The sequence below is a fragment of the Glacieibacterium arshaanense genome (genome assembly GCF_004681125.1).
GTDB lineage: Bacteria > Pseudomonadota > Alphaproteobacteria > Sphingomonadales > Sphingomonadaceae > Polymorphobacter_A > Polymorphobacter_A arshaanense.
Genome location: NZ_SIHO01000001.1, coordinates 226,956 through 281,670 on the forward strand (window position 1 = coordinate 226,956; position 54,715 = coordinate 281,670).

Consider the following 54,715-nt stretch of genomic DNA (forward strand, 5'->3'; position numbering starts at 1 on the left):
TGTTCGGCTATGAAAAGGGCGCGTTCACCGGCGCCGTCAAGTCGATGGAGGGCAAGATCGAGCGCGCCGAGGGCGGCACGCTATTCCTTGATGAAGTTGGCGATATCCCGTTGCCGCTGCAGGTCAAGCTGCTGCGCTTCCTGCAGGAACGCGTCATCGAACGCATCGGCGGCCGGCGGCCGATTCCTGTCGATGTCCGCATTATCTGCGCGACGCACCAAAACCTCGAAGCGATGATCACCGCCGGATCATTCCGTGAGGATCTCTACTATCGCCTCGCCGAAATCGTCGTGCGCATCCCGTCGCTTGCCGAACGCCAGGGCGATGCCGAACTGCTCGCGCACCACTTCCTTAGCAAGTTCGCACGCGAACATCGCCGGCAGATCAAGGGCTTTACTCCTGCCGCACTGGCGAAAATCGCCGACTGGCCGTGGCCGGGCAATGTCCGTGAACTCGAAAACCGCATCAAGCGCGCGGTCATCATGGCCGAAGGTAGCCGGCTGACTCCCGACGACCTCGATCTCGGCAGCGGCGACGAGGAAAGCACCTCACTCAACCTCAAGCGCGTCCGCGAAATCGCCGAGCGCCGCGCCATCGAGCAGGCCATCGCGCGGTCTGAAGGCAATATCTCGCTGACCGCCAAGCTGCTCGGGATCAGCCGTCCGACGCTGTATTACATGCTCAAGGACCACGGCCTCGAAGCCTGATTTCGGACGCGGCGCTGTGATTTTTGTATGCCCGCGCTTGCACTCGGCGGCGGCGCAGCCTAAGGCACACGCCGGTCGGAGCGTGGCGCAGCCTGGTAGCGCATTAGACTGGGGGTCTAAGGGTCGCAGGTTCGAATCCTGTCGCTCCGACCAGTTTCCCCCAAATCGCCAAATTCAGCGCGGCCAGGCTTCGACGGCTACCCGCCGCCGTGCGTCGCAATCGACATAGAGCGCGGTCACTTCGCTGACCCACGTCACCGCCTCACCCGCGGTCGTGAACATCCGCGGCAGTGGCGCACAGGCGATGCGGCTCTCAGCGGGCGGCGGCGACAGCGGCATTGGCGGCGTCGATACTCGCCTGCCCGATGTGCACGCCGACAGCATCAGGGCAAGCAGTGGCAGCAGCGGGACTTTGGACATAGCGGATGACCTCCTGGGCGATGGGTTTGCGGGCGTCGGCATAGCGGCGCGCACGTTCGGACGCGGCGACCAGTGCCGCCTCGCGTTGCGCGGTGCGCGTTTGTGCCTGCGCGATGGCGGCGGCAGCAGCGCGGGCGGCACGCGCCTGCCATATCTGCCGTTCGGCCAGCGCGCCGCGCTGTTCGGCCGCGTGATTGAACCAGACGAGCGCGGCTATCGCGAGCACCCCCGCCGCCAGCGGCTTCCAGTGGCGCAGCAGCGAGTCGATCAGCAGCGCGTTCATTGTGGTGCCCCGTCAGCCGGCGGCGTGGGCACGTCGGGCTCGGTGGTTTCCTTGAGCTTGGTCGCGACTGCGCCGCTGGTGTTGGCGATGCCGAGCGCACCGGCGAGCTCGGTCAAACTGACCGGCAGGCCCTTGAATGTCGCTGCCGCCGCCGTGCCGATGATCGCCAGATTTGCGAGCAGCCAGGCATGGCGCGCCAGATCGGGGGTGCTGTTGTCCTTGCCGCTGAGCAGTTGTTGCGCCCAGCGTCGCATCTGCGTGCCACTCATGCTGCGGTCCGGTACAGCGCGGCTTCGGCAGCGCGGCGGCGCGACAGGCCGGCCAGCACGACCTTGCCCTGGCGGTTCCAGCGCGCGAACTGCGCGGCTGCCCCGGTGAAATCGCCAGCGCGGTGCAGCGCCAGCAGCGTCGAGCGCGCCAGCGCGGTCGCGCCTAGATTATAAGCAAAGCTGACCAGCGCATCGAATTGCGGCTGGCTGGTGGGCGCACCTGCGACGGCGCGACCGACTTCGCGCGCCAGCGCCAGCAGCTGGTCGTTGAACACCGCATCGGCGTGCGCTTGCGTCCACACCTGCCCGATGCGGATGCGTGTGCCGTCGCTGTCGCGCGTGCTGCCCCAGCCGATGGTCGGGACGTCGTCAGGCGTCGGCAGATAGGCTTGCAACCGGCACTGTTCGAACGCCTTGATCAGCGCGATGCCGGTCGTCGACGGCATCCGGAAAGCTGCCGACGTGCGATTGGTTCGCGTGGGGGGAATGGGAATCGAAATGACGCACCTCTTCGTTCTGAGGTGGCATCATATATCCAAATTGGTTATTTATGTCAAGCGAATTCACGTTTATGGCGTTGTGCCAACTCGACATAGCCCGCTGCACCGGCGCGGTTGCGGGCAATATCATCGGGTTTCAGGTCGCGCAGATACACCGCCGGCCGCCCGGCCCACAGCTGTCCCGCCGGGATGCGCTTGCCCGGTGTCAGCAACGCGCCAGCCGCCAGCATCGCATCGGCTTCGATGACGCAGCCGTCCATAACGATCGCACCAAGCCCGACGAATGAATGATCCTCCAGCGTGCAGCCGTGGATCATCGCGAGGTGGCCGATCAGGCAGTCTTCGCCGATCACCGTGTTGAATTTGCCGCCGGTGACATGGACGACGCTGCCGTCCTGGATGTTGGTACGCGCGCCGATGGTGATGGCACCGACGTCGCCGCGCACGACGCAATTGTACCAGATGCTCGCGCGCGCCCCGATGGTCACATGGCCGATGATCCGGGCGCCGGATGCGACGAACGCATCTGCCGCGATATCCGGCGCGACGCCGTTGAAAGCTATGATGGTCATGGTCAAGAGCCTCCGGCGGGCAGGCGCGACGCCTGCACCCGATTGAAGTGAGCCCCGCAAGCGGGTGTAGGCGTCACGCCTGCCTGCCGGAGGCGTCGAACTGCGCGCGCGTGATGTAATGCGTGATGTGCGGGCGGCCGGGGTGGCCGACAGGCATCATCGGGTGGTCGAAATCGGCGCCGAGATCGCGCGTCATGCCGAGCCGTTCCATGACCCGCCACGATTCGCGGTTGGCTAGCGTAGTGATCGCGGCGATGCGGTTGACCGCCGGGTCGGCGAAGCCATGCACCAGCGCGGCGCGGGCAGCTTCGGTGGCATAGCCTTGGCCCCAGCCGTGCCGGTCGAAGCGCCAGCCGATTTCGACTTCGCCTTCGATCGGCGTGTCGGGCGCACCGTCCTTTAGCCCGCAGATGCCGAGAAATACGCCGTCGCTGCGCCGCACGATCGGCCAGAAGCAATAGCCCCGCAGCGCCAGCGCGGCTTCCTGCCGGTCGACCTGCGCATCGGTCTCCTCGCGCGACAGCGGCGCCAGAAAATGCCGCATGACATGCGCGTCGGCGTTCATCACGGTGGCCGCGTCGCGATACGCCGGCGTCCAGTTGGCGAGGATCAGCCGCTCGGTGACGATGGGCGTATAGGTCATGGCGTGGCCTCATAAACGACGTGCGGCCGCAGTGGGTCATCGGCGGCGAGCCTGGGGTGATGGAAATCGAGATCGGCCCGCCGTACCATGCCGGTGCGTTGCATGACGCGCTGCGACGGCAGGTTGGCGACCGTGGTGAAGGCGATGATGCTTTCGATGCCGAGGGCGAATCCCCAGCCAAGCGACGCCCGTGCGGCCTCGGTGGCGTACCCTTGGCCCCAAGATGCGCGTCGCAAACGCCAGCCGGCCTCGATGCTGCCCGCCGGCACAGCATCGAACCTCACCGGCAGCAGGCCGCAAAAGCCGATGAACGCACCGTCGGCCTTTTGTTCGAGCGCCCAAAAGCAAAAGCCGTGCGCCGCCTGTGCGACATTCATGCGGTCGATCGCGGCGTCACTGTCCTCGCGGCTCAGCGGCGGGCCGAGATAGCGCATCACCTCGGCGTCCCGTCCCATTTCGGCGAACGGCGCGCGGTCGCTGTCGCGCCACGGCCGGATGCGCAGCCGCGCTGTCTCGATCACGGGAACAGCGGTGCGGCTTCGAGCCCCGTCGTCTCGGGCAGGCCAAACATCAGGTTGAAGTTCTGGATGGCCTGGCCGCTCGATCCCTTCACCAGATTGTCGATTGCTGCAATGACGATGGCGCGGCCGGGCACGCGGTCGGCAAAGACGTTGAGTACGCAATGGTTCGACCCGCGCACCATCCGCGTTGCCGGCGCCACGCCTTCGGGCAGTAGATGCACGAACGGCTCGTCGATATAGCGGCCGACGAACGCTTCGCGCAGCTCGGCGACCGAGGCCTTGGTCTCGACGATCATCGTCACCAGCTCGCCGCGATTCATCGGGACCAGGTGCGGCGTGAAACTGATGATGACCGGCGCGCCGGCGCGCAAGCTCAGTTCCTGCTCGATTTCGGGCATGTGGCGGTGATGGCCGATGCCGTAAGGATGCACCGCCTCCGCCACTTCGGGAAACAAATTGGCCTCCTTCAGGCTGCGGCCAGCGCCCGACACGCCCGAAAGCGCGTTGATAGTGATGCGGTCGATGCCGATCAGCCCGGCCTCGACCAGCGGCAATAGCCCGAGCAGCACTGCGGTGGGGTAGCAGCCGGGGCAGGCGGCAATCGTCGTTTCCGCCAAGGCCATGCGCGCATATTCGGTCAGCCCATAAACCGCTCCTGGCAACAGTGCCGGTGCCGGGTGTGCGCCGCCGTACCAATCGGCATAGGTCGCAGCATCCTTGAGCCGGAAATCCGCCGACAAATCGATGATCTTCGGGCCTTTGACCTGGCTCAGCAGTTCCGCCGACGCCGCATGCGGCAGGCAGCCGAACACCGCGTCGATCCCCGCCCAGTCAATTTCCTCGGCCCGCACCAGCGCCGGCAGCCGTGGATAGGGCGCGAAATGCGGCCAGACCTGCGCCATCGTCTGCCCCGCCTTGGCATTCGCCGAAAGCGCTGCGATTTCGATGCGCGGATGCGTCAGCGCCAGCCGCACGAGATCGGCGCCGGTGTAGCCCGATGCGCCAAGCACGGCGATGCGGATAGGTTTGGTCATCCCAGCAACCGCGCGGCATCACGTGCGAAGTAGGTCAGCACGCCCGAGCAACCGGCGCGCTTGAACGCGGTCAGCGTCTCGATCATCGCCTTGTCGCGGTCGAGCACGTTCGCCGCGACCGCGGCCTCGATCATCGCGTATTCGCCGCTCACTTGGTAGGCGAACACAGGTACGTTGAAGCTGTCCTTCACGCGGCGCACGATGTCGAGATAGGGCAAGCCGGGCTTGACCATAACGCTGTCGGCACCCTCGGCCAGGTCGAGCGCCACTTCGCGCAACGCCTCGCCCGAATTGGCATAGTCCATCTGATAGGTCTTCTTGTCGCCCTTCAAATAGCCACCCGAGCCGACCGCGTCGCGGAACGGGCCGTAGAAGGCGCTGGCGTATTTGGCAGCGTACGACATGATCTGGACGTTGGTGAAGTTTTCGCCCTCGAGCGCCGCGCGGATGGCGCCGACGCGGCCGTCCATCATGTCGCTCGGCGCGATGATGTCGGCACCGGCACGCGCCTGGTTGAGCGACTGGCCGACGAGGATTTCGACGCTTTCGTCGTTCAGAATCCGCGCCTCTGCATCGAGCACGCCGTCATGGCCGTGGCTGGTATAGGGGTCGAGCGCGACATCGGTGAGCACGCCGATTTCGGGCACCGCCGCCTTGATCGCGGCAATCGCCCGGCACATCAGATTGTCGGGGTTGAGCGCCTCGCGGCCGTCATCGCTGCGCGCCGACGCGGGCGTGTTGGGGAACAGCGCGAGGCACGGGATACCCAGCGCCGCGGCTTCCTTGGCCGCTGCCGCCAGCAAATCGACCGACAGCCGTTCGACGCCGGGCATCGAGGCGATGGGTTCGCGGTTGTCGCGCCCGCCAGTGACGAACAGCGGCCAGATCAGGTCGGCCGGCGACAGGCGGTTTTCGGCGACCATGGCGCGCGACCAGGCGGCGGCACGCGTGCGGCGGAGGCGAAGGGCGGGATAGGCTGCATGAGTCATGGCTTCGACCTAGCGCCTTGCCCGGGCTTTGTCATCTGCACAGCTTTGGGCCGGCACCGACGATTCACCGCAAAGCTTCGTAATGGACGTCAACTGGCGTGCCCCTGTCATCTGGCGAACGCACACCTATATCGGGGTACAACAACAGGAGTCCGACATGGCAAACGCGCTTTACGCAGTAGTGATCGACGGCAATCAGTGGCGGATTTCGCACAACGGCCAGTTGTTCGACCGCTACCCGACCGAGGCGGCTGCCGTCGCTGCAGCCCGCACGACCGCCGAAGCTGCGGTCGCCGCCGGTTTTGATACGCGCGTCGTGGTCGAGACCGCCAACGGTGGATTCCGCGTCGAATGGAATAGCGCCGACGCCGCAGCATAACTCAAGCTCATAGGTTGACGTATGCGGCAACTGGAGGTGCCCGATTCGATTTGCTAGCCCTTTGAACCGGATGCCAGCGGTCTTGCGATAATGGCCGTAGCAGCAGGGGAGACAGGTCATGCAGCAACTCAGCGCCACAGATGCGTCGTTCGTCTATATGGAGACGCCGAATACGCCGATGCACATCGGCTCGCTGGCAATTTATGACCCATCGACGGCGCCGAACGGGCTGGTGCGCTACAAGGACATTCTGGCGCACATCGAAGCGCGGCTGCACACCGCGCGCAGCTTCCGCCAGCGACTGGTGCAGGTGCCGGGCAACCTTGATCACCCTTATTGGATCGAAGACCCCGATTTCGATCTCGAATTTCATGTTCGTCACATCGCGCTGCCGGCGCCGGGTGACTGGCGGCAATTGTGCATCCTTGCGGCGCGCATCCATGCCCGCGCGCTAGATATGTCGAAGCCGCTCTGGGAGTTCACCATCATCGAAGGTCTGGACAATATTCCCGGGCTGCCCAAGGGCAGCTTCGCGTTGCTGTCGAAGGTCCACCATGCGGCTATCGACGGCATGTCGGGCGTCGATATGACCTCGGGCATCCACAGCCTTGAGCCTGGTTCGCCGCCGCCGGCGGTTGAAAAGCCGTGGAAGCCCGACGCGCGGCCGGGTGTCGGCGAACTGCTGTTCCGCAGCTATATCAACAGCATCGGCCAGCCTCTTCGGCTGGCGCAGGTTGTCGCACAGTCGGTGCCGGGGCTGGCCAAGCTCGGTGCATCGGTGACCAAGGGCGAAGTCTCGCTGGCCGGCATGAAGGCGGCACCGCGCACACGGATCAGCGGCAAGGTCGGCGCGCACCGCGTCTTCGAGGGCCGGGCGTTCTCGCTGCGCGACGTCAAGGTCATGCGGACGCTGCTCGACGGCGCGACGGTCAATGACGTCATGCTCACCGTCGTCGGCGGGGCGTTTCACAAATACCTCGACAGCAAGGGCGAACTGCCTGCCGATCCTATGCAGGCGATGGCGCCGATTTCGGTGCGCGCCGAAGGCGAAAAGGGTGCGATGGGCAATCTGGTGTCGGCGATGATCGTGTCGCTCGGTACAGATATCGCAGATCCGGTCGAACGCCTGAAGGCAGTGCACGCATCGGCCAAGAATTCGAAGGCGATGACTAACGCCGTTGGTGCGAAAACTCTGAGCGAATATAGCAAGTTCATGCCGTCGGCGCTCGCCGGGCTGGGGGCGCGGCTTTACACGCGGCTCGGGCTGGCGAACCAGGTCGACCAGCCGTTCAACTGCGTCGTCACCAACGTGCCGGGGCCGCGCGTGCCGCTGTATATGGCTGGCGCGCGGCTGGTCGTGCAGATGGGCACCGGGCCGATCTTCGACGGCATGGGGATGATCCTGCCAGTCTACAGCTACGGCGATACCATCGCGATTTCATTCACCTCCGACCGCAACATGATTCCCGACCCGCAGTTCTTTGCCGACTGCCTGCAGGCGTCGTTCGACGAACTGCTGGCCGCCGCGCAGAACCCCGACGCATCGCTTGCGGCGGCGGCCAAGCCTGCACCGGCGAAGGCGGCTGCCAGGAAGCCGGCAGCCAAGAAAGCTGCGCCCAAAAAGGCTGCGGCAACCGCGCCGAAGACCGCTTCGGCGAAACCGGGTATCACCGGGCCGCGCAAGCCGACATTCAAGCCGGGCAAGGATATCAACTGACCATGGCCGCACCCGCCGCCAATCCATTCACGCAGGTTCGCGCCAACGGGCTGGCGTTTGCCGTCGATGACCGCGGGCCGCGCGATGCGCCGGTCATCCTGCTCGTCATGGGGCTGGGGACGCAGGCTATTGCCTGGCCCGAACCGCTGATCGACGGCCTGCTGGCGCAAGGCTTCCGCGTCATCCGCTACGACAACCGCGATATCGGCGAATCAACGCATCTGCACGCGACACCGGCGCCGCATCCTTTGCTCTATCTTGCCGGCGCCAAGATCGGGCTGCGGCCGCGCATTGCCTATCAGCTGTCGGATATGGCCGATGACGCGGTGGCCTTGCTCGATGCGCTGGGCATTGCCGATGTGCATATCGTCGGCGCGTCGATGGGCGGCATGATTTCGCAGCTGGTGGCGGTGCAGCACCCGACGCGCGTGCGCAGCCTGACGTCGATCATGTCGTCGAGCGGGGCGCGTGACCTGCCGGGGCCGAACGGCGATATCCGCAAGCGCCTGCTCAGCCGGCCGGCAAAGACTGCCAGCCGCGAAGCCAAGATTGCCGCCTCGGTCGAAACCATCAAGCTGATTGCCTATCCCGACCCGCTGCGTTCGGATGCCGAGGTCAAGGCGATGGCGGCAGCCGCAATTGATCGCGGCTACAACCCGATGGGCGCACGCCGACAGTTGCTGGCGATCATCGCTGACGGCAGCCGCGTCGAGCGCCTCAAGTCGGTGACTGCGCCGACTTTGGTCATCCACGGCGCCGCCGACAAGCTGGTGCCGCTGGCATGCGGCATCCACACTGCCGCGAGCATCCCCGGTGCGCGGCTGGAGATCATCGAGAAAATGGCGCATGATCTGCCGCCCGGCGAAGTCCAACACATGGTAGCGCTGATTGCCGGCCATGCGCATCAGGCCGATGCCGCCATCCGGCAGCCGCAGGCCGCGCAATAGGTTTCAAGTCCGTACAGTTCGCGTATTCATCCCGACATAACAGGAGCAGATCATGGCAGACGACAAGAGCATGGCCGACCGCATCATCGAACCCGTCAAAAAGGCCGGTGAGCAAGTCCGCGCCGCCGGTGAAAAAATGATGGAAAACAGCGCATCGGTGAACCGCAAGGTTCTCGACCATGCCGAAAAGAATGCCATGGAGGCTTTCGCTGCGATGCGTGCGGCATCCTCAGCCGAAAACCTAAAGCAGGTCATGGAAATTCAGGCCAGCTTCGTCCGCGAGCAGGCGGCACGCAGTGTCGAACAGGCCCGCGAAGTCGGCGAGCTGATCGCCAGCTTCGGTCGCGCGGCAATCGAGCCGCTGACCGGCAAGAAGGGCAAGTAGCGCGAGGGGGGCAGGGCTGATTGGTCCTGCCGCCTTGATTGACAATTTGCGCCAAATAGGTTATATGGTGCGATGCCTGTTGAGTGCAGGCAATAAGGGCCTCCGGCGGGCAGGCCTGAGGCCTGCACCCGATTGATTTCCGTGAACCACAATGGGCGTTCGCAGCTGCAGCACCGGCAGAAGTTGGGTGCAGGCCTCAGGCCTGCCGGCCGGAGGCCCTTAAACGTCTTGTTCGCCCCGGACTGTAAACTTCGCGAACGCCCGAATCTTCGTACAGATTGTAAACTTCGGGCCTAGTGCAGGTGGCCCGACGACGGGTAGATGGCCGACCGCAGCAGCGTCCGATCGAACGGCTTCCACGCGCCTTCGGGCTGCGCCAGCCGGTCGGCGATGGCGTAGAGCACTGCCGGATTGATGCCGAGCCCGCAGTGGCTGCCGTGCACTTCGATGTTGTCTGTGGTCGGGCTTTCGGGCTCGACGCAATTCTCCCACGGCACGACACCGTCGCCGCGTGTGTAGATTGCCGTCGATGGCACCGGCGGCGGCGTGCGGCTTTCGGCGAGATCGAACTGCATCCGCTTCGTGGCGATGCGGTTGCCGGTCACGCGCTCGTAAAGCTTGGCCACCGGGGAGGCGAGCGGATTGCCGGTGAACGGGCTGCCGAGCGTGATGACTTGGCGAACGGCGTGCGGCGCCGCGCGCGACAATTGCCGCGCCATGACGCCGCCAAGGCTCCAGCCGACCAGGCTGATAGTGAGACCGGTGCGGTCATGGATTTCATCGAGCCGCGCCGCCAGGTGGCGCCCGTCGACACCGATCGAGCGCGGGCCGAGGTTGCGCCCCAGATCCCAGGTGTGCGCGTCATAGCCCAGCCGCGTCAGGAAACGTCGCAGCACGCCGGTCGAGCGGTCGCTGGCGGTAAAGCCGGGGATGACCAGCACCGGATGGCCATCACCGTTCGGCGCATGCGCCAGCAGCGGTGCCGCTAGCGGCAATGCCGATAGTTCCGCCAAGGCGCGCGGCAACTCGGTCAGACTCAGCAACCGGTGCGGCGCCTTGATGTCTTCAATCGGACGGCTTGCCATCTTCACTCTTCTCCAACGGTCACGGCACTTGCCGGATACCTGTACAATGCACAGCGGGTAGGTTTGTTCCTCGCAGGAAGCCAAGGCGCGATACGTCGCAGCGGCTCAGGCGAGGTTGTCGAGCCCGAACAGCGACTGCTGTGCGCTGACCTGCGCGACGTCGTGGCTGAGTACGGCGATGTCGTGCAGCGTGCCGTCGCGCGACTTGACCTGCTCCTTGAGCAATGCCTCGCCGCGAAAGCCCAGACCTTCGAACACCGCAATGGCGCCGCGCTGGTCGATCGTCATCTGCACCGTCAGCTTGGTCAGCCCGCGCCCGATGCCTTCGACCAGCGCCTCCTGTGCCAGCGTCCGGCCGAGCCCGCGGTCGCGCATCTCGGTGGCGACCAGCACGCGGATTTCACCGACATGCGGCGACCATGACAATGCATCGGACACCACCGCGCAGCAGCCGACGACCTTGCCGTCGGCCACGGCGATGATGGTGCTGATCGTGCCTTCGGCGATTTCGGCCAGCCACGCCTTGATGACGCGCGGATGAGTGATGTCGCGGTTGATGAACAACAAATCGTGCTGTGGCAGCGCCTTGGCAAACGCCAGTACCGCGGTTTCGTCGGCGGGCAGGAAGCGCCGCAGTTCGACGGCAACGCCGCCGCAGTCAATTGTGCGCGGGTATTCGCGGCTCATAGCGAGCGCTCCTGCAACCATTGGTCGAGGCGCGGCCACAGCCGCTTCTGCGCATTGGCGCCAGCCACCAGGCTGACATGTCCACCCTTGAGAATGACTTCCTCCTTGTCGGTCGAACCGACCATCTTGACCAGTGGGCTCGACGCTTCATACGGCACGATATGGTCGTGCTCGGCGACGACATGCAGGAACGGTACCTTGATATTGCCAATATCGACCCGCCGGCCACCGACCTCGAGCGTGCGCTCGACCAGGCCGTTTTCCCACATCAGTTTTTTGGTGGTGTCGCGGAAATATTCGCCCGCGAGCGGCAGCGTGTCATTGCCCCAGCGTTCGAGCCGGCGATATGCCTTCACCGCCTCGTCGTTCCACATATTGTCCCACAGCCGGATGTTGCCGGCGATGCGCGACACCGGGCGCAGCATGTCGAACGAGGCGACGACGACTTCGGGCGGCACATTGCCCAATGAATCGACTAGCCGGTCGACATCGAACCAGCGCTTGTCCGAAAACGACGAGAATAACCCCATGCCGTGCCAGTTGATCGGCGTCGTGAAGCACACGAAATTGACCACCGGCCCGTCGGGGTTGAGCGCCATGTACATCGTCGACAGCACGCCGCCCATGCAATAAGCCGCGAGCGTGACATCAGTCTCGCCGCTGTCGGCCTGCACCTTCTCGATACAATCGGGAATGAAGTCGTTGACGTAGGTGTTGAGGTCGAGCGTCTTTTCGGCTGCCGTCGGGGGCGCCCAGTCGAGCATGTAGACGTCGTAGCCGCGCTTCAACAGGAACTCGACGAAGCTCTGCCCCGGCGCCAGGTCAAGGATATAGCCGCGGCTCGACGTCGCCATCACCAGCAGCACGGGGATGCGGTAGATTTCGTCGGCGAGCGGCCGGTAGTGATAGAGCAGCATCGTGCCGCGCGAATGGATCAGGTCGCGCTCGCAGGCGCCGACCACGGGTGCGGCGGAGCCGAAATATTCGAGGCCCTTGATGTTGCGCTGGATGGCGCGTTCCACCGTTGCGGTAACGCGCGCCGCAACACTTTCCTCAGTCGGTGCGCTGCTCATGACTTGACCGGCTTGCGGGTACGCGGCGGGCGCGGAATGGCCGGTCGCTCGGCGACCGGGCTGGCGCCGGTCAACTTGACCAGCAGCGCCTCGATCCGGTCGAGCCGTGCATCGACGTCGCGGATCTGCGTCGCCACCGTCAGCAATTCGTCGCGGCTCGGCAGGTTCATGCCGGTGAGCACCTTGCCGAAAATCTCGCTGAAATTGTTCTTTGCCTCAAGCGACATCGTCGTCATCTGGCTCATCGCGCGGCCGAATTCGTTGGTCGCCATGAGTTGCGTCATGGCTTCGTTCGACGTCTTCTCCCACTGCCCAAGCATGTCGCGCAGCATCGCCGCCGGATCGGGTAGTTTCGCGTCGCTCAACCGAGCCTCCCCTGCCTCCTTGATGGAGTGTTGCAGCAGACTGCACTGCGCCTTGCAGCTTGTCCACACCAGAAAGCAGCCGTTTCCGCCCCGAAATGCTTGGTTTGTTTGAATGCGGCGACTAGGTTGCGCGCCATGACCGCCCCCATCCTGTTTTTCGATTCCGGCGTCGGTGGCTTGTCGGTGCTGGCGCCGGTCGCGGCCGCACTGCCGACCGCGCCATTGGTCTATGTCGCCGACAATGCCGGCTTCCCGTACGGCACCAAGACCGAAGCCGAAATCAACGCGCGCGTGCCGGCACTGCTCGGGCGGCTGGTCGAACGCTACAAGCCGCAACTGGTGGTCATCGCCTGCAACACCGCCTCGACCATCGCGCTCGCGACGGTTCGCGCCGCGCTCGATCTGCCAGTGGTCGGCACCGTGCCCGCCATCAAGCCAGCCGCCGAAGCCTCGGTCACCCGCACCATCGGCGTGCTCGGCACGCAGGCCACGGTGCGCCAGCCCTATGTCGACCGCTTGTCGGCCGAGTTCGCCGCCGATTGCCGCGTGCTGCGTCACGGCAGTGCGGCACTGGTACAACTCGCCGAAGCCAAGCTGCGCGGCGAAGCCCCCGACCGCGCCGCCTTTGCCGCCGAACTCGCCGGGCTGCTCGATCAGCCCGGTGGCGACGCTGTCGATACCGTGGTGCTCGCCTGCACGCATTTCCCGCTGGTGGCCGATGAACTGGCCGCGGCGGCCCCGCGGCCATTGACGTTTGTCGATGGCGGTGCTGGCATCGCGCGGCGTGTCGTCACGCTGCTGAAGGCCGCTGAATGGCCTGCGACACGCTCGCCGGGCGTTGCGGTGTTCACGCGCGACGCGCCTGAAGTCGCGGCGCTGGCACCGGCACTGGCCCGCTACGGCCTTGAACGGACCGAGATCCTGTGAGCGGCCTGCAACGCCTCCGCATCGTCGCCATCCTGCTCGGCGGGTCGCTGATCATCGGCGAGGCCTATCGGTCATGGGGCGCCGGTCGCACGCCGACGGCGTGGCTCGACGATATGCTGATGGGGACGCTGCTGATCTGCGCGGCGATTGCAGTGGCGCGGGGCGGCTGGCAGCGCCGCGCACTGTTCACCGGCGCGTGGGGCGTCTGCGCCGGGATGCTCTACGGCAGCTTCTTCGGCAAGGTCTTCGCGCCGGCAGCAGAAAATCCCGGCAATTTTGCGTTGGGAACCTTGACGGCGCTGGTGGGTGTAGCGTTTGCAGTATCGGTGCTGGGGTTTGTCGCCAGCCTGTTCGTGGCGGACGTTGCGCCGCCGAATGATACCAAGTGACGATAATGCAGGACCACCACCTATGCCGATGACCGACGACCAGCTGCGCGACACGATGAATGCCCGGATGTCGCCTTCGGCGCGCTTGCTCGGCATGAACATTCTCGAAGTCGACTCAAAGGCCGGGCGCGTGCTGATGACCTTCGAACCACGCCCCGAGTTCTGCAACCCGATGGGCAGCGTCCAGGGCGGCTTCGTCACGGCGATGCTCGATGACGCCGCGGCCTATGCGGCGATCATCCACTCGGGCGAGCGCATCGCGGTGCCGACCATCGAGCTCAAGGTCAGCTTCTTCGGCCCGGCGCGCGCCGGCAAGCCGTTGCGCGTCGAAGGCCGCTGCATCAAGCTCGGCAAGCGCGTTGCCTTCATGGAAGCCGATATGTTCGACGAAAACGGCAAGGTGCTGGCGCGCCTCAGCACCAGCGCCAGCCCGATGCGCATGGGCGAGGCCAATCTGGTCCCGCCGACCGCCACCCCGACCGGCGGCACAGGAGAAGCCCAATGACCCACACCCCCGCCGAACCCGAAGTCCTGACCCGCCGCGAAGGCCGCGCGCTGTTCATCACGCTCAATCGTCCCGCCGCGCTCAACGCGCTCAACAAGGCGATGTGCGATATCATTCAGGCCGCGCTGTATGACAGCATTGGCGATGCCAACGTCAGCGTCGTCGTCATCGACGGCGCCGGCGACCGGGCGTTCTGCGCGGGTGGCGATGTCGTCGGGCTCTATCATCTGGGCCGCGCCGGCAGCCCCGATTTCGAAAAATTCTTCTACGACGAATACCGCATGAACCAGACAGTCGCGGTCTATCCCGACGACTATGTCGCGCTGCTCGACGGCGTCACCATGGGCGGCGGCGTCGGCCTGTCGATCCACGGCCGCTACCGCGTCGCCACCGAGCGCACGCTGTTCGCGATGCCTGAAACCGGCATTGGCCTGATCCCCGATGTTGGCGGCACGCATGCCCTGGCGCGGCTGCCGGGGTTCATCGGTACCTGGCTGGCGCTGACCGGCGCGCGGCTTAAAGGCGCCGACTGCGTCTATGCTGGCATCGCGACGCATTACATCCCGTCCGACCGCCTGCCGCTGCTGCGCGAATTGTTAGCCAAGGGTGAGGAGCCTGTCGACCAAATCCTCGCGACGCTCGATGCACCGGCCGGCGAAACCACGCTCGAAGCGCTGCGCGACGCGATCGACTATCACTTCGCCCACGACAGCGTCGAAGCCATCATGGAGTCGCTGGCGGGCGGTGACGACTGGGCGCTGGCGCAACACGCAATCATTGCCAAGATGTCGCCGACGTCGTGCAAGCTCAGCCTCGCGGGCCTGCGCATGGGCCGCCACGCCTCGATCGAAGAAGCGCTGCAGAACGAATACCGCATGGTCTGCGCCATCAAGCACCAGCACGACTTCTTCGAAGGCGTCCGCGCCCAGCTCGTCGACAAGGACAAATCGCCGAAATGGTCGCCGGCGACGCTCGCCGAAGTCGATGACGCACTGGTCGAAAGCTATTTGCGCGAACCCGATGGCGGCGACCTGCGCTTCGATTGAACCGGGGTCGTGAGGCCGACGGTCTGAAAAGGCGCCGGTTGACGTACGTCGACGTTGTGTATTATTCTAACAACACACAACGTCGAGGTTCGTCATGCTTTTGGAAGACTCACTCATCCCGCTTGCGGTTTTCGCATCGATCGTCGGCATCGTCTGGATGCTCGTTGCCGGCACTGTCCGCATCATGACCATGCGTACTTTGCGTGAAACCGCGCGCACCAGTCCCGAAAGCCTTGGCACCGTCGCGGCGCGGCTAGGCGCGCCCGCAACCGGCGTCCGCAGCGAAACCATCGGCTTGCTCGGCATGGCGATGGGCGCTGCACTCGCTGTCGCGGGGCTGATTGGCGATCCGGCGTCGCGGACCTTGCTGATCCAGACGGCGCTGCTGCCGGGCTTCATGGGCGCAGCGCTGTTCGCGCAGCGCTGGCTGCCGCGCAAATCGACGCCGCCGCTCCAGCTCCCCGAAGCCTGAATTCCGGCGGCAATTGCGCGCAGCGCGAATTGACCGTCGCGCTTTGCCGATTGGCGCGCTAGTCTCCTGCAAAATTTGGGGAGATCAATATGACTGACACCAACCGCCGCTGGCTGCTCGCGTCGCGCCCTGTCGGCGCCGTCAAGGACAGCGACTTCACGCTCGACAGCGGCCCCGTGCCGCAGCCCGGCGACGGCGAATTCCTCGTCCGCGTCACGCATCTGTCGTTCGACCCGACGCAGCGCGGCTGGCTCGGCGGCGATACCTATCTGCCCGCGGTCAAGATTGGCGATCCCGTCCGCGCCGGCGCCATCGGCCAGGTCATCGCCTCGAATCACCCGAAGTTCAAAGTCGGCCAACTCGTGCAGGGCACCTTCGGCTGGCAGGAATATGTCGTGTCGAACGGCATGACCGAAACCGGGCCGGTCGCGGTCGTGCATGCCGGCGTGACGCCCGAACAGGCACTCGGCGTGTTCGGCATCACCGGGCTGACGGCGTATTTTGGCCTCACCGACCTCGGCAAGCCGCAGCCCGGCGACACCGTACTGGTGTCGGGCGCCGCCGGCGCCACCGGTTCGGTGGTGGTGCAGGTTGCCAAGGCGCTGGGGTGCAAGGTCATCGGCATCGCCGGCGGCGCGTCGAAATGCGCCTTTGTCACCGATGTCGCAGGGGCGGATGCCTGCATCGACTACCGCGAAGGCAATGTCGCGCGCCGCATCAAGGAACTGGCGCCCAAGGGCGTCAACATAGTGTTTGAGAACGTCGGCGGAGAAATCCTCGATGCCGCGCTCGCCAACCTCGCGATGCGCGCCCGCATCATCCTGTGCGGCGGCATTTCGTCGTACAACGACACCAGCGACAATCGGTCGGCTGGCCTGCTCAATTATATGAACATCACCGTGATGCGTGCGACGATGACCGGTTTCATCGTGCTCGATTATGCACCGCGCTTTGCCGAAGGCGTGCAGGCGCTGGCGACGATGATGGCGCAGGGCAAGCTCAAGACCATCGAGGATGTCCAGCACGGCTTCGAAAACTGCCCGGTCACGCTGCGCCGGTTGTTCGAGGGCAAGAATGTCGGCAAGCAATTGTTGCAGCTAACCGAACTGCCGCTGCCGCGCGTCTAGGCGACAAGACGGACGCGATTGGGGAACAAGACATGACCATCGATTTTGCCGGCAAGATTGCAGTGATCACCGGCGGCGGCACCGGCATGGGGCGGGAACTGGCGCGCCAGCTGGTCGCCGAAGGCTGCAGCGTCGCGATGTGTGATGTCTCGGCCGACAACATGGCCGAAACGCGCCGCCTGTGCCTCGAATCGGCGCCACAGGGCACACAGGTCGATTGCTATGTCGCTGATGTCTCGATCGAGGATCAGATGATGGCCTGGGCCGATGTCGTGCGCAAAACGTTCGACACCGATCGCATCCACTTGCTGTTCAACAACGCCGGGGTGGCGGGCGGCGGCAGCTTTGTCGCGGGTGATCGCGCCAGCTGGGAACGCACCTTCAACATCTGCTTCTACGGCGTCGTTCACGGCGTCCGCGCCTTCCTGCCGTTGCTGATGAACGCCGAGCGCGGCCATATCGTCAACACGTCGAGCGTCAACGGCTTCTACGCCTCGATCGGCCCCGAAACCTCGCACACCGCCTATGCGGCGGCGAAGTTTGCGGTGAAGGGCTTTACCGAATCGCTGATTACCGATCTGCGGCTCAACGCGCCGCACATCAGCGCGGCGGTCGTCATGCCCGGCCATATCGGCACTGAGATCGCCGGCAATTCAATGGCGATCAACCCCGGTACGCGCGACTTCCGCACGATGCTGTCGCGGCAGGGGCTCGACACCGCGAGCATGGACGATGCGCAGCTCGCGATGGTCGTCAACGCCGGTTTCCGCGATTCGGCGCCAACCAGCGCCGCGCAGGCCGCCACCATCATCCTCGATGCCGTCAAGGCGGGGCAATGGCGCATCCTTGTCGGCGATGACGCGCGCATTCTCGATGAAATGGTGCGCGCCGATCCCGAAGGCGCCTATGCGCCAGCGTTCCACGAGCGCTGGGTCGCCACCCGCAGCGCCTGACGCGGCCTGCGGCCACACTCGACAAATCCCCCCGGGTGTGGCTAGACACGCCGCCGTATGACCAGTCCCGAAAAACCCGATTATCGCAACAGCGTCTTCCTGCCGCGCACCGACTTTCCGATGAAAGCCGGCCTGCCCGAAAAGGAGCCGGCAATCCTGGCGCGCTGGCAGGCTGAGAACCTGTATCAGGCGCTGCGCGACAGCCGCCGCGGCAAGGAGAAGTTTATTCTCCACGACGGCCCGCCCTACGCCAATGGCGACATGCACATCGGCCACGCGCTCAACCACATCCTCAAGGACACCGTCTGCCGCACGCAATCGTCGCTCGGCAAAGACGCGCCGTATGTGCCGGGCTGGGACTGCCACGGCCTGCCGATCGAATGGAAGGTCGAGGAAAAGTACCGCGCGCAGGGCAAGAACAAGGACGAGGTCGACCCGGTCGTCTTCCGCGCCGAATGCCGCGCCTATGCGCAGGGCTGGGTCAACGCCCAGCGCGAGCAATTGAAGCGCCTCGGCATCAACGGCGACTGGGACAACCCCTATCTAACGATGGACTTCGAAGCCGAAGCCACCATCGTCGCCGAACTGCTCAAATTCGCCACCACCGGCCAGCTGTACCGCGGCTCAAAGCCGGTGATGTGGTCGCCGGTCGAAAAGACCGCCTTGGCCGAGGCCGAGGTTGAATATGAGGACATCACCTCGACGCAGATCGATGTGGCATTTGAGATTGTCGAGTCGCCGATCCCTCAACTGGTCGGCGCGAAGGCGGTCATCTGGACGACAACGCCGTGGACGATTCCGGTCAACCAGGCGCTCGCCTATGGGCCGGACATCGACTATGTTTTGGTCGAGGTGCTATCCTATGGTCAATGGCTGGATGTCGCCGCGCTCGAACGCGGTGACCCAGAGACCATGGCGGCGCGTCCGGAACCGTGCGGCGTCGGGCCGTTCCTGATTGCCGAAAAACTCATGGACCGATTGTCCATCTACGTGTCCGAATTGGTCGACGCGACGACTCAACTTTTTGTTGCTGGAGGTTGCAAGGGCTCCGCACTCGCTGGCACTATCGCGCGCCACCCGATGCACGCCCTCGGCGGCTTTTTCGCGCGCCCGCGCCCGTTCCTCGCCGGCGATTTCGTCACCACCGAAACCGGCACCGGGCTCGTCCACATGGCGCCCGACCACGGCGAGGACGACTTCCTGCTGTGCAAGGCCAACGGCATCGACCCGGTGTTCGCGGTCGAGGGTGACGGCAAATATCGCGCCGACTGGCTGTGGCTTGGCGGGCAGGGCAATGTCATCGCGCCGAAATTGAACGCCCCCGACGGCCCAATCTGCAGCGACCTGCGCGAAGCCGGCGCGCTGCTGGCGGCCAGCGCCGATTACCAGCACAGCTACCCGCATTCGTGGCGTTCGAAGAAGAAGGTCATTTTCCGCTGTACGCCGCAGTGGTTCATTCCGATGGACAAGCGCTCGACGTCGGAAAACCGCTGGGAAGGCGAGGGCGGGCTGGTCGCCGACGAACATGACAAGCCGATGCTCGAAGGGCTGACTTTGCGCGAAACTGCGCTAACCGCCATCGCCAACACGCGCTGGGTCCCCGAAAAGGGCGAAAACCGCATCCGCGCGATGGTCGAAGGCCGCCCTGACTGGGTGATCTCGCGCCAGCGCGCTTGGGGCGTGCCGATCACGCTGTTCGTCAACCGCAAGACCGGCGCCTATCTGCAGGACCCCGGCGTCAACGCGCGCATCGTCGCCGCAGTGCGCGAAAAGGGCGTCGATGTGTGGAGCGCAGATACCGCGCAAGACCTGCTCGGCCCGCACTACGACCTCGCCGACTACGAACGCCAGACCGACATTCTGGACGTCTGGTTCGACAGCGGCTGCACGCATGCCTTCGTGCTCGAATCGGGGCGCTGGCCCGACTTGAGCTGGCCCGCCGACCTCTATCTCGAAGGCTCCGACCAGCATCGCGGCTGGTTCCAGTCGTCGCTGATGGAAAGCTGCGGGACGCGCGGCCGCGCGCCCTACAAGGCAGTGCTGACACACGGCATGACGCTCGACAGCAAGGGCTACAAGCAGTCGAAGTCGGTCGGCAACACCACTGATCCGATCAAGCTGATGCAGACCAGCGGTGCCGATATCATCCGGCTGTGGGCGCTGACCTCGGACTTTACCGAAGACCATCGCATCGGCGACGAGATCCTCAAGGGCGTCGCCGACCAGTACCGCAAGCTGCGCAACACCTTCCGCTATCTGCTTGGCGCGCTCGACGGCTGGGATGAAAGCGAACGTTTGGCCGTAGCCGACATGCCCGAGCTCGAACGCTGGGTGCTTCACCGTGTCGCCGAAATCGATGCGCAGCTGCGCCAGAACATCGCCGATTTCGATTTCAACGCCTATATCGCGGCGGTCTCGACGTTCGTGAACAATGACCTGTCGGCGTTCTACTTCGATATCCGCAAGGACAGCCTGTATTGCGACGCGCCGACAGCGCTCAAGCGCCGCGCCGCGCGCACCGTGCTCGACTTGCTGTTCGACGCGCTGACCAAGTGGCTGGCGCCGGTGCTGGTATTCACCGCCGAGGAAGTCTGGCTGACGCGCTATCCGGATGCGGCCAGCGTCCACCTCGAAACCTTCGCAGCCGTCGGTGACGACTGGCTTGACGGGTCGGTGTCGCACAAGTGGAACCGGCTGCGCGAACTGCGTCTGCTTGCCACCAACGCGATCGAGCCGATGCGCCGCGAAAAGCTTGTCGGGTCGAGCAACCAGGTGGCGCTGACCTTTGCCGCCGCCAGCGCCGAGGACCGCGCGCTGGTCGCCGGCGTGGATTTCGCCGAAATCTGCATCGTCGCTACCGTCGCTGTCGAAACCGCTGCCGAAGGTGTCAGCGTCACTGCCGCGCCGACCGATTTGCCGCGTTGTGATCGCTGCTGGCGTCACCTGCCCGTCACCGCGGATACAGGCCTGTGTGGGCGCTGCGCCGAGGTTGTGGCGTGAAAGCCTTTGGCTACTCGGTTGCCGCGGTCGTCTTCGTTCTCGACCAGCTCAGCAAATATTGGGTGACCTATGTGCTCGATCTGCGGACACTGGGCAGCGTGGAATTGCTGCCGGTTTTCAACCTGACCTGGGTCGAAAATACCGGCGTCTCGACCGGGCTGTTCCGCGCCGAAACCGACAAGATGCGCTGGCTGCTGGTCGCTGCGACCTTGGCAATCGCGCTTGCAGTGGCGGTGTGGATCGCACGCGAGAAGAACCGCTGGGACGTTTTCGCGCTCGGGCTGGTACTCGGCGGCGCGCTCGGCAACATCGTCGACCGCGCGCGCTACGGCTATGTCGTCGATTTTTTCCACGCCTATTGGCGCGACCATCATTTTTACGTCTTCAATGTCGCGGATGCCGCTATAAGCTGCGGTGTGATGGTGCTGCTGGCACGTGCGCTGTGGGCGCGCGACGCGCAGCCGGTCAAGGAGTAGAGTGATGCGCCTGGGTTCGAACAAGTTTGTGGTGGTTTCGGTTGTCGCGCTCGCCGCGCTGGGCGTTACGGGCTGCAAGAAGACCAGCTACAAGAACAGCAACTCGCCCGACGAGTTCGCGATCAGCCGCAACGCGCCGTTGGTCGTGCCGCCCGATTTCGCACTCGTCCCGCCCAAGCCCGGCGCCCCGCGCGCGCTCGGTGCCGATTCGCAGACGCAGGCCGTCGAAGCGCTATTCGGCCCCGGTGCCAAACCGCCGCCGAAGTCGGCGAGCGAACAGCAGCTGCTTGACAAGGCCGGCGCTACCAAGCCCGACCCTTCGGCGCGTTCAACCGCCGGTGACGCCACCAACGCGGCGATGGTCGACAAGGGCGCATTCGTCCAGGAACTGCTCGCCGCCCGCCCCGGTAGCACCAACGCCGCTGTCGCGAGCGTTTCGACGGGCGGCTAAGAGCCTCCGGCGGGCAGGGACTTGTCCCTGCACCCTGAAGTTTGCGGGGAGCACCATCGAGCCGCGCGGTTCCTGCTGGGCTGTCACAAGCAAAAGGGTGCAGGGACAAGTCCCTGCCCGCCGGAGGCCCTTCAACGGCCTACTTGAATAGCGACCCCAACAACCCGCGCAGCAACTGCCCGCCGACCTTGCCGCCAAGCTGGCGGCCGACTGACGTTGCCGCCGACCGCGCCGCCGACTCCATCATTTTTTCGGTCATCGATTTGGGCGCGTTGCGTGCGGCGCGTTCGGCGGCGGCTTCGGCGCGGATGCGCGCGGCTTCCTGTGCTGCCGCCTGCTTTTGCGCAAACGCTTCGGCCTTGGCGGCGGCTGCAGCGGCCTTGGCTTCGGCGTCAGCGGTTTTTGCTGCGGTCGCGGCTTCGGCGCTTTCGGCGGCCTTGGCGGTGAGCAGTTCGTACGCGCTTTCGCGGTCGACGACTTCCTCATACTTGCCGGCGACGCCCGAGGTGTCGATCATTACCTTGCGTTCAGCCGGCGTGATCGGCCCGACCCGCGAGCGTGGCGGCGCGATCAGCGTGCGTTCGACGGGCGAGGGGGCGCCGTCATCCATCAGCAGCGACACCAGCGCCTCGCCAACCTTAAGTTCGGTTATCGCGGTCTCGACGTTGAGCTTGGGGTTGGTGCGGAAGGTGGTGGCGGCCGCCTTGATCGCCTTCTGGTCGCGCGGCGTGAAGGCGCGCAGCGCGTGCTGGACGCGGTTGCCGAGCTGGCCGGCGACGTTTTCGGGAATGTCGATCGGGTTCTGCGAGATGAAGTAGACGCCGACACCCTTCGAGCGCACCAGCCGCACGACCTGCTCGATCTTGTCGAGCAGTGCCTTGGGCGCCTCGTCGAACAACAGATGCGCCTCGTCAAAGAAGAACACCAGCTTCGGCTTGGGCGGGTCGCCGACTTCGGGTAGCGTCGTAAACAGTTCGTTGAGCAGCCAGAGCAGGAAGGTTGCATAGAGGCGCGGCGACTGCATCAGCTTGTCGGCGGCGAGGATGTTGACCTGCCCGCGACCATTGTCATCGACCGCGATGAAATCGGCAATATCGAGTGCCGGCTCACCGAAGAAGTTGGCACCGCCCTGCGATTCGAGCTGCAGCAACTGGCGCTGGATGGTGCCGACGCTGGCCTTGGTGACATTGCCGTATTTCGACGCGAGCTCGCCGGCGTTGTCGGCGCAGTAACTCAGCATCGCCTGCAAGTCCTTGAGGTCGAGCAGCATCAACCCCTGTTCGTCGGCGTAGCGGAACGCCACCGACAGCACGCCTTCCTGCGTTTCGTTGAGCCCCATCAACCGCGCCAGCAACAGCGGTCCCATTTCCGAAATCGTCGTCCGCACCGGGTGGCCCTGCTGGCCAAATAGGTCCCAGAACACCACGGGGTTGTCGGCAAAAGCAAAGCCCTCGATGCCGAGTTCCGCGGCGCGCTTGCTTGTCCATGCCGCTTCCGGCGAGCCCATCATCGCCATGCCGGCAATGTCGCCCTTCACGTCGGCAAGGAACACCGGCACGCCTTCGCGGCTGAAACCTTCGGCCAATGTCTGCAGCGTCACTGTCTTGCCTGTGCCGGTGGCGCCGGCAATCAGCCCGTGGCGGTTGGCGCGGCGCAGCACTAGCGCCTGCGGATGTTCTTCGCCCTTACCGATGAAAATACTGTCGGCCATGTTGTTCTGCCCTGCCAGGTTGAGCTGTCAGCGTTAGGGCGTTCGGCGCGGTGCTTCAACAGCTTTGGCGCCGGTCGCGGCAGCTCCGCAGGTGATGTATGGTTTGGCTCAAATAGTCTTAGCGTCGATGTTAAGGATTTGCTAGAAAGTCATGTCGCCCGTGGCGCGGTGCTGCCGGCTTTGACAGGGGAAGGGTTCAAAATGGCCAATTCATCTTATCTGCGCCTTGGCTTCGTCGGTGCGCTGCTGCTCGCCGGTTCGACGATGGCACTCGCAGACGGCACCAATATCAAGGGAGTGATTACCTCGCGCGACGGCGCCAACATGACCGTCACCGGTCAGGACGGCACCAAGACGGTCATCACCATCACCGATACGACCAACGTCCAGCAGGTCGAAGGATCGCTTGGCGTTCGCAAGGACAGTGAACCCGCAACGGCGCTCATCGACGGTCTGCCGGTCAGTGTCGATGTCGTGCAGAATGGCACCGAGACCGATGCAACGGCCGTCAAGTTCAAGGCCAGCGACCTCAAGACCGCGCAGATGGTTCAGGCCGGGGTTGCGCAGGAAGACGCCAAGCTGCAGAGCCAGGTCAGCGCCAACGCTGCCAACGAAGCCGACCTGCGTAACCACGTCGCCAACATGGACAACTACACCAGCGTGGCCGACACCACGGTGCTGTTCGCCGTCAACAGCACCGCGCTCAGCCCGGCTGCGAAGAGCGCGCTGCAAGCGATCTCGGCCAAGGCGAAGGCGACCAATGGCTATCTGGTTTCGGTTCAGGGCTTCACCGATTCGTCGGGCAACGCTGCCTATAACCAGAAGCTCAGCGATGAGCGTGCCGCTGCCGTGACCGCCTATCTGCTACAGATCGGCAACATCAAGCCTTACCGCATGCTGTCGCCTGCCGCGATGAGCCAGTCGAACCCGGTGGGCTCGAATGAAACGGCGTCTGGCAAGGCTGAAAACCGCCGTGTTACGGTGAACGTGCTGGTGAGCAAGGGCTTGCAGGGGCTGTGAGGCGCAGCGCGGCCGCGCCGAAGGTAAAATTTGCGTAGCGAATTTTCACTTCGGCGCGGACTCGCGCCAGCCCGGACGGCGGGGCAGCGGCTTTCGAGCCGCTGAACCCGCCCGACGGCCCGGCTTTGCCGGGCTCTTTTTTTGTCTGCCTGCTTCTTGGCTGCGTTCCCGTCGGTGCACCGCAAGCGCGGGCTTAGCCCGCGCCGGTCGTGGCGCGACGTTCAAACGTTGAGAAGGCCAGAAAGCAAGCAAGTGCCAGGCGCAGCCGTGCCGTCGGACGGGTTCAGCGGCTCGAAAGCCGCTGCCCCGCCGTCCGGGCTTGCCCGAGTCTCAAAGTAGCGGAAAATCGCTGCGCAATTTGTCCGCTATTTTGTGCCGGGATGCGCCTTACTTCGCGGAGGATTTCGGCGCCATTAATTTCACGCCAATATACCGCGCCGGATTCGGCCCACGCTGCACCAGCAGCAACACCGTATCCCGACCGGCCTTGCGTGCATCGTCGACCGCTGCGGCCGCTTCAGCCGGCGTGTTGACCGGCCGCTGGTTGATCTGAACGATCAGGTCGCCGCGCTGCAGCCCGTTGGCCGCGGCGTCACTTGACGGGTTGAGCCCGGCGATGACGACGCCCTTGGCGGTTTCGGGCAGCTTGAGCTGGCGGCGCGTGTCGGGCGTCAGCGCCTGCAGCGAAATGCCGAGGCTCTGGCGTGCGGCTTCGGCGCCAGGTGCCGGCTTGTCCTTGCTATCGGCATCTTCACCAACGGCAGGGGTGCCGGTAATCACGGCTTCGCTCGGGCGCTTGGTCAGTGTGGCGTTGACGGTCATGGTCTTGCCGTCGCGGATCAACTCGACCGGCACCGTTGCGCCGATCGGCGTATTAGCGACAATAAAGCTCAACGTGTTGTCGAAGGTGACCGGTTGGTTGGCGACCTTGACGATGACGTCGCCCTGCTTGATGCCGGCGCGCGCGGCGGGGCCGCTGGGTTCGACCGAAGCGACGATTTCGCCGCGATCCTTGGGCAGGCCGAGGCTGGCGGCAATATCGGGCGAAACCGGCTGGATGCCGACACCGAGATAGCCGCGCGTTACTGCGCCGGTAGTCCGCAACTGCTGGATAACCGGTGCTGCGAGTTCGGCGGGAATGGCAAAGCCCAGCCCGACGTTGCCGCCGGTCGGCGAGAAGATCGCGGTGTTGATGCCGATGACCTTGCCATCGAGGTCGAACAGCGGACCGCCCGAATTACCTTGGTTGATCGACGCGTCGGTCTGGATGTAGCGGTCGTACTGGCCCGAACCGATGTTGCGGTGCAGTGCAGACACGATACCCGCGGTCACCGTGCCGCCGAGCCCGAACGGGTTGCCGATGGCAATCGCCCAGTCGCCGACGCGCGTGTCGGCGCTGTTGCCGAAGCTGACATAGGGCAGGTCCTTGGCGTCGATCTTGAGCAGCGCCAGATCCGACAGCGCGTCGCGACCGACGACCTTCGCGGTGAATTCGCGTCGGTCGGCGAGCGTCACGGTGATCGAATCGACAACAGTCTTGGGCTCGCCGTTGCGGGGGTCGCCGCCCGAAATGACATGGTTGTTGGTGACGATATAGCCATCGGGCGAGATGATGAAGCCTGAGCCCAGCGACGTCGCCTCGCGCGTGACGGCCTCGCCATCGGCACCCTGCTGTTCCTGGAAGCGCTTGAACAGTTCATCGAGCGGCGTGCCCGGCGTCAGCTTGGGCATCTTGCCGACTTCGACCTTCTGCGTCGTCGACACATTGACGACGGTCGGCGTCAGCCGCGCGGTCAAGTCGGCAAAGCTGCGCGGTGCGCCGCCGGGGCCGGTGGTCGCAGGGGCGCCGGCGCTGACCGGCGGCTGGGTGGCCACAACGGGTGCAGCGGCAGGCGCCTGCGCGTGTGCAACACTCCCCAGGATCAGAAATGCTGGAATCAGGCTCCGGACAATCCGCACGTGGTTCAACTCCTAAAATTCGCTCGCTCTAAAGTCGGCACCCGCGACGGAAATCATCGCGGGTGCCTGCTGTTCCTAATCACGCCAAGATGAACAATTGCTGTCTTGGCAGTTCATATGTCAACGCGCGGTCTTGCGGCCTTCAAACTCGCGCAGGAACTCGTTGCCCGTCGATAGAACGACGGTGGCGTTGTTGTTGTTGAACGTCGTCCGATACGCCTGCATGGCGCGGTAGAAGGCGTAGAAGTCGGGATCCTTGCCGAAGCTTTCAGCGTAGATGCGCGCAGCGTTGGCGTCGGCTTCGGCGCGGACCAGTTGCGCTTGCTTGTTGCCCTGGGCACGGATGGTCAGCGCTTCCTGTGCACGCTGCGACCGCATGCGGGTGAACGCCGAATCGAGCGGGGCGCCGGTCGGCAGATCGGCGCGCTTGATGCGTACGTCGACGATTTCGGCGCCGTACTGCTTGGCCAGCTTGTTCACGCTGCTCTGGATATCATCCATCATCTGCGAGCGTTCGGGGCTCAGCAGCGCCGCGAACGGCTGCTTGCCAAGTTCGTTGCGCAGCCGCGACGCCAGAATCCGCGACAGCGCCTCGGCTACGCGCTCTTCGCTGCCGACGGTTTCATACATGCGCTGCGGGTTGGTGATGCGGAAGCGTGCGAAGGCGTCGACGACCAGCCGGAGCTGATCGGTCGACAGCACTGTCTGCTCGGGCATGTCGAGGTCGAGCACGCGCTTGTCGATAAACACGACGTTTTCGATGAACGGCACCTTGAGCGCGAGGCCGGCACCACCGCTGCCGAACGGCGCCTTGGCGTTATAGGTGTTGAGGATGCGTTCGGGCTTGCCGAGGCGCAGCACCAGCGCCTGCGAGGTCTCGGGCACGGTGAACAGCGAAGACGCAAGTACGAAGCCGCCGATTACAGCGGCAACAGCATAAGGCACCGGATTGCGGAGAATGTTCATCTTACTTCGCCTTCTCAGCTTCTGGTGCAGCCGCGGCGGAGCGCGCTGCCCGGCGCTGGACTTCAGACAGCGGCAGATAGGTCTGGACACTGCCCGGTTCGATGACCGTCATGTCGGTCTTGCCGAGCACGTCTTCCATCGTTTCCAGATACATGCGCTTTCGCGTGACTTCGGGTGCCAACTTGTACTGGGCATACACAGCATCGAACGCCGCGGTCGCACCCTGCGCCACCGCCAGCAACTGCTGCGCATAGCCGCGTGACTGGTTGAGCGCCTGTTGTGCGTCCTGCTGCGCTGCCGACACATCCTTGAACGCTTCGTCGACCGCAGCGGGCGGATCGGCCTGCTTGATGTCGACACCGCGGATTTCGATGCCGCCGCGGTAGCTGTCGAGCATCTCCTGCATACGTTCACGCACCTGCTCGGCAATCTGCGCGCGCTGCGGGCCGATCGCGTCATTTAGCCGTGCCTTGCCGATTTCGGAACGCATCGCCGATTCGGCGGTTTCGCGAATTGTCTGCTCGGGCTGCGCGAGCTCGAACAGGTAAAGTTCGGGGTTCTTGATCTTCCAGCGCACCGCATAGGCGATGTCGATGATGTTCTGGTCGCCGGTCAACATCAGGTTCTCGGCCGCGCCATCGGAAGCGCCGATGTCGACCGAATTGACTTGTTCGACCTTGGGCTTGAGCACGGTGTCGATCGGTGCCGGCAGCTTGAAATGGAAGCCGGGGCCGACAGTTTCGACATATTTGCCAAAGCGCATGACGACACCGCGTTCCTGCGCGTTGATACGGAATGTCGAGGTCATGGCTATCCACAGCAGCGCGATACCGGCGACGCCATAGGCTGCGACGCGGCCGGGATTGATATTGCTCCCACCGCCGCCACTGCCACCACCGCCTGGAATGGCGTCGCGCAGCTTGTCCTGCGTGCGGCGCAGGAAAGCTTCGATGTCGTTACCAGGCCCGCCGGTGCCGCCGGGACCACCGCCACGCTGTGGCACCGGGCGCTTGGGCGGCGCGTCACCCCAGGGGTTTTTCGGCCCTTCGCCTTCGGGGCGCTTGGACCCGCTGCCGTCACTATTGTCCTGCCAGGGCATCTGCATCCTTTGGAGTTCATGTCGCCCTGCCGGGCGCACTTGCATGCATGTTCAAGGGCTATATACGAAGCCTCCGCGCCGATTGCGAGGGATGCGGCGAAATCGTCGCACCTGTTGTTGCCCGCGGCGCCGTTTGTTTGCCGGCGTTGGACCGAAACTGGAGTTTTATCATGGATTTGCGCGAGCGCGCGACCGAGGCGTTGACCGTCATCGCCGACCCGCTGGGCGGCGGCAATATCGTCGCCACCGCGCGTGCGGCAGGCATCGTCGTGCGCGATGACGGTAAAGGCGGCTCGACCATCGGCCTGGTGCTCGGGCTCGATGGGCTTGCGAACGCCGATGCCGAGCGCCTGCGCGCCGAAATCGAGGTGGCCTTGCATCGTCTGCCCGACGTCAGCGAAGTGCGAATTATCCTGACCGCCGAAAAGGGTAATGCCCCTACTGGTGCGGCGGCGACCACGACCGGCACGGTGCCCGGCATCCGTCGCATCGTGGCGGTCGCCAGCGGCAAGGGCGGCGTCGGCAAGTCGACCGTTGCTGCCAATCTCGCGGTGGCGCTCGCGCGCCAGGGCCTCGCCGTCGGGCTGCTCGATGCCGATATTTACGGCCCATCGGTGGCGACGCTGTTCGGCATCACGGCGCGTGCGCAACTGGTTGAAAAGCGTATCCAGCCAGTCAGCGCGCACGGCATCAAGCTATTGTCGATGGCGATGATGACCGATCCCGGCAAGGCGATCATCTGGCGCGGCCCGATGGCGTCATCGGCGATGATGCAGATGGTCGAACAGGCTGACTGGGGCGTGCTCGACGTGCTGGTCATTGATCTGCCGCCCGGCACCGGCGATATCCAGTTGACGATGGCGCAAAAGCTCAAGCCCGACGGCGCGATCATCGTCTCGACGCCGCAGGACCTTGCGTTGATCGACGCGCGCCGCGCCATCGCGATGTTTGGACAGGTCAATGTGCCGGTGATCGGCATTGTCGAGAACATGAGCTACTTCCTGTGCCCCAAATGCGGCGCGCAGAGCGACATCTTCGGCCACGGCGGCGCCGAAACCGCCGCCTCCGAAATGGGCGTGCATTTCCTTGGGGCGATCCCGCTGCACGCCAGTATCCGCGCCGCTTCGGACGCTGGCACGCCGCCCGCTGCCGGTGATAGCCCGCAGGCCGAAGCGTTCACCCACCTCGCGACGGAAGTCGCGGCGCAACTGGTCTAAGCCGATGCCGCTGACTTCAGATGCCGATATCCGGGCGTTGCTCGAAGACGCGCGTACCATCGCACTGGTGGGCGCGTCGAACCGCCCCGAACGCGACAGTCACGAGGTGATGGGCGTGCTGCTCGACTGGGGCTACCGGGTGATTCCGGTCAATCCCAACCTCGCCGGCAAGACCATCCACGGCGTGCGTGTGGTTGCCGATATCGCAGGCATCGAGGAGCGCATCGACATCGTCGATATCTTCCGCCGTTCGGAGGAGGTGCCGGCAATCGTAAACGACGCCATCGCGGCCGGCGCGCGCGCCATCTGGATGCAGCTTGGCGTCATCAACGCCCCCGCCGCTGCCCACGCCGAAGCCGCCGGCTTGAAGGTCGTGATGAACCGGTGCCCCAAAATCGACCTGCCGCGCCTGCACGTCGCGCGCCTGAAATAGCCGGGTGCAGGGCCAAGGCCCTGCCTCTATCTGTTCAGCGCCTCGCGCCGCACCGCCGACAGCGCCGCAATCCCCGCGCCTAGCCGCCGCGCAACTTCAGCGTGCAAGGCAGGGGTGGCGGCCACCAGCCCGTGAACGGTCGGGCTGGCGCGGTTGAACGCCAGCGCGGCGCCGTTGCGGTCGCTGACGGTGCCGCCGGCTTCGGTGAGCAACAGTGCTGCGGCGGCGATGTCCCATTCGGAAATGCTGCGGCCTTCAAGGAAGGCATCGGCCTCGCCACTGGCGACCTTGGCGATGCGTAGCGCGAGGCTGTTGGGTTTTTCGACTGCGACGGCATCCCAAGGCTCGGGCCAGAACGGCGCCGTGAGCCCTTGGGGGTCGATCGGCATCGACAGGCCGGCGAGCGCGCTGCGTCCCGATACGGCCATCGGGGCGTTGTTTAGCGTCGCGCCGGCGCCCCGCGTGGCGACGAACAATTGGCCGCGGATGGGCGCGGCAAGCGCTCCGAGCACTGCGACACCGTCCTCGACGAGCGCAATCGAAACCGCCCAACCGCTGCGGCCGCGCAGGAAGTCGCGCGTGCCGTCAATTGGGTCGACCACCCAGACACGGCGTCGATCACGGCGGGCGGCGTCGTCTGCGGTTTCTTCGGACAGCCAACCATAGTCGGGGCGGGCTTCGATCAGCCGGCGCTTGAGGAAGCTGTCGACGGCGATATCGGCGTCGGACACGGGGTTGCCGGGCGACTTGTCCCAGCTGCGGACGTTGCGGTCGAACAGGCTGGCGGCAAGTTCGCCGGCGGTGCGTGCCGCGTCGACGAGCAACGCGCGGTCGGCAGCTTGGGTGTCAGGCACCGGCCAGCGTCATGCCGTCGATACGCAAGGTCGGGACATTGGTTGCGTAGCGGAATTCGAGGTCATCGGCTGGGACAATGGCGCGGAACATGTCCTTCAGATTGCCGGCGATGGTGACTTCGGCGACCGGCACGGTGAGTTCGCCGTTTTCAATCAGGAAGCCGCTGGCGCCGCGGCTATAGTCGCCAGTCAGCCCGTTGACGCCCATGCCGATCATTTCGGTGACATAGAGCCCGTATTTGATCGAGCCGATCATGTCAGCGCGGCTGGTGGTGCCCGCCGCCATGTGGAGGTTGCTGGTACCGGCGCCCGGCGGGCCCGACACGCCGCGCGCGGCATGGCCAGTGGGGGCAAGGCCAAGCTGGCGTGCCGAAGCCGATTCCATCAGCCAGCCCGTGAGGATGCCGTCGTCGATGATCGCACGCTCGGCGGTCGGCAGGCCCTCGCCGTCGAACGGCTTCGAGCGCAGCCCGCGCAGCCGGTGCGGCTGGTCGATGATACGGATTCCCGGCGCGAACACCTGGGTGCCCAGTGCATCGAGCAGGAAGCTCGTCTTGCGTGCGATAGCGCCGCCGGTGATTGCGCCGATCAGCGCCGACAGCATGCCACCACCAACGCGCGGGTCGAACACCACCGGCAGCGACTGGGTATCGAGCTTGATCGGGTTGAGGCGCCGCACCGCGCGCGTGCCGGCGCGCAGCCCGATGCTTTCTGGAGTTTCGAGATCGGTCGCGTAGCGGCTGCTGTGATAGGCATAGTCGCGCTGCATGCCGGTGCCTTCGCCGGCGATTACGCTGGCGGACACGCCGTAGCTGGTGCCGTGATAGCCGCGCGCAAAGCCCGTCGACGTGGCGAGCGCCATGACCGCGCGCCCCGAGCTGGCCGAGCCGCCTTCGCTGTTGGTGACGCCGGCAACTGCGCGTGCCGCATCTTCGGCGGCAAGCGCCATGTCCTTGAGCGTTTCGGCGGAGATTTCGCCGCCGTCGTCGATATCGAGATCGCGCGGGGTGTCGCGCATCAGCAGTTCGGCGGGCGCCAGTCCGGCATAGGCGTCTTCGGGGGCCTCGCGCGCCATCGCGACAGCGCGTTCGACAGCTTCCTGGAGCGCTTCGACCGACAGGTCCGAACTCGAAACGCTGGCCGAACGCTGGCCAACGAACACCCGCAACCCGACCTCTTCGCCTTCGGAGCGGCCGATATCTTCGAGCACGCCCATGCGCACGCCGATGCCGGTCGAGCCGTCGCCAACATAGATGGCATCGGCGCTGTCGGCGCCAAGCCGTTTGGCGGCGGCGAGTGAATGGGTCAGGCGGTCAAGCGCGGCATCAACGGTAAGCATGCTGCAGACTTAGGCACTCGGACGCGGTGGCGCTACCCCCGGCGTGCGCGTCGACCCTAGAATCCGAAGCTGTCGAGGTCGGGATGGTCATCGGGGCGGCGACCAAGCGGCCATAGGAATTTGCGGTCGGCCGCTGCAATCGGTGCCTCGTTGATGCTGGCAATGCGGCGCGTCATCAGCCCGTCGGGCGCGAACGCCCAATTCTCGTTGCCATAAGCGCGGAACCACTGGCCACTATCGTCATGAAATTCATAGGCAAAGCGCACCGCGATGCGATTGCCCTGGTGCGCCCACAGTGATTTGATCAGCCGGTAGTCATGTTCACGCGCCCATTTGCGCGTCAGCAGCGCGACGATTTCAGCGTGGCCACTGACGAACTCGGCACGGTTGCGCCACTGGCAATCGGCCGAATAGGCCTGAACGACGCGCGCCGGGTCGCGGCTATTCCAGCCATCTTCGGCGAGCCGGACCTTATCGGCTGCGCTGGCATCGGTGAACGGCGGGAACGGCGGACGCGTCATGGCAGATCTCCAAGAATAGAGCCCCCGGCGGGCAGGGCTGAGCGCTGCACCCGATTTTTGGGTGCAGGGGCGAGCCCCTGCCCGCCGGCGGCTCTTAAAGCGTCAGGCGGCGAGCGCTTCGACGACAGGGAAGTCGATTTCAGTGCCGAGCACTTCGTTGACATAGTTGGTCAGCGTGTTGAGCGCGACGTGCGCAATAATTTCGACGATTTCGGCATCGCTGTAGCCGGCGTCGCGCACCGCCTGGACTTCGCCGCCGGCGACGGCGCCGCGGCGGCGGGCGATTGTTGTAGCGAAATTGACCGCGACCGCAGCACGGGCGTCGGTCGAGCTGCCGTTGCGATTGGCAACGATCTCGGTCGAGTCGAGCTTGGCGAGATTCTTGCCGAGGTAGCTATGCGCGGCGAGGCAATAGCCGCATTCGTTGATTTCGGCGACCGCAAGGGCAATGCGTTCGCGCGTTGCGGCGGGCAACTTGCCCTTGGCCAGCGCGCCGCTGAGCGACAGATAGCCTTCGAGCGCGGCGGGGCTGTTCGATACGATGCGGAACAGGTTGGGGACGCTGCCGAGCTGCTTGTTGACGGCATCGAGCAGCGGGCGCGACGCTTCGGGTGCAGCGGCAGTGTCGGCGGGGGTAGGGATGCGTGACATGGTGGTTGTCCTTCCTGGGTGCCGGGCCAAGGGGCAGGATCGCCGCCCGGTCCGATTGTTATGAAACTTGTTCAGATTGATGATAATTGGTCAATTTTGTAATATAATATTCCATATAATGGAATAATGACGACGCGCTATTTGTTGGCGTCGAACGTCCCGGCCTTGATCGCGATCGGCTTGGCGGTCGGGTAGAACTGGGTAAAGGTCGTATCGACGGCACCGTGCTGCTGGTGGCAAGAATAGCAGCTGGCCTTGGCCGGCAGCACCTTGGCGGGCTTGTCGCCGGTGTTGACGAAGAACCCCCAGCCGCCGGGGAAGCGCTTGCTGTCGCGGACATGGACTTCCAGGTCAAAGCGCTGATCGGTCTGGAAGATGCCCGACTTGTTGATCGAACCGTGGCTTGAACCGACGCGGCCTTCCTTGACGAACACCGTGCCGTCGGGCCAACGCCCGGTCGCCTTGAACGCCTGCCATGATGTCGGGTCGACAAAGACATTGTCGACCATTTCATGGTCCATGCCCGACGGCGTGTCGCTGTAGTTCATGTTGACCCCGGACGTCAGGAATACCCAGTCGCGGTAGTCAAGCGGTGCAACAAGTTCGCCGGCCGCGGTGTAGCGTGCCGCCGGCAGCGCGGTGGCGCTGTGGCCATCGGCGCTGATGAACAGTGTGGCGCTGGCCAGCAGCACGGCGGGCACGAGGAATACGGCCTTGGCAAAGCCAGTCGGGGCGAGATGCATGATTTTCTCCATGAGGCGGGGTTACGCGGCAAGCGCTGCCGCGACGTTGCAAGGCTGGTAATGCGGTGACGTCAGTGCGGACGCTTGAGGTCACGCAGTTCGGACTCGAGCACGGCAATACGTGCGTCGCGTTCGGCAAGCGCCGCCGCAACATCGGCTGCGGGGAGTAGCTGCGGGATATGCTGCGGGCAATTGGCATCCCAGGCGGTGATTTCGAACAGCATCGCTGCCTCGGTTCGCGCCGTGCTGCCTTCGGGCAGCAGCCGCGCGATCAGCGCCGGATCATCTTCGACAACGCGAATGCGGCCCCAGATTTTGATGCGGCGCCGGTGCGCATAGTCCATCAGGAAGATATAGGCCTTGGGGTTCTCGCTGAAGTTGCCGGTCGAGACATACTGGCGGTTGCCGCGCAAATCAGTGAACCCCAGCGTATGCTCATCGATGATCTTCAGGAAGCCGCGCGGGCCGCCGCGGTGCTGGATATAGGGCTGGCCGTCGGCGCTGGCGCTGCCCAGGTAGAAACTGTCACGTTCGGCGATAAATGCCGCCAGCCGTTCATCGACGCGGTCACCCATTTCCATGCGTTCATAGGCGGCGCGCGAACCTTTGCGGATCTGCACTGCCTTGATCGCCGGGGTGAAGGCAATATCGATGGCGCGTTGCGCTGTTGCTGGGGTGGTCATGAGCGGCTCCGAGTACAGCGGGCGGCATTGTCAGACCCGCAGCACCCATATCGCTGCTTGGCTTGGCAAATATAATAGCGCTAATTGGCAATAGATTATTCCATCAGGAGAAACGATGATGGCGCGCCTCGAAGCCATGGCGGTGTTTGCGAAGGTTGCCGAAACCGGCGGCTTTGCCGAAGCGGCGCGGCAGCTCAACATGAGTCCGCCGGCGGTGACACGCGCCATTGCCGGGCTGGAGGATGCCATCGGCACGCGGCTGCTGACGCGCACAACGCGCTCGGTGCGGCTCACCGAAGCTGGCGCGCGCTATTTCGAGGATTGCCGCCGCATCCTTGCCGAAGTGGGCGAAGCCGAAGCAGCGGCGGCAGGCGCCTATGCGATGCCGACCGGCACGCTGAGCCTGACGGCGTCGGTGTTGTTCGGACAGAACTACATGTTGCCGATTGTCACCGACTACCTCGACCGCAATCCGGCGATGACGGTGCGCGCGCTGTTTGTCGACCGTGTCACCAACATTGTCGAGGAAGGCATCGACGTCGCGATCCGTATCGGCCATTTGCCCGATTCGAGCCATGCCGCAATCCGCGTCGGTGCGGTACGGCTGGTGGTGTGCGGGGCGCCAGATTACTTCGCCGCGCACGGCCTGCCGCAGACGCCGGCCGAACTGACACAGCACAGCATTATTGCCGCGACGAGCGCCTTCGCCGCACTCGACTGGCGCTTCGGGCAAGACGAAAAGACCGTCGTGACGGTGGTGCCGCGACTGCTGCTCAGCAGCTACGCCGCCGTGACGGCCGCGGCCGAGCATGGCTGGGGATTGGCGCGGGCGTTGTCGTATCAGGTGGCACCGGCGCTGGCGTCGGGGGCCTTGCAGACGGTGCTGTCGGACTATGAGCCCGCGCCGTTACCGATCCACATCATCCATCCCGAAGGTCGGCGCGCCGCCGCCAAAGTGCGCGCCTTCGTTGACCTCGCGGTCGACCGGCTGCGCGCGAACAAATTGATCAACTAGGTTGCCGGATGACCTCGTGCGCGGCCTGGGCTGCGATACGGTCGGCTTCGTCCTGCGGCAGTCCGAACGCCTTGAGCACCAGCGCGCAGAGCTGCTGCGCGAGCAGGATGGCAAACTGCGGCGTCGTCGTCGGCGCCAGCACGGCCGCGAGCGCCGCCTCGCCGACGCCTGCAACGAACAATGTCCCGACGTCGCTGGTCGGCAGCGCAAAGCGCCCGGCAGTCAGGCCTAGCGCGATATCGGCGCGCAAGCCGGCGTGAAGGTCAGTAGCACTTTCGCCCGGCATTGCGGCTGCGGCGCGCAGGCCGCGCGCCATGATGCGGGCACGTGCGGCGTCGCCAAGCGCGAAATCGACATAGACACAGATGCCGCGCACCAGCCGCAGCGCCGGATCGGTGACACCGGCGTTGGCGGCATCGACACGTGTTTCGATATCGGCGCGCACGCGGTCGCCAACCGCTGCTGCGAGTGCCGCCTTGTCGGCGAAGTGGTTGTAGAAGCTGCCCTTGGCGACGCCGGCGGCATTGACGATGTCATCGACTGCCAGCGCATCGATCGGGCGCTCGGCGAGCAGCGCCGCGCCGGCGGCAAGCAGCGCTTCGCGCGTACGGTTGCGGCGTGGGGCAGGGGTGGACGGCATGAATGACTATCCGGTCAATTGGACGGCTTGAGCATATCGGCGCTCTGCAAAATCACCAAGAAAAAATAGGATTGCGCGAATCGGCATAGCACGCCATAAACTGACTAAATAGTCATTTCAGCTTTGGGGAGCATGGAATTGAGCATCATCCGCATCGAAGATATCGCCCATGTCGGCTTCACCGCGCCCGACCTTGACGCGATGGCAGACTTCCTCGGCGATTTCGGGTTGCAGCCGGCGGGCGGCGACGCCGAAACACGCTACTTTCGCGGCACCGGAAGCGCGCCGTTCGTGCATCGCACCCGGCGCGGCGCGGCTGGGTTCGCTGCGTTGGGCTTGCGCGCCGAAAGTGTCGCCGACCTCGAAACGCTGGCCGCGGCCGAAGGTGTGGCGGTCGAGGATTTCGATGCGCCGGGCGATGGCAAGGTTGTGCGGCTGACCGATCCCGATGGCTACACGGTCGAAGTCGTGGCGGGCCAGAAACCGGCGGCACCGCTGCCGCTCGCAGACGCCGCGCCGGTCAACACAGCGCGCGCCAAAGCTCGGCTGCGCGCCACCAAAACCAGCGCTGCACAGCCGGCGACGGTCGTGCGGCTCGGCCATTGCGTGCTGGGCGTCAGCGACTTCCGCGCCAGCGAGGCGTGGTACAAGGCGCGCTTCGGCTTTATCACTTCGGACGAAATCGCCGTCGCGCCGAATTTTTCGATCGGCGCCTTCATGCGCTGCGACCGTGGCGATACGCCCACCGACCATCACACGCTGTTCTTGCTGCAGGGACCGGGCGGCGCCGGCTTCAACCATGCGGCGTTCGAAGTCATCGACCTCGACGACCTGATGCACGGGCATGACCATTTGAAGGCTAAGGGCCGCGAAGCCGATTGGGGCGTCGGGCGCCACATCCTCGGCAGCCAGATTTTCGACTATTGGCGCGACCCCTGGGGCCACACGCTTGAGCACTGGACCGACGGCGATCTGTTTACGGCCGCCGACGGCTCGAACATGTCTGATTTGCCGACTTTGATGGGCGTGCAATGGGGCATGAAAATGCCAGCACGCGGCTGAACGACAACAGGGGAGAAAACCATGAAGCTTGCAACTTTTTCGGCAGGTGCCGCACCCGAGCTTGGCGTCGTTGTTGGCGACGGGGTGGTGTCGCTGTCACGCGCCGCGCCGCAGCTGGCGTCCGACATGATCGAGCTCATCACGCGCTGGGATGACATCGCCGGCGAAGTCGCAGCCGTTGCTGCCGCCGGCGCACACCGCTTCGCGCTCGATGCCGTCAAGCTGCACGCGCCGATCAAACGGCCCGGCAAGATCATGGCGATTGGGCTGAACTACGCCGACCATGTCGCCGAAAGCAAAATGGAAACCCCCGCCAACCAGATCTGGTTCGCCAAGATGTCGACTGCGGCGAACGGTCCGTTCGATGCCATCCAGGTGCCCAAGGTCTCGCAGTTCCTCGACTATGAGGCCGAGATGGTCGCGGTCATCGGCAAGCCCGGGCGCCGCATCAGCAAAGGCGATGCCCCCGCGCATGTCTTTGGCTGGTGCGTCGGCAATGACGCGACCGAGCGCGCCTGGCAGCACCGCACGCACCAGTGGACACTGGGTAAATCGTTCGACACGCACGCGCCGTTTGGCCCGTGGATCACCACCGCCGACGAAATTCCTGACCCGCACGCGCTCGGCATCCGATGCTTCGTCAATGGCGAACAACGCCAGTCGTCGAACACCAAGCACCTGATTTTCAACGTCTGGGACCAGATCGAGCATCTGTCGGGTGCCATGACGCTCGAACCCGGCGACCTGATCTTCACCGGCACGCCGGGCGGCATCGGTGCGGCAATGGAGCCGCGCCAGTTCCTCAAGGACGGCGACGTCGTGCGCATCGAAATCGACAATCTCGGCGCGATCGAAAATCCCTGCGCCAACGAGGTGTAGCATGGATACTGACGTCCTGATCATCGGCGCCGGCCCGACCGGCGTCGCGCTTGGCATCGCGCTGGCGCAGCACGGCGTTTCGGTCATCCTCGCCGATAAGGCCGACGGCATCTATCCGCTACCGCGCGCCGCACATATCGATCATGAAACGATGCGCATCCTGCAGGCACTCGGCGTCGGCGACGCGGTGTTCGCGAAGTCGCGCCCGTCAAGCGGCTATGACTTCCTCACCGCCAAGCGCGAGGTGCTGCTGCGCTTCGCCTCCGATCCGGTGACCAGCCCGTCGGGTTGGCCGATGGCGAACATGATCCACCAGCCGAGTGTCGAGGCCATAATGCGTGACCGTCTGGCAGCGCTGCCGAACACGCAGCTACGACAGGGCTTGGCCTTTGCCGGCTTCACCCAGGACGCCGACGGCGTCACCGCCAGCTTCGAAGATGGCACGACCCTGCGCGCCCGCTACCTCGTCGGCGCCGATGGGGCATCCAGTGCGGTGCGTGTTGCAGCAGGCGGCGGGCTCGACGATCTGGCATTCGATGAACCGTGGCTGGTGTTCGACGTCATCGTTCATGACGAAAGCCGCTTGCCCGACATCAACCTGCAGATCTGCGACCCCGAGCGCCCGACGACCTGCGTGCTGATGGCACCCGGACGCCACCGCTGGGAATTCATGCTCAAGCCCGGCGAGACCCCCGAAAGCATTAACACCCCCGAATCGATCGCGGCGCTGCTCAAGCCGTGGAATGTCGACGGCGCGGTGACGCCCGAACGCAGCGCGGTTTACCGTTTCCACGCGCTAGTCGCGAAGGCGTGGCGCACCGGGCGCGTGCTGCTCGCGGGTGATGCCGCACACCAGATGCCGCCGTTCGCCGGGCAGGGGCTGTGTTCGGGGCTGCGCGACGCCGCCAACCTCGGTTGGAAACTCGCCGGCGTCATCAACGGCGACGCCGATGCGGCGCTGCTGGACACCTATCAGGCCGAGCGCGAGCCGCACGTCCGCGCCATCATCGATATGGCGCTGATGATGGGCCGCACCGTCTGCATCACCGACCCTGCTGCAGCGGCGGCGCGTGATGCGGCGATGCTGGCGGCGCGTGCCGCCGAAGCTGGTGCCGGTGGCGGCGGGGGTGGCGGCATCGGCTGGCCGCCATTCGTCGCGGGCTGCATCCTCGCCGGTAGCCCCGGAGCCGGAGAATTATTCCCGCAGCCGTGGCGCGGCGGTCAACGACTCGATGACGTGCTCGGCGCGGGCCCTTGGTTGATTGCGCGCGCGCCTGCCACAGATGCTATCGCGCTTGATGATGGGCGGTTGGCACCGTTCCACGCCGATCTTGCACGCTGGCTCGACAAGCGCGGCGCCGACGCAGTGCTGGTGCGCGCCGACCGGACGGTCTTCGGGACAGGTGTTGTCGATGTGCTTCAGGGCGCATGGGCGATGGCGCGCGGCAATACAGCTTAACGCGCGTAAGCGCCGTCGCAGCTGGATTGTCGGTAAAAGAGTCGCATACGGCAATGCCGAAATGCGAAATGCAAAAGCAGATTTGCAAGCGGCGAAACGGCGGGCATGGCTTGTCGCCACGCCCGCCGCCTGCGGCCCTCCCGAAACTTTGGGGCCTTCGCTTGGCTCAGGCGCTGACGTGCGCCAGCGTCGGCTTGGCGCGACGGCGCGATGCCGCGCCGATCATGCCGAAGCCGATGATCATCAACATCCAGCTCGCCGGCTCTGGCACTGCGGCACCTGCAATGCTGTCGAGTTCGAAAGCGACCCCCGTCGAGCGGAAGCGCAGTCCGGTGATGGCTTCGCCGGCACCCGCGTCGAATGACACGCGGCGGTTGGTCGAAGAAATGAACTGGTTGCCGTTGGCAGCAGGCAATGAACTCCCTGCCAGCGTGAACAATGTCGTGCCGCCGGCGCCGAGCACATCGACGAAGTTATAGTTGTCGACTGAGCCCCAATAGAAGCTCACCGACTTAAGGCTCGGCGTCGTCAGCTTGGCAATGCCGCTGCCCAGCGCACTCGACACGTAAAAATACTTCGACGTATCGGTGGCCGGCGTCGCGGCGGCCCCCGACGATCCCGAGACAATTCCATAGTCGCCCGACAGCGCATAGCCGGTCGGTAGTGGTGTATCGAAGCTGACCAGCATGGTCTGCCCCGGTGCCGGGCCGGGATCGGGTGCGCCGGGCACTGACGACCAGGTCACGGCCTGTGCGGCGGTGGCAAAAATTGAAACGGCAGCCAGCGCGACCGCGCCGCCGATTGAATGCTTATTCATGGGAAAACAACCCCTTCTAGACCCAGCGGCCAATTCCGCTGATGACTGGTCCCAAGCAAGGTCCATGCCAGAATTGCGCTCTAGCGCATTCGCACTGAACGTCAGATGTATAGATAGTTAATTTATTTGAACCATGATGCGATAGTGTAATGTTTTCTGACAGAATCGCTGTGGCTGGTCGCTGAAGGCCGCCTTTAGTCGGACCAAGCCAGCGGCGGAATCCGGTCCATGCTGCCCCGTTGACCGTGGCCGCCAAGCCGGTCACTGTTGGCGCGCGGATGCCCGCACCCGTTCACAAACAAGCTAGTGTTACATGCCAACCAAGCCAGTCTCCATTGCGAGCAAATCCGATGACCGCCGCGCGGCGATCATCGAACGGCTTGCCGACCATGTGCTGGCGCACGGGCTGACCGCGTCAAGCCTGCGGCCGCTGGCCAAGGCAGCAGCGACCAGCGATCGCATGTTGCTGTATTATTTCAAGGACAAGAACGAGATTGTCGCGGCGACGCTCGAATGCATTTCGGCGCGGATGGTGGTGCTGATGGGGCCGCGCACCGCCCGCACGCCGCAGCCGTTTGCGGCACTGCGCGCGCAGCTGGCGGCAATCGTGCGCGATCCGGTGTTCTGGCCGTACATGCGCGTCTGGTTGGAAACCGCGAGCCGCGCCGCGCACGGAGATCCGCTGTTTCGCACCGTCGGCGAAAGCATCGGCCGCGGGTTCCTCGCTTGGGGTGCGGCGCAGCTCGATAGCCCGGATGAGACCATGCGGGCGCGTGATGCTGCGCAACTGCTGGTGATGACCGAAGGGCTGGTACTGCTTACGGCGCTGGGCCTCGACGATGTCTGCGAGGCCGCGCTTTAGCCGCGGTCGCGCAGAAACGCCAACACCAACCCGACGCCGGCACCCCACAGGATGACCGCACCGGCGCCCGCGATATGCGCAACGCTGCTGCCGTAAAGCGACGGGAACCACGCCAGCGCCAGACCGTCGAGCAAAGTCGCCGACGCGGTGCCGACGGCGTAGCCCATGGCCACTTGGTTGCGCGCCAGCCCGCCGAGGCGTTCGAGCAGCAGCACGAACGGCCAGGTTCCGGGGATGGTCAGCGCATAAACCAGCACACGCGTACTGCCTTCGAAGATGTTGAGCGGCTCGAGCGCGCGAAGCAGCAGCGCTGCGGCAAGCCACAGCACCGCGCCCATCAGCGCCATAATAATGTTTTGGCGGCTGGTCAGCGGTAACATGCCGGTGGTGTTCATGGCGTCACTCTCTCTGTTGACGACACGCCTTCTAACAAAATGTAGCGACTGCTACAAGTGCCGGGCTCAGGCCCAGCCAACCACCGTGCACGCCGCGAACAACAGCGATCCGGTCAGCCGGTTGCTACGGAAAAGCGCCAGCGCGCGCGCCGCGTCATGGTCACGCAATTGCACCACCTGCCATGCCAGATGCGCGGCGGCAGGCGCCAGCGCCAGCAGCGCCGGCCACTGCGGATTGACCAGCCATAGCGCCGCCGCCGCTAGCACGACCACTATGCCATAGAACACGCCGACGCCGGCGCGGGCGCGTGCCCCCAGCGCCCGCGCGCTCGACTTGATGCCGGCAAAGGCGTCGTCCTCGATATCCTGCAGCGCGTAGATCGTGTCATAGCCGAGCGTCCAGAACACCCCGGCAGCGTAGAGCAACAACATCGGCAGCGACGGCGGCGCCACCGCCAGCCAGCCGACCAGCACGCCCCAGTTGAAGGTCAACCCCAGCCACGCCTGCGGCCACCAGGTGATGCGCTTCATGAATGGATAGGCCGCGACCAGCACCAGGCTGCCGAGCGCCACCGCTTGCGCGCGCAGCGGCAGTTGCAACAGCACGATTAGCCCGACCAGCGCCAGCGCCAGCAGCCACACCCACGCCGCCTTCACTGACACTCGCCCCGATGCGATCGGCCGGTTGCGCGTGCGCGCGACACGGGCATCGAGGTCGCGGTCGACGATATCGTTATAGACGCAGCCTGCACCGCGCATCGCGAATGCGCCGGCCGCAAACCACAACAGCAGCGGCCAATGCCATGGCAACCCGCCTGCCAGCCCGAGCCCCCAGCCGCACGGCCACAGCAGCAGCCACGTCCCGATCGGCCGGTCGAACCGCGCCAGCCGCGCATAGGGACGCATGCCTTCAGGCAGTGTATCGACCCAGCTCGCCGGTACGGCATCAGGGGTCGGGGTGTCGGTGCGACGCTGGTTCAAACTGTCCTGCCTGTGCTAGTGGCGCACCATGAGCGAAACGCGCACCAGTCTGTCAACCCGAGTACTGGCAACCACGCCGCGACTTTATGTCGAGCAATCGCTGACGGTCGGTGCGCGCATCGTGCTGCCGACGCCGGCCAGCCACTATCTCGCCAGCGTCATGCGGATGGCGGTCGGCGACAACTTGCGGGTGTTCGACGACATCGGCGGCGAGTTCCACGCGCAGATCGCCGATGCCGCGCGCAAGGCCGTGGCGATCGACATTGTCGCGCTGCTGCACCCGCGCGAGCCCGTCGCCGATATCTGGCTGTGCGTTGCGCCGGTCAAGCGCGGCCGCATCGACCTCGTCGCCGAAAAGGCCTGCGAGCTCGGCGCTGCGAAACTGTTGCCGGTGATCACCGCGCGCACCATCGTCGACAAGCTCAACCTCGACCGGCTGCGCGCCAACATGATCGAAGCCGCCGAACAATGCGGCCGCACCGCGCTGCCCGAACTCGCCGAGCCCGTGGCGTTGGCAAAGTTGCTCAAGGAATGGCCCGCCGACCGCGCACTACTGTTCGCCGACGAGGAAGGCGGCGCGCCGCTGGCTGCTGACCTGTGCCGCGCCCCGGCCGCGATCCTGATCGGCCCCGAAGGCGGCTTTACGCCGGCCGAACGCGACACCATCCGCGCCCACCCTCAGGCTGTCGCCATCACGCTCGGCCCGCGTATCCTGCGTGCAGAAACTGCTGCGATTGCCGCGCTGGCTGTGTGGCAGGCACTCGCCGAAATACCGTGCACCCGTAAAGACTGACCACATTGCCGAGGATGAGCGCTACTCAATTGTTGCTGGCACAACGCCCCTGACAGGCTTATTGCGCAACTTATGAGCAATAAAATTGATGCCTTGGGGGATGACGCGATCATCGAGACGCGCGACCAGATGATCGCCACCTTCGAGGCCGGCGCCAAGCCCGCCGACCGATGGCGCGTCGGTACCGAACATGAAAAGATCGTCTACCGCATCGCTGATCATCGCGCGCCGAGCTACGAAGAGCCCGGCGGCATCCGCGACCTGCTTGACGCCATGACCGCCTATGGCTGGGAACCGGTTCTGGAAGGCGGCAAGGTCATTGCCTTGAAGGGCAGCGATGGCGCGATCAGCCTCGAACCCGCCGGTCAGTTCGAACTGTCGGGCGCACCGCTCGATAACATCCACCAGACCTGCGCCGAATCGAATCGCCATCTGAAGCAATGCCATGAAGTCGGCGACAAGCTCGGCCTGGCGTTCCTGAGCCTTGGGTTCTGGCCGGACAAGACGCGCGATGAACTGCCGCGTATGCCCAAGGGTCGCTACGACATCATGCTGCGCCACATGCCGCGCGTCGGCAATCTCGGCCTCGACATGATGCTGCGCACCTGCACGATCCAGGCCAATGTCGACTACGCCTCCGAAGCCGATATGGTGGCGAAGTTCCGTGTCTCGATGGCGCTGCAGCCGCTCGCCACCGCGCTGTTCGCCAATTCGCCGTTCACCGAAGGCAAGCCCAACGGCTTCAAGAGCTTCCGCAGCCATATCTGGACCGACACCGATCCGCACCGAACCGGCACGCTGCCGTTCGTGTTCGAGGACGGTTTCGGCTACGAACGCTACGCCGATTACGCGCTCGACGTGCCGATGTACTTCGTCTACCGCGACGGCAAATACATCGATGCCGCCGGCCTCAGCTTCCGCGATTTCCTCGCCGGCAAGCTGTCGGTCCTGCCCGGCCAGAAGCCCAAGGTCGGCGACTGGATCGACCATCTGTCGACGGCTTTTCCCGAAGTTCGCCTCAAATCCTATCTCGAAATGCGCGGCGCCGATGGCGGTCGCTGGGACCGCATCTGTGCGTTGCCGGCGTTCTGGGTCGGGCTGCTTTATGATAGCGTCGCGCTCGATGCCGCATGGCAACTCGTCAAGCACTGGACGCCCGAAGACCATGCCCGGCTGCGCGCCGAAGTGCCGCGGCTGGCCCTACAGGCCGCCAGCCCCAACGGGGGCACGCTGCAGGATCTGGCGAAGTCGGTGCTGGCGGTTGCCGACGGTGGCCTCGCACGCCGCGCCCGCCTCAATGGCAGCGGCGACACCGAACAGGGCTTCCTCGGCCCGCTCCACGAAATGGCGGCCACCGGCGTCACCAACGCCGACAAAATGCTCGCGGCGTTTAACGGCCGCTGGGGCGGCGATATGGCGAAGGTCTACGCCGAAGAGAGCTACTAGGCCGCGGTCTGCCGGGAATAGTCGTCGGCATCAAACCAGCCGAGCGAAGTCTGGATGCTGCCGTCAGCAGCCAACTGCCATTCTTCCCAACCGATCACATGCACATTGTTGCCGGTGTCGGCATGTGTCCCGGTGAAGGTCCATAGATAGACAATGTGCGTTCCGGCAACGCGGATCCCGTCGCAACGCAACGCCAGGTCGGGTATGTCGGCGAAGAAGCCAGCCGCCATAGCCGCGACGCCGCCGCGTCCGTGCCAAGGCTCCCCGGCATTGATAGTGATGCTGCCGTCAGGCGCGAAGAACGCCGCGACGGCGTCCGCACTGCCGCTGTTCCACGCAGCCGTATAGGCTTCGGCAAGAGCGCCCGAGTCCATACCTACAGGGCGCGCCGTGCCGCCGCATAAAGCGCGATCGCCGCGGCGTTCGACACGTTGAGGCTTTCCATCTCGCCGGTCATCGGCAGTCGCGCCAGTACATCGCAATGGGCTTGCGTATTTTGCCGCATGCCTTCACCTTCAGCACCGAGTACCAGCGCCGGTTTGGTGTTGCCGAGCGCATGTTCGAGCGTGACTTCGCCGCTGCCATCGAGTCCGATGCGCCAGAAGCCGGCTTCTGCCATTTCATCTAGTGCACGCGCCAGATTGACGACTCGGCACCATGGCAAAGTTTCGAGCGCCCCTGATGCGGCTTTGGCGAGTGCGCCCGATTCGGGCGGCGCATGCCGGTCCTGCGTGACAATGGCGAGCGCATTGAATGCGGCGGCTGAACGCATGATGGCGCCGACGTTGTGCGGATCTGTAACTTGGTCGAGCACAACCAGCGGGCGTGTGTTGCCTTCGCCCAGCGCGAAGATGTCGCCGATCCACGGGTTTTCGAGTGGCTCGACCTCAAGCACATAGCCCTGGTGCGGGGCGTCGTTCGGAATCAGCCGCGCCAAGTCGTAGGAATCGCCATACTGCACCGTCAGCCCCTTGGGGATGACGATCTCCTTGGCGGTTTCGTGCGTGACATAGAGCTTGCGGTGCACACGCTCGGGATTATCGAGCGCGGCGAACACGGCATGGCGACCATAAAGGCGCGGGTAGCTGCTTTTTTGCCCGGCAGCATTTCGGGGGTGTGGTCTGCGTCCCATGGTGCAGCCTGTAGCGGGGAAGTAGAATTTATACCAGTTGGAGACAGCGGTTGTTGACAGCGGGGCGCGGCTTCGCCACTAACCGCGCCTCGCAGTCGCAAGGCTGCGACGAAGGACACGTCCGTGGAGGGGTGGCCGAGCGGTCAATGGCAGCAGACTGTAAATCTGCCGGGTTTTCCCTACGTTGGTTCAAATCCAACCCCCTCCACCACCTGTCCCGACGCACGGTGCGGGTATAGCTCAATGGTAGAGCGGTAGCCTTCCAAGCTTCATATGCGGGTTCGATCCCCGCTACCCGCTCCAGCCGCTGCGCGGCTGGAGCGGAAGAGTGAATTCGCCCTTCGCGAATTTTCGCTTCTGTCCAGACTCGCGCAAGGCCGGCCGGCGGGGCGGAGGCGCCAAGCCGACGAACCCGTCCGACGGCGTGGCTTTGCCACGACGCGCCGCAAGCTCTCGACTGCTCCCGAACACCCCGCTACCTTCCCCCACAGGGGGCCCAACACCATGTCGCAACTCCACAAATCACCCGTGCTGCGCGTGCTGCTCGGCCTCGTCGCCGGCCTGACCCTCGGCCTGCTCGCACCCGACAGCCTCGCCATCAAACTCGTCGAACCTGTTGGCCAGCTCTGGGTCAACGGGCTGCGCATGACGATCGTGCCGCTGATTGCAGCGCTGCTCATCGTCGCGGTCGCGGGCGGCGAGCGCGGCGCCACCGGCAAGCTTGGTGCCCGGGCGTTCGCGGTGTTCGCCACGCTGGCGATTGTCGTCGCCACCATCGCGGCATTCGTCACGCCGCATCTGTGGGGCGGACTGAAACTTGATCCCGCCGACACTGCCGCGCTGCTGGCGAACAGCACCGCGCTGCCCGAAGGTGCCGCGCTCACACCGCGCGACTGGCTGCTGTCACTGGTGCCCGCCAACATCATCAAGGCTGCCGCCGACGGTGCCATCCTGCCGGTGCTGGTCTTCACGCTAATCTTTGCCGCAGCGCTCGGGCGGCTGCCCGATCCGGTTGCGGCGCCGGTCATCGGTTTCTTCAAGGGGCTGGGCGACGCGATGATGATCGTCGTCGGCTGGGTACTGATGCTTGCGCCTATCGGCGTGTTCGGATTGGGCGCGGTGGTCGGTGCCAAGCTTGGCGGTGCGGCGGCGGCGGCGCTGCTGCTTTTCTTCGCTGTGAGCATCGTTGTCCATGCGGTGCTGACCTTGGCGCTCTATCCGTTGGCGCCGCTTGGCGGCGTGTCGATTGCCCGCTTCGCGCGCGGCATCCTGCCGGCACAGTTGGTGGCGTTCGCGTCGCGGTCATCGCTGGCGTCGCTGCCGTCGATGCTGACGGCAGCGCGCGGTCCGCTCGGTGTGTCGGAGCCGGTCAGCGCCTTTGTGCTGCCGCTGGCGGCGGCGACGTTCAAGCTGCAAGCGGCGGTCAGCACATTGCTCGGCGTGACATTTGTCGCGGCGCTATACGGCATCCCGCTCGGGTCGGCGGCGATTGCGCTGGCGGCGGGCTACGGGGTGCTGCTGGCGCTCAGCACGCCGGGCATCACCAGCGCCGGCTTGCTGATGCAGGTGCCGTTGTTCGAAGCGCTCGGACTACCGGTCGAGGGGTTGGCGTTGCTGATTGCGATCGACACCATACCCGACATCTTCAAGACAGTGGCGAATGTCACCGCCGATCTGCTCGCGGCGGTGTTGCTTGACCGCAGCAAAGCTTAGCCGGAAAGCTTGGCGACCATGCCACAAGGCACTTGCGAGATTTAGCCCGTATCGGTATAGCCGCCCGTCTCGGACCCGGAGGAGTGTAGCTCAGCTGGTAGAGCATCGGTCTCCAAAACCGAGGGCCGGGGGTTCGAATCCCTCCACTCCTGCCATGCTCCGGGACCGTTCAGGCCTTGAAGTCGGCCGGGACGGGTACGAAGTTGGGTTGGATGCCCAGCCGCGGTTTCGCGGGTGTCGGTCACAGTGACCGGTACAGCGCGCTCCGGGCTGGTTTTTGTTGTTTTACCGTTCAGGCGGGAAGGTTGAGATGGCCAAGACGACCCCGGGTGAGTTCGTTGCGCAAGTTCGCGCCGAAACTGCCAAGATCAGTTGGCCGACGCGTCGCGAGACGATCACCACGACGATTTTCGTGCTGATCATGACCACGGTGCTGTCGATCTTCTTCCTGGGCGTCGACCAGATTCTCGGCTGGTCGGTCAAGTTCCTGCTCAGCTTCGCGTCCTGACGCGTCGCTTAGGCAGCATAAGGGAAGTTTGGATCAATGCCGTCGCGCTGGTACATCATTCACGCTTATTCGGGCTTTGAGAACAAGGTCCGCGAAGCGATTCAGATCGAAGCCGCGCGCATGGGCCTCGATGCCTTCATCGACGCTATCGAAGTGCCCGTCGAAAAGGTCACCGAGGTGCGCCGCGGCAAGAAGGTCACGTCGGACCGCAAATATTTCCCGGGCTATGTGCTCGCCAAGCTCAACATGAACGATGACGTCTATCACCTGGTGAAGAACACGCCGAAGGTGACGGGCTTCCTCGGTCAGCAGAACAAGCCGCAGCCGATTACCGAAGCCGAAGCGGCGCGGATTTTGAACACCAAGGCCGAGGAAGCGGTGTCGACCGCCAAGCCCAAGCTCAAGGTCAATTTCGAAATCGGCGACCAGGTCAAGGTGCTCGACGGTCCGTTCGCCAGTTTCAACGGCATGGTCGAAGAACTCGATTTCGATCATGGCAAGGTCAAGGTTTCGGTGTCGATCTTCGGGCGCGCAACGCCCGTCGAGCTCGCGTTCGAGCAGGTCGAAAAGCCGAAGTAAGGTTGGTTTAAAAGTTTCTGCCGCAAGGCAGGATTTGGAAGTGGGAGGCAGCCTCGGCTGTCGTTTGCACCACATAAGGAGTGCCGAAAATGGCAAAGAAGATTACCGGTTACATCAAGTTGCAGGTTAAGGCTGGCGCTGCCAACCCGAGCCCGCCGATTGGTCCCGCGCTCGGTCAGCGCGGCGTCAACATCATGGAATTCTGCAAGGCGTTCAACGCCAAGACCGAATCGCTCGAGAAGGGTACGCCCATCCCGACCGTGATCACCGTCTATGCCGACCGCAGCTTCACCTTCATCACGAAGACGCCACCGGCGTCGTTCCTGATTAAGCAGGCCGCCGGCATGAAGTCGGGCGGCACGACGCCGGGCAAGGGCGCTTTCGCCGGCAAGATCAAGCAGTCGCAGATCCGCGAAATCGCGCTGATCAAGATGGCGGATTTGAACGCCAACGACATCGATATGGCAATGAAGACGATCGAGGGCTCGGCCCGTTCGATCGGCCTCGAAGTAGTGGAGGGCTGATCCAATGGCCGCAACCAAGAAGTACAAGGCGCTCGCCGCCACCGTCGACAACGACAAGCTCTACGACCTCGATGTCGCGCTGAACTCGGTCAAGGCCAACGCCACCGCCAAGTTCGACGAAACCATCGAAGTCGCGATCAACCTCAACGTCGATCCGCGTCATGCTGACCAGATGGTCCGCGGCGTCGTGACGCTGCCGTCGGGCACCGGCAAGACCGTGCGCGTCGGCGTGTTCGCCCGTGGCGCCAAGGCTGAAGAAGCCCTTGCTGCGGGTGCTGACGTTGTCGGCGCCGAAGACCTGCTCGAAATCGTCCAGGGTGGCAAGATCGACTTCGATCGCTGCATCGCCACCCCCGACATGATGGGTCTGGTCGGCCGTCTCGGCAAAGTGCTCGGTCCCAAGGGTCTGATGCCCAACCCGAAGCTCGGCACCGTGACGATGAACGTCAAGGAAGCTGTCGAAGCGGCCAAGGGCGGCCAGATCGAATATCGCGTCGAAAAGGCCGGTATCATTCATGGCGGCATCGGCAAGGCGAGCTTCCCGGTCGAAGCGCTGCGCGCCAACTTCGATGCGCTGCTCGATGCAGTCGTCAAGTCGAAGCCGTCGGGCGCCAAGGGCAAGTATCTGCAGAAGATCGCGCTCAGCTCGACGATGGGCGTCGGCATCAAGGTCGATACGACGACGGTCGGCCACAGCGCCTGACCTTAGCGACCTAAAGCAATGCGAAGGGCCGGGGGGTAACTCCGGCCCTTTTCATGTGCTGCAGCTTGACCGCAGAACTTGACCGCGACGCGAATCCCACTATAGAGACGCGCTCTGCTGCGGGCTTGCCTGTGGCACACCGTCCGAGATTGCAGGTGCTGGCAACAGCTTAAGCCCAGAAGGGCCTGCATGAGACGGGGAGAGTTTTTACCGCAAGGGCCGTGCGATGGCGCTTCCGGTCGGTCCGTCAGGAAACTGCGGTGCCGGTGACGACCCCTCGGACGGGCCTTGGAGCCCGTATCCCCCAAAGATATTGGCGCCATGGCTCACCCGCCTGCTGGAATCGTCCGGCAGGTGAAACAAAGGAGAGACTATGGATCGCGCTCAAAAAGCTGAGCAGGTTTCCGGCCTCGCCAAGACTTTGTCCGAGACCTCGGTTGTCGTCGTTGCACGCAACCACGGGTTGACGGTGGCGCAAGTCACCGATCTTCGGATCAAGATGCGGGCGGCCGGCGCGACCTTCAAGGTGACCAAGAATCGCCTTGCGCGCATCGCACTCGAAGGCACGCCCTACCAGCCGCTCGGCGACATGCTGACCGGTCCTGTCGGGTTTGCCACCTCCACCGATCCGGTTGCAGCCGCCAAGGTTGCAGTTGATTTCGCGAAGTCGAACGACAAGTTCGAAATCGTCGGTGGCGCGATGGGCGCAACGATGCTCGACATCAACGGCGTCAAGGCACTGGCAACACTGCCGTCGCTCGACGAACTGCGTGCGAAGATCGTGGGCCTGGTTCAGGCACCTGCGACCAAGATCGCGCAGCTGGTCAACGCCCCGGCGGGCAAGCTGGCGCGCGTCGTCGGCGCGTACGCTGCCAAAGCCGCATAACGCTGCAATTTCGCAGCTCAACCCAAATGAAATTGCCGCGTGATTTGCGGCACATGAATGGAGACTACACATGGCTGATCTCAACAAGCTCGTTGAAGAACTTTCGACGCTGACCGTCCTCGAAGCGGCTGACCTCGCCAAGATGCTCGAAGAAAAGTGGGGCGTCTCGGCCGCTGCTGCCGTCGCCGTTGCCGGCCCGGCCGCTGGTGGCGCCGCTGCTGGCCCGGCTGCTGAAGAGCAGACCGAGTTCGACGTGATCCTCACCGGCGACGGTGGCAAGAAGATCAACGTCATCAAGGAAGTCCGCACCATCACTGGCCTCGGTCTGACCGAAGCCAAGACGCTGGTCGAATCGGCTCCGAAGGCCGTGAAGGAAGGCGTTGCCAAGGCTGAAGCCGAGAAGCTCAAGAAGCAGCTCGAAGAAGCCGGCGCGACTGTCGAACTGAAGTAAGCGACACGGCGGCCGTTGGCTGGAGCCTGATTGCGCAGCAATCGGGCGAAGCCAACGGACTCGCCGAAGGCCGGACGGCACGTGAAGGGGCGGGAGGCAACTCCCGCCCCTTCATCGTGTCCGACGGGCGGCTATGCCGACCACTTCCTTCCTTCTGCCCTTGTCCCACCCAGCTTGACTCGCGGGCTTGCCCCGCGGCAGGCCGCCAACCACCCCCGGCTCCAGACAATCCCCAACAACCCCCCTTCCCAAAATCCTACACCCGCCCTATATACCCCTCCACGAACAAACGCCGCGATTCTCCACACGGGGATAGCGTCGCTTGGCCCACCTCCGGGACACGATCCGACTGGCGATACGGATCGCGACGAATTGGAGGCGGCGGCCAAGGTTATCATCACGCTCACGGTGCGGTTCCGGCGACCCCGGAATGCGCACTTTTTCGCGTTGGAACAAGCTCCTGCGCGTTGACGAAAAGGCGAGAGAGACACATGGCAACCAAAGCATCGACCCCGGTCGCAACGACCTCGTTCACCGGTCGCAAGCGCGTCCGCAAGACCTTCGGCAAGATCCACGAAGTCGTGCAGATGCCGAACCTCATCGAGGTTCAGCGCGAGTCCTATGAGCATTTCCTGCGCTCGCGTCCGGCCGATGGCTATGTCTCGGGCCTCGAAAAGACGCTGCGCTCGGTGTTCCCGATCCGTGACTTCGCCGGCACGTCGGAACTCGATTTCGTCCACTACGAACTCGAAGAGCCCAAGTACGATACCGAGGAATGCCGCCAGCGCGGCATGACCTATGCGGCGCCGATGCGCGTCACGCTGCGCCTGATCGTCTTTGAAGTCGACGCCGAGACCGAAGCCCGGTCGGTGCTCGATATCAAGGAGCAGGACGTCTACATGGGCGACATGCCGCTGATGACCGGCAACGGCACCTTCATCATCAACGGTACCGAGCGCGTCATCGTCAGCCAGATGCACCGTTCGCCTGGTGTGTTCTTCGACCATGACCGCGGCAAGACGCATGCGTCGGGCAAGTTTCTGTTCGCCGCGCGCGTCATCCCGTATCGCGGTTCGTGGCTCGACTTCGAATTCGACGCCAAGGACATCGTCAACGTCCGCATCGACCGCAAGCGCAAGCTGCCGGTCACCAGCCTGCTCTACACGCTGGGCGACACGGTTTTCCAGATCGACGACGTGGTGAATGCACCTGCGGTCGGTGAAACCGTGCGCATCGCCGGCCACTTCCCCGCCAAGGTCGAAGAGTTCGACGGCAAGTATCTGCGCGTTTCGGGCCTGCACGGCGCGGTTTCGGACGGCCAGTACATCACCCGCGACGGCGAACGCGACAAGGACGTCGGCGTCATCAAGCGCGTCGTGTCGCGCGGCATGAACAGCGAGCAGATCCTCAATGAGTTCTATGGCCGCGTCACCTGGGTGCGTGGCCAGGGCGGCTGGATCGTGCCGTTCGAGGCCGAGCAATGGCGCGGTACCAAGCCGAGCTTCGACGTCGTCAACGCCGAAACCGGCGAAGTCGCGTTCCCGCTGGGCACCAAGATCACGCCGCGTCTGGCGCGCAAGGCGCAGACCGACGGTCTGAAGGAATTGCTGATCCCGACCGAAGAAATCTTCGGCCGCTATTCGGCGTACGACCTGATCAACGAGAAGACCGGCGAGATCTACATCGAAGCCGGTGACGAGTTGACCGAAGCCAACCTCGCCAACATCGACAAGTCGGGCGTCGACCGCGTCGAGTTGCTCGACATCGATCACGTCAACGTCGGGCCGTGGATCCGCAACACGCTGATGGCCGACAAGGTCGAAGACCGCGACCATGCGCTGAGCGAAATCTACCGCGTCATGCGCCCCGGCGAACCGCCGACGCGCGAAACCGCCGAAGCCATGTACTACGGCCTGTTCTTCGATCCTGATCGCTACGACCTGTCGGCGGTCGGCCGCGTCAAGATGAACATGCGCATGAGCCTTGATGTCGCCGATGACATCACCGTGCTGCGTTCGCAGGACATCATCGAAGTCGTCCGCACCTTGGTCAATCTAAAGGACGGCAAGGGCGAAATCGACGACATCGACAACCTCGGCAACCGCCGGGTCCGCTCGGTCGGCGAATTGCTCGAAAACCAGTACCGCGTCGGGCTGCTACGCATGGAACGCGCGGTCAAGGAACGCATGTCGTCGGTCGATATCGACACCGTCATGCCCAACGACCTGATCAACGCCAAGCCGGCGGTTGCCGCGGTGCGCGAATTCTTCGGCTCGTCGCAGCTGTCGCAGTTCATGGATCAGACCAACCCGCTGTCCGAAGTGACGCATAAGCGTCGCGTTTCGGCGCTCGGGCCGGGCGGTCTGACGCGTGAGCGTGCCGGCTTCGAAGTCCGCGACGTTCATCCGACGCACTATGGCCGCATCTGCCCGATTGAAACGCCCGAAGGCCCGAACATCGGTCTGATCAACAGCCTCGCGACGTTCAGCCGCGTCAACAAGTACGGCTTCATCGAAACGCCGTACCGCAAAGTCGTCGATCACAAGCTCACCGACGACGTCGTCTATCTGTCGGCGATGGAAGAAGTGAAGCACACGATCGCGCAGGCGAACGCCGAAACCAACAAGGACGGCGGCTTCGTCGAGGACCTGATCTCTGCACGTGAAGCCGGCGAGTTCCTGATGGCGCCGAAGAACCAGATCACGCTGATGGACGTCAGTCCCAAGCAGCTGGTGTCGGTCGCGGCGTCGCT

61 protein-coding genes and 4 tRNA genes (2 of these 65 only partly in view) are annotated in these 54,715 nt (G+C 64.6%); 37 read left to right on the forward strand and 28 right to left on the reverse strand.

Going from position 1 to position 54,715, the window contains the following annotated elements; translation table 11 throughout:
• Both prsR and EUV02_RS01025 read left to right on the forward strand, forming a co-directional pair.
• A protein-coding gene (gene prsR / locus EUV02_RS01020; protein ID WP_135244371.1) for a PEP-CTERM-box response regulator transcription factor crosses the window boundary here: on the forward strand, positions 1–707 show its 3' portion. Its footprint begins 658 nt before the window's first position; only the last 707 of its 1,365 coding nucleotides appear in the window; its start codon lies beyond the left edge, outside the window; the stop codon is at positions 705–707.
• Between the two features lie 76 nt (positions 708–783).
• Positions 784–860, forward strand: a tRNA-Pro gene (locus EUV02_RS01025).
• A gap of 160 nt (positions 861–1,020) precedes the next feature.
• On the opposite strand, the gene EUV02_RS01030 is transcribed toward EUV02_RS01025, so the two are convergent.
• The 8 genes from EUV02_RS01030 to hemB all read right to left on the reverse strand — a co-directional run bounded on the left by EUV02_RS01030 (position 1,021) and on the right by hemB (position 5,938).
• Positions 1,021–1,410, reverse strand: a complete 390-nt coding sequence (locus EUV02_RS01030) for a hypothetical protein (protein ID WP_135244372.1) — start codon at positions 1,408–1,410, stop codon at positions 1,021–1,023.
• A complete protein-coding gene (locus EUV02_RS01035; RefSeq protein ID WP_135244373.1) occupies positions 1,407–1,679 on the reverse strand; it encodes a hypothetical protein in 273 nt (90 codons plus the stop codon). Before EUV02_RS01035 ends, EUV02_RS01030 begins: the two co-directional genes overlap by 4 nt.
• Entirely contained in the window at positions 1,676–2,125 is a 450-nt protein-coding gene (locus EUV02_RS01040) for a lysozyme (RefSeq protein WP_135244374.1), read from the reverse strand. The genes EUV02_RS01035 and EUV02_RS01040 overlap by 4 nt, the downstream gene beginning before the upstream one ends.
• 107 nt (positions 2,126–2,232) lie before the next feature.
• On the reverse strand, positions 2,233–2,751 hold the full coding sequence (locus EUV02_RS01045; RefSeq protein WP_135244375.1) for a gamma carbonic anhydrase family protein: 519 nt from the start codon (positions 2,749–2,751) through the stop codon (positions 2,233–2,235).
• 73 nt (positions 2,752–2,824) lie between these two features.
• Positions 2,825–3,394, reverse strand: a complete 570-nt coding sequence (locus EUV02_RS01050) for a GNAT family N-acetyltransferase (protein ID WP_135244376.1) — start codon at positions 3,392–3,394, stop codon at positions 2,825–2,827.
• On the reverse strand, positions 3,391–3,915 hold the full coding sequence (locus tag EUV02_RS01055) for a GNAT family N-acetyltransferase (protein ID WP_135244377.1): 525 nt from the start codon (positions 3,913–3,915) through the stop codon (positions 3,391–3,393). The genes EUV02_RS01050 and EUV02_RS01055 overlap by 4 nt, the downstream gene beginning before the upstream one ends.
• Positions 3,912–4,949 carry an N-acetyl-gamma-glutamyl-phosphate reductase gene (gene argC, locus EUV02_RS01060; protein ID WP_135244378.1) on the reverse strand — a complete coding sequence of 346 codons (1,038 nt, stop codon included), beginning with the start codon at positions 4,947–4,949 and terminating at the stop codon, positions 3,912–3,914. Before argC ends, EUV02_RS01055 begins: the two co-directional genes overlap by 4 nt.
• A complete protein-coding gene (hemB, locus tag EUV02_RS01065) occupies positions 4,946–5,938 on the reverse strand; it encodes a porphobilinogen synthase (RefSeq protein WP_135244379.1) in 993 nt (330 codons plus the stop codon). The genes argC and hemB overlap by 4 nt, the downstream gene beginning before the upstream one ends.
• A gap of 157 nt (positions 5,939–6,095) precedes the next feature.
• Between hemB and EUV02_RS01070 the strand changes: the two genes are divergently transcribed.
• From EUV02_RS01070 to EUV02_RS01085, 4 genes are all read left to right on the forward strand, one after another.
• On the forward strand, positions 6,096–6,317 hold the full coding sequence (locus EUV02_RS01070) for a DUF2188 domain-containing protein (RefSeq protein ID WP_135244380.1): 222 nt from the start codon (positions 6,096–6,098) through the stop codon (positions 6,315–6,317).
• A gap of 118 nt (positions 6,318–6,435) precedes the next feature.
• A complete protein-coding gene (locus tag EUV02_RS01075; protein WP_135244381.1) occupies positions 6,436–8,034 on the forward strand; it encodes a WS/DGAT/MGAT family O-acyltransferase in 1,599 nt (532 codons plus the stop codon).
• Between the two features lie 2 nt (positions 8,035–8,036).
• On the forward strand, positions 8,037–8,981 hold the full coding sequence (locus tag EUV02_RS01080) for an alpha/beta fold hydrolase (protein WP_135244382.1): 945 nt from the start codon (positions 8,037–8,039) through the stop codon (positions 8,979–8,981).
• A gap of 52 nt (positions 8,982–9,033) precedes the next feature.
• Positions 9,034–9,366 carry a phasin family protein gene (locus EUV02_RS01085; RefSeq protein WP_135244383.1) on the forward strand — a complete coding sequence of 111 codons (333 nt, stop codon included), beginning with the start codon at positions 9,034–9,036 and terminating at the stop codon, positions 9,364–9,366.
• Between the two features lie 293 nt (positions 9,367–9,659).
• Here EUV02_RS01085 and EUV02_RS01090 read toward each other — a convergent pair whose 3' ends face one another.
• From EUV02_RS01090 to EUV02_RS01105, 4 genes are all read right to left on the reverse strand, one after another.
• The gene (locus tag EUV02_RS01090; RefSeq protein ID WP_135244384.1) at positions 9,660–10,451 is read right to left on the reverse strand and encodes a lipase family alpha/beta hydrolase; all 792 of its coding nucleotides are present in this window, start codon (positions 10,449–10,451) and stop codon (positions 9,660–9,662) included.
• A gap of 105 nt (positions 10,452–10,556) precedes the next feature.
• Positions 10,557–11,138, reverse strand: a complete 582-nt coding sequence (locus tag EUV02_RS01095) for a GNAT family N-acetyltransferase (protein WP_135244385.1) — start codon at positions 11,136–11,138, stop codon at positions 10,557–10,559.
• Positions 11,135–12,211: an alpha/beta fold hydrolase gene (locus tag EUV02_RS01100; RefSeq protein ID WP_135244386.1), complete on the reverse strand. Its 1,077-nt coding sequence runs from the start codon at positions 12,209–12,211 to the stop codon at positions 11,135–11,137. The genes EUV02_RS01095 and EUV02_RS01100 overlap by 4 nt, the downstream gene beginning before the upstream one ends.
• Positions 12,208–12,576 (reverse strand): poly(R)-hydroxyalkanoic acid synthase subunit PhaE, encoded by a 369-nt coding sequence (locus EUV02_RS01105; protein ID WP_135244387.1) that lies wholly within the window; start codon positions 12,574–12,576, stop codon positions 12,208–12,210. The genes EUV02_RS01100 and EUV02_RS01105 overlap by 4 nt, the downstream gene beginning before the upstream one ends.
• 135 nt (positions 12,577–12,711) lie before the next feature.
• Between EUV02_RS01105 and murI the strand changes: the two genes are divergently transcribed.
• From murI to EUV02_RS01155, 10 genes are all read left to right on the forward strand, one after another.
• Positions 12,712–13,503: a glutamate racemase gene (gene murI / locus EUV02_RS01110; protein ID WP_135244388.1), complete on the forward strand. Its 792-nt coding sequence runs from the start codon at positions 12,712–12,714 to the stop codon at positions 13,501–13,503.
• Entirely contained in the window at positions 13,500–13,892 is a 393-nt protein-coding gene (locus EUV02_RS01115; protein WP_135244389.1) for a hypothetical protein, read from the forward strand. The genes murI and EUV02_RS01115 overlap by 4 nt, the downstream gene beginning before the upstream one ends.
• A gap of 22 nt (positions 13,893–13,914) precedes the next feature.
• The gene (locus tag EUV02_RS01120; protein WP_135244390.1) at positions 13,915–14,397 is read left to right on the forward strand and encodes a PaaI family thioesterase; all 483 of its coding nucleotides are present in this window, start codon (positions 13,915–13,917) and stop codon (positions 14,395–14,397) included.
• Positions 14,394–15,443: an enoyl-CoA hydratase/isomerase family protein gene (locus EUV02_RS01125; protein ID WP_135244391.1), complete on the forward strand. Its 1,050-nt coding sequence runs from the start codon at positions 14,394–14,396 to the stop codon at positions 15,441–15,443. The genes EUV02_RS01120 and EUV02_RS01125 overlap by 4 nt, the downstream gene beginning before the upstream one ends.
• Positions 15,444–15,537: 94 nt before the next feature.
• Complete coding sequence (locus EUV02_RS01130; RefSeq protein ID WP_135244392.1) at positions 15,538–15,915, forward strand: hypothetical protein; 378 nt, start codon at positions 15,538–15,540, stop codon at positions 15,913–15,915.
• 89 nt (positions 15,916–16,004) lie between these two features.
• Positions 16,005–17,042: an NADP-dependent oxidoreductase gene (locus EUV02_RS01135; RefSeq protein WP_135244393.1), complete on the forward strand. Its 1,038-nt coding sequence runs from the start codon at positions 16,005–16,007 to the stop codon at positions 17,040–17,042.
• A gap of 32 nt (positions 17,043–17,074) precedes the next feature.
• The gene (locus EUV02_RS01140; protein ID WP_135244394.1) at positions 17,075–17,995 is read left to right on the forward strand and encodes an SDR family NAD(P)-dependent oxidoreductase; all 921 of its coding nucleotides are present in this window, start codon (positions 17,075–17,077) and stop codon (positions 17,993–17,995) included.
• Positions 17,996–18,052: 57 nt separating this feature from the next.
• On the forward strand, positions 18,053–20,995 hold the full coding sequence (gene ileS, locus EUV02_RS01145) for an isoleucine--tRNA ligase (protein WP_135244395.1): 2,943 nt from the start codon (positions 18,053–18,055) through the stop codon (positions 20,993–20,995).
• Complete coding sequence (gene lspA, locus EUV02_RS01150) at positions 20,992–21,471, forward strand: signal peptidase II (RefSeq protein WP_243445727.1); 480 nt, start codon at positions 20,992–20,994, stop codon at positions 21,469–21,471. Before ileS ends, lspA begins: the two co-directional genes overlap by 4 nt.
• 4 nt (positions 21,472–21,475) lie before the next feature.
• Complete coding sequence (locus tag EUV02_RS01155; protein WP_135244396.1) at positions 21,476–21,922, forward strand: DUF3035 domain-containing protein; 447 nt, start codon at positions 21,476–21,478, stop codon at positions 21,920–21,922.
• Between the two features lie 139 nt (positions 21,923–22,061).
• Here EUV02_RS01155 and EUV02_RS01160 read toward each other — a convergent pair whose 3' ends face one another.
• Positions 22,062–23,633 carry a helicase HerA-like domain-containing protein gene (locus EUV02_RS01160; protein ID WP_135244397.1) on the reverse strand — a complete coding sequence of 524 codons (1,572 nt, stop codon included), beginning with the start codon at positions 23,631–23,633 and terminating at the stop codon, positions 22,062–22,064.
• A gap of 201 nt (positions 23,634–23,834) precedes the next feature.
• On the opposite strand from EUV02_RS01160, the gene EUV02_RS01165 reads away from it, so the two are divergent.
• Entirely contained in the window at positions 23,835–24,653 is an 819-nt protein-coding gene (locus tag EUV02_RS01165; RefSeq protein ID WP_166430449.1) for an OmpA family protein, read from the forward strand.
• A gap of 387 nt (positions 24,654–25,040) precedes the next feature.
• Here the strand turns inward: EUV02_RS01165 and EUV02_RS01170 are convergent, their stop codons facing one another.
• From EUV02_RS01170 to hflK, 3 genes are all read right to left on the reverse strand, one after another.
• Positions 25,041–26,612, reverse strand: coding sequence for a Do family serine endopeptidase (locus EUV02_RS01170; RefSeq protein WP_424022165.1), 1,572 nt, complete (start codon positions 26,610–26,612; stop codon positions 25,041–25,043).
• A 120-nt stretch (positions 26,613–26,732) separates the two neighbouring features.
• A complete protein-coding gene (hflC, locus tag EUV02_RS01175; RefSeq protein WP_135244399.1) occupies positions 26,733–27,578 on the reverse strand; it encodes a protease modulator HflC in 846 nt (281 codons plus the stop codon).
• 1 nt (position 27,579) lies between these two features.
• Positions 27,580–28,683, reverse strand: coding sequence for an FtsH protease activity modulator HflK (gene hflK, locus EUV02_RS01180; RefSeq protein WP_243445729.1), 1,104 nt, complete (start codon positions 28,681–28,683; stop codon positions 27,580–27,582).
• Positions 28,684–28,847: 164 nt separating this feature from the next.
• On the opposite strand from hflK, the gene EUV02_RS01185 reads away from it, so the two are divergent.
• Positions 28,848–29,894 carry an Mrp/NBP35 family ATP-binding protein gene (locus EUV02_RS01185; protein ID WP_135244400.1) on the forward strand — a complete coding sequence of 349 codons (1,047 nt, stop codon included), beginning with the start codon at positions 28,848–28,850 and terminating at the stop codon, positions 29,892–29,894.
• Positions 29,895–29,898: 4 nt separating this feature from the next.
• A complete protein-coding gene (locus EUV02_RS01190; RefSeq protein ID WP_135244401.1) occupies positions 29,899–30,327 on the forward strand; it encodes a CoA-binding protein in 429 nt (142 codons plus the stop codon).
• A 26-nt stretch (positions 30,328–30,353) separates the two neighbouring features.
• On the opposite strand, the gene EUV02_RS01195 is transcribed toward EUV02_RS01190, so the two are convergent.
• From EUV02_RS01195 to EUV02_RS01220, 6 genes are all read right to left on the reverse strand, one after another.
• Positions 30,354–31,181, reverse strand: coding sequence for an inositol monophosphatase family protein (locus tag EUV02_RS01195; RefSeq protein ID WP_135244402.1), 828 nt, complete (start codon positions 31,179–31,181; stop codon positions 30,354–30,356).
• A complete protein-coding gene (locus EUV02_RS01200) occupies positions 31,174–32,520 on the reverse strand; it encodes a TldD/PmbA family protein (protein WP_135244403.1) in 1,347 nt (448 codons plus the stop codon). The genes EUV02_RS01195 and EUV02_RS01200 overlap by 8 nt, the downstream gene beginning before the upstream one ends.
• 56 nt (positions 32,521–32,576) lie before the next feature.
• Positions 32,577–33,041 (reverse strand): nuclear transport factor 2 family protein, encoded by a 465-nt coding sequence (locus tag EUV02_RS01205; RefSeq protein WP_135244404.1) that lies wholly within the window; start codon positions 33,039–33,041, stop codon positions 32,577–32,579.
• A gap of 102 nt (positions 33,042–33,143) precedes the next feature.
• On the reverse strand, positions 33,144–33,692 hold the full coding sequence (locus tag EUV02_RS01210) for a carboxymuconolactone decarboxylase family protein (RefSeq protein ID WP_135244405.1): 549 nt from the start codon (positions 33,690–33,692) through the stop codon (positions 33,144–33,146).
• Positions 33,693–33,829: 137 nt separating this feature from the next.
• Positions 33,830–34,435 carry a cytochrome P460 family protein gene (locus tag EUV02_RS01215; RefSeq protein ID WP_135244406.1) on the reverse strand — a complete coding sequence of 202 codons (606 nt, stop codon included), beginning with the start codon at positions 34,433–34,435 and terminating at the stop codon, positions 33,830–33,832.
• Positions 34,436–34,506: 71 nt separating this feature from the next.
• The gene (locus EUV02_RS01220; protein ID WP_135244407.1) at positions 34,507–35,118 is read right to left on the reverse strand and encodes a pyridoxamine 5'-phosphate oxidase family protein; all 612 of its coding nucleotides are present in this window, start codon (positions 35,116–35,118) and stop codon (positions 34,507–34,509) included.
• A gap of 115 nt (positions 35,119–35,233) precedes the next feature.
• Between EUV02_RS01220 and EUV02_RS01225 the strand changes: the two genes are divergently transcribed.
• On the forward strand, positions 35,234–36,133 hold the full coding sequence (locus EUV02_RS01225) for a LysR family transcriptional regulator (protein ID WP_341533696.1): 900 nt from the start codon (positions 35,234–35,236) through the stop codon (positions 36,131–36,133).
• Here the strand turns inward: EUV02_RS01225 and EUV02_RS01230 are convergent.
• A complete protein-coding gene (locus tag EUV02_RS01230) occupies positions 36,126–36,773 on the reverse strand; it encodes a TetR/AcrR family transcriptional regulator (protein WP_135244408.1) in 648 nt (215 codons plus the stop codon). The two genes, EUV02_RS01225 and EUV02_RS01230, sit on opposite strands and share 8 nt — an antisense overlap.
• Positions 36,774–36,905: 132 nt before the next feature.
• Between EUV02_RS01230 and EUV02_RS01235 the strand changes: the two genes are divergently transcribed.
• From EUV02_RS01235 to mhpA, 3 genes are read left to right on the forward strand one after another with little or no spacing between them, the layout of a single operon-like run.
• Entirely contained in the window at positions 36,906–37,835 is a 930-nt protein-coding gene (locus EUV02_RS01235; RefSeq protein ID WP_243445730.1) for a VOC family protein, read from the forward strand.
• 21 nt (positions 37,836–37,856) lie between these two features.
• Complete coding sequence (locus tag EUV02_RS01240; protein ID WP_135244410.1) at positions 37,857–38,714, forward strand: fumarylacetoacetate hydrolase family protein; 858 nt, start codon at positions 37,857–37,859, stop codon at positions 38,712–38,714.
• 1 nt (position 38,715) lies between these two features.
• A complete protein-coding gene (gene mhpA, locus EUV02_RS01245; protein ID WP_135244411.1) occupies positions 38,716–40,173 on the forward strand; it encodes a bifunctional 3-(3-hydroxy-phenyl)propionate/3-hydroxycinnamic acid hydroxylase MhpA in 1,458 nt (485 codons plus the stop codon).
• Between the two features lie 166 nt (positions 40,174–40,339).
• Here the strand turns inward: mhpA and EUV02_RS01250 are convergent, their stop codons facing one another.
• A complete protein-coding gene (locus EUV02_RS01250; RefSeq protein ID WP_166430450.1) occupies positions 40,340–40,990 on the reverse strand; it encodes an Npun_F0296 family exosortase-dependent surface protein in 651 nt (216 codons plus the stop codon).
• Positions 40,991–41,303: 313 nt separating this feature from the next.
• Between EUV02_RS01250 and EUV02_RS01255 the strand changes: the two genes are divergently transcribed.
• Positions 41,304–41,852: a TetR family transcriptional regulator gene (locus tag EUV02_RS01255; RefSeq protein ID WP_135244413.1), complete on the forward strand. Its 549-nt coding sequence runs from the start codon at positions 41,304–41,306 to the stop codon at positions 41,850–41,852.
• Here the strand turns inward: EUV02_RS01255 and EUV02_RS01260 are convergent.
• Both EUV02_RS01260 and ubiA read right to left on the reverse strand, forming a co-directional pair.
• A complete protein-coding gene (locus EUV02_RS01260; RefSeq protein ID WP_135244414.1) occupies positions 41,849–42,247 on the reverse strand; it encodes a hypothetical protein in 399 nt (132 codons plus the stop codon). The genes EUV02_RS01255 and EUV02_RS01260 overlap by 4 nt on opposite strands.
• A gap of 66 nt (positions 42,248–42,313) precedes the next feature.
• Entirely contained in the window at positions 42,314–43,228 is a 915-nt protein-coding gene (ubiA, locus tag EUV02_RS01265) for a 4-hydroxybenzoate octaprenyltransferase (protein WP_135244415.1), read from the reverse strand.
• A 28-nt stretch (positions 43,229–43,256) separates the two neighbouring features.
• Between ubiA and EUV02_RS01270 the strand changes: the two genes are divergently transcribed.
• Together EUV02_RS01270 and EUV02_RS01275 are read left to right on the forward strand one after the other, a co-directional pair.
• Positions 43,257–44,021, forward strand: coding sequence for a 16S rRNA (uracil(1498)-N(3))-methyltransferase (locus EUV02_RS01270; RefSeq protein WP_135244416.1), 765 nt, complete (start codon positions 43,257–43,259; stop codon positions 44,019–44,021).
• Between the two features lie 72 nt (positions 44,022–44,093).
• Positions 44,094–45,467, forward strand: a complete 1,374-nt coding sequence (locus tag EUV02_RS01275) for a glutamate--cysteine ligase (RefSeq protein WP_135244417.1) — start codon at positions 44,094–44,096, stop codon at positions 45,465–45,467.
• On the opposite strand, the gene EUV02_RS01280 is transcribed toward EUV02_RS01275, so the two are convergent.
• Positions 45,464–45,841, reverse strand: coding sequence for an SgcJ/EcaC family oxidoreductase (locus tag EUV02_RS01280; RefSeq protein ID WP_135244418.1), 378 nt, complete (start codon positions 45,839–45,841; stop codon positions 45,464–45,466). The two genes, EUV02_RS01275 and EUV02_RS01280, sit on opposite strands and share 4 nt — an antisense overlap.
• Positions 45,842–45,843: 2 nt before the next feature.
• Entirely contained in the window at positions 45,844–46,599 is a 756-nt protein-coding gene (gene rlmB, locus EUV02_RS01285; protein ID WP_135244419.1) for a 23S rRNA (guanosine(2251)-2'-O)-methyltransferase RlmB, read from the reverse strand.
• 125 nt (positions 46,600–46,724) lie between these two features.
• On the opposite strand from rlmB, the gene EUV02_RS01290 reads away from it, so the two are divergent.
• The 11 genes from EUV02_RS01290 to rpoB all read left to right on the forward strand — a co-directional run.
• Positions 46,725–46,810: transfer RNA gene (locus tag EUV02_RS01290), tRNA-Tyr, on the forward strand.
• Between the two features lie 18 nt (positions 46,811–46,828).
• Positions 46,829–46,902: transfer RNA gene (locus tag EUV02_RS01295), tRNA-Gly, on the forward strand.
• A gap of 201 nt (positions 46,903–47,103) precedes the next feature.
• Positions 47,104–48,312, forward strand: coding sequence for a dicarboxylate/amino acid:cation symporter (locus EUV02_RS01300; protein WP_166430451.1), 1,209 nt, complete (start codon positions 47,104–47,106; stop codon positions 48,310–48,312).
• Between the two features lie 79 nt (positions 48,313–48,391).
• A tRNA-Trp gene (locus EUV02_RS01305) sits at positions 48,392–48,467 on the forward strand.
• A 155-nt stretch (positions 48,468–48,622) separates the two neighbouring features.
• The gene (gene secE / locus EUV02_RS01310; protein WP_135244421.1) at positions 48,623–48,820 is read left to right on the forward strand and encodes a preprotein translocase subunit SecE; all 198 of its coding nucleotides are present in this window, start codon (positions 48,623–48,625) and stop codon (positions 48,818–48,820) included.
• 36 nt (positions 48,821–48,856) lie between these two features.
• Positions 48,857–49,399 carry a transcription termination/antitermination protein NusG gene (gene nusG, locus EUV02_RS01315; protein WP_135244422.1) on the forward strand — a complete coding sequence of 181 codons (543 nt, stop codon included), beginning with the start codon at positions 48,857–48,859 and terminating at the stop codon, positions 49,397–49,399.
• An 89-nt stretch (positions 49,400–49,488) separates the two neighbouring features.
• Positions 49,489–49,923: a 50S ribosomal protein L11 gene (gene rplK / locus EUV02_RS01320; protein ID WP_135244423.1), complete on the forward strand. Its 435-nt coding sequence runs from the start codon at positions 49,489–49,491 to the stop codon at positions 49,921–49,923.
• Positions 49,924–49,927: 4 nt separating this feature from the next.
• Positions 49,928–50,626, forward strand: a complete 699-nt coding sequence (gene rplA, locus EUV02_RS01325) for a 50S ribosomal protein L1 (protein WP_135244424.1) — start codon at positions 49,928–49,930, stop codon at positions 50,624–50,626.
• A 373-nt stretch (positions 50,627–50,999) separates the two neighbouring features.
• Positions 51,000–51,512 carry a 50S ribosomal protein L10 gene (gene rplJ, locus EUV02_RS01330; RefSeq protein ID WP_135244425.1) on the forward strand — a complete coding sequence of 171 codons (513 nt, stop codon included), beginning with the start codon at positions 51,000–51,002 and terminating at the stop codon, positions 51,510–51,512.
• 70 nt (positions 51,513–51,582) lie between these two features.
• Entirely contained in the window at positions 51,583–51,963 is a 381-nt protein-coding gene (gene rplL / locus EUV02_RS01335; RefSeq protein ID WP_135244426.1) for a 50S ribosomal protein L7/L12, read from the forward strand.
• 491 nt (positions 51,964–52,454) lie between these two features.
• Positions 52,455–54,715, forward strand: partial view of a DNA-directed RNA polymerase subunit beta gene (rpoB, locus tag EUV02_RS01340; RefSeq protein ID WP_135244427.1) — the 5' portion only. Its footprint extends 2,092 nt past the window's final position; the window shows 2,261 of its 4,353 coding nt (coding positions 1–2,261); it begins with the start codon at positions 52,455–52,457; its stop codon lies beyond the right edge, outside the window.

Coding starts and splice junctions, on each gene's coding strand:
- EUV02_RS01040 (WP_135244374.1), bottom strand. CDS start 2,125: ATGCCGTCGACGACCGGCATCGCGCTGATCAAGGCGTTCGAACAGTGC.
- ileS (WP_135244395.1), top strand. CDS start 18,053: ATGACCAGTCCCGAAAAACCCGATTATCGCAACAGCGTCTTCCTGCCG.
- nusG (WP_135244422.1), top strand. CDS start 48,857: ATGCCGTCGCGCTGGTACATCATTCACGCTTATTCGGGCTTTGAGAAC.
- EUV02_RS01190 (WP_135244401.1), top strand. CDS start 29,899: ATGCCGCTGACTTCAGATGCCGATATCCGGGCGTTGCTCGAAGACGCG.
- EUV02_RS01275 (WP_135244417.1), top strand. CDS start 44,094: ATGAGCAATAAAATTGATGCCTTGGGGGATGACGCGATCATCGAGACG.
- EUV02_RS01300 (WP_166430451.1), top strand. CDS start 47,104: ATGTCGCAACTCCACAAATCACCCGTGCTGCGCGTGCTGCTCGGCCTC.
- secE (WP_135244421.1), top strand. CDS start 48,623: ATGGCCAAGACGACCCCGGGTGAGTTCGTTGCGCAAGTTCGCGCCGAA.
- mhpA (WP_135244411.1), top strand. CDS start 38,716: ATGGATACTGACGTCCTGATCATCGGCGCCGGCCCGACCGGCGTCGCG.
- rplJ (WP_135244425.1), top strand. CDS start 51,000: ATGGATCGCGCTCAAAAAGCTGAGCAGGTTTCCGGCCTCGCCAAGACT.
- argC (WP_135244378.1), bottom strand. CDS start 4,949: ATGACCAAACCTATCCGCATCGCCGTGCTTGGCGCATCGGGCTACACC.
- EUV02_RS01235 (WP_243445730.1), top strand. CDS start 36,906: ATGGAATTGAGCATCATCCGCATCGAAGATATCGCCCATGTCGGCTTC.
- EUV02_RS01200 (WP_135244403.1), bottom strand. CDS start 32,520: ATGCTTACCGTTGATGCCGCGCTTGACCGCCTGACCCATTCACTCGCC.
- EUV02_RS01270 (WP_135244416.1), top strand. CDS start 43,257: ATGAGCGAAACGCGCACCAGTCTGTCAACCCGAGTACTGGCAACCACG.
- EUV02_RS01250 (WP_166430450.1), bottom strand. CDS start 40,990: ATGAATAAGCATTCAATCGGCGGCGCGGTCGCGCTGGCTGCCGTTTCA.
- EUV02_RS01075 (WP_135244381.1), top strand. CDS start 6,436: ATGCAGCAACTCAGCGCCACAGATGCGTCGTTCGTCTATATGGAGACG.
- EUV02_RS01135 (WP_135244393.1), top strand. CDS start 16,005: ATGACTGACACCAACCGCCGCTGGCTGCTCGCGTCGCGCCCTGTCGGC.
- EUV02_RS01185 (WP_135244400.1), top strand. CDS start 28,848: ATGGATTTGCGCGAGCGCGCGACCGAGGCGTTGACCGTCATCGCCGAC.
- EUV02_RS01085 (WP_135244383.1), top strand. CDS start 9,034: ATGGCAGACGACAAGAGCATGGCCGACCGCATCATCGAACCCGTCAAA.
- EUV02_RS01160 (WP_135244397.1), bottom strand. CDS start 23,633: ATGGCCGACAGTATTTTCATCGGTAAGGGCGAAGAACATCCGCAGGCG.
- EUV02_RS01070 (WP_135244380.1), top strand. CDS start 6,096: ATGGCAAACGCGCTTTACGCAGTAGTGATCGACGGCAATCAGTGGCGG.
- EUV02_RS01030 (WP_135244372.1), bottom strand. CDS start 1,410: ATGAACGCGCTGCTGATCGACTCGCTGCTGCGCCACTGGAAGCCGCTG.
- EUV02_RS01280 (WP_135244418.1), bottom strand. CDS start 45,841: ATGGACTCGGGCGCTCTTGCCGAAGCCTATACGGCTGCGTGGAACAGC.
- EUV02_RS01255 (WP_135244413.1), top strand. CDS start 41,304: ATGCCAACCAAGCCAGTCTCCATTGCGAGCAAATCCGATGACCGCCGC.
- EUV02_RS01090 (WP_135244384.1), bottom strand. CDS start 10,451: ATGGCAAGCCGTCCGATTGAAGACATCAAGGCGCCGCACCGGTTGCTG.
- EUV02_RS01205 (WP_135244404.1), bottom strand. CDS start 33,041: ATGACGCGTCCGCCGTTCCCGCCGTTCACCGATGCCAGCGCAGCCGAT.
- EUV02_RS01155 (WP_135244396.1), top strand. CDS start 21,476: ATGCGCCTGGGTTCGAACAAGTTTGTGGTGGTTTCGGTTGTCGCGCTC.
- EUV02_RS01080 (WP_135244382.1), top strand. CDS start 8,037: ATGGCCGCACCCGCCGCCAATCCATTCACGCAGGTTCGCGCCAACGGG.
- rplK (WP_135244423.1), top strand. CDS start 49,489: ATGGCAAAGAAGATTACCGGTTACATCAAGTTGCAGGTTAAGGCTGGC.
- EUV02_RS01140 (WP_135244394.1), top strand. CDS start 17,075: ATGACCATCGATTTTGCCGGCAAGATTGCAGTGATCACCGGCGGCGGC.
- EUV02_RS01100 (WP_135244386.1), bottom strand. CDS start 12,211: ATGAGCAGCGCACCGACTGAGGAAAGTGTTGCGGCGCGCGTTACCGCA.
- EUV02_RS01050 (WP_135244376.1), bottom strand. CDS start 3,394: ATGACCTATACGCCCATCGTCACCGAGCGGCTGATCCTCGCCAACTGG.
- rplL (WP_135244426.1), top strand. CDS start 51,583: ATGGCTGATCTCAACAAGCTCGTTGAAGAACTTTCGACGCTGACCGTC.
- rlmB (WP_135244419.1), bottom strand. CDS start 46,599: ATGGGACGCAGACCACACCCCCGAAATGCTGCCGGGCAAAAAAGCAGC.
- EUV02_RS01210 (WP_135244405.1), bottom strand. CDS start 33,692: ATGTCACGCATCCCTACCCCCGCCGACACTGCCGCTGCACCCGAAGCG.
- EUV02_RS01125 (WP_135244391.1), top strand. CDS start 14,394: ATGACCCACACCCCCGCCGAACCCGAAGTCCTGACCCGCCGCGAAGGC.
- hemB (WP_135244379.1), bottom strand. CDS start 5,938: ATGACTCATGCAGCCTATCCCGCCCTTCGCCTCCGCCGCACGCGTGCC.
- EUV02_RS01220 (WP_135244407.1), bottom strand. CDS start 35,118: ATGACCACCCCAGCAACAGCGCAACGCGCCATCGATATTGCCTTCACC.
- EUV02_RS01035 (WP_135244373.1), bottom strand. CDS start 1,679: ATGAGTGGCACGCAGATGCGACGCTGGGCGCAACAACTGCTCAGCGGC.
- EUV02_RS01120 (WP_135244390.1), top strand. CDS start 13,915: ATGCCGATGACCGACGACCAGCTGCGCGACACGATGAATGCCCGGATG.
- EUV02_RS01165 (WP_166430449.1), top strand. CDS start 23,835: ATGGCCAATTCATCTTATCTGCGCCTTGGCTTCGTCGGTGCGCTGCTG.
- EUV02_RS01215 (WP_135244406.1), bottom strand. CDS start 34,435: ATGCATCTCGCCCCGACTGGCTTTGCCAAGGCCGTATTCCTCGTGCCC.
- murI (WP_135244388.1), top strand. CDS start 12,712: ATGACCGCCCCCATCCTGTTTTTCGATTCCGGCGTCGGTGGCTTGTCG.
- EUV02_RS01045 (WP_135244375.1), bottom strand. CDS start 2,751: ATGACCATCATAGCTTTCAACGGCGTCGCGCCGGATATCGCGGCAGAT.
- hflC (WP_135244399.1), bottom strand. CDS start 27,578: ATGAACATTCTCCGCAATCCGGTGCCTTATGCTGTTGCCGCTGTAATC.
- EUV02_RS01260 (WP_135244414.1), bottom strand. CDS start 42,247: ATGAACACCACCGGCATGTTACCGCTGACCAGCCGCCAAAACATTATT.
- EUV02_RS01130 (WP_135244392.1), top strand. CDS start 15,538: ATGCTTTTGGAAGACTCACTCATCCCGCTTGCGGTTTTCGCATCGATC.
- EUV02_RS01225 (WP_341533696.1), top strand. CDS start 35,234: ATGATGGCGCGCCTCGAAGCCATGGCGGTGTTTGCGAAGGTTGCCGAA.
- EUV02_RS01240 (WP_135244410.1), top strand. CDS start 37,857: ATGAAGCTTGCAACTTTTTCGGCAGGTGCCGCACCCGAGCTTGGCGTC.
- hflK (WP_243445729.1), bottom strand. CDS start 28,683: ATGCAGATGCCCTGGCAGGACAATAGTGACGGCAGCGGGTCCAAGCGC.
- EUV02_RS01230 (WP_135244408.1), bottom strand. CDS start 36,773: ATGCCGTCCACCCCTGCCCCACGCCGCAACCGTACGCGCGAAGCGCTG.
- rplA (WP_135244424.1), top strand. CDS start 49,928: ATGGCCGCAACCAAGAAGTACAAGGCGCTCGCCGCCACCGTCGACAAC.
- EUV02_RS01095 (WP_135244385.1), bottom strand. CDS start 11,138: ATGAGCCGCGAATACCCGCGCACAATTGACTGCGGCGGCGTTGCCGTC.